Annotated in this window: 47 protein-coding genes, 10 pseudogenes and 1 riboswitch (2 of these 58 cut by a window edge); of the genes and pseudogenes, 28 read left to right on the top strand and 29 right to left on the bottom strand. The window is 69.5% G+C overall.

Annotated elements, in window-relative coordinates; genetic code table 11:
- Positions 1-142: the start of an aldose epimerase family protein gene (locus HK415_RS18190; RefSeq protein WP_171561681.1), read on the bottom strand. It extends 713 nt beyond the left edge of the window; only the first 142 of its 855 coding nucleotides appear in the window; it begins with the start codon at positions 140-142; its stop codon lies off the left edge, out of view.
- On the opposite strand from HK415_RS18190, the gene HK415_RS18195 reads away from it, so the two are divergent.
- Complete coding sequence (locus tag HK415_RS18195; RefSeq protein ID WP_171561683.1) at positions 101-958, top strand: hypothetical protein; 858 nt, start codon at positions 101-103, stop codon at positions 956-958. The two genes, HK415_RS18190 and HK415_RS18195, sit on opposite strands and share 42 nt — an antisense overlap.
- A 3-nt stretch (positions 959-961) precedes the next feature.
- On the opposite strand, the gene HK415_RS18200 is transcribed toward HK415_RS18195, so the two are convergent.
- From HK415_RS18200 to HK415_RS18210, 3 genes are read right to left on the bottom strand one after another with little or no spacing between them, the layout of a single operon-like run.
- Entirely contained in the window at positions 962-2,467 is a 1,506-nt protein-coding gene (locus HK415_RS18200) for an ammonium transporter (RefSeq protein ID WP_171561686.1), read from the bottom strand.
- A 30-nt stretch (positions 2,468-2,497) separates the two neighbouring features.
- Positions 2,498-2,836 carry a P-II family nitrogen regulator gene (glnK, locus tag HK415_RS18205; protein WP_171561688.1) on the bottom strand — a complete coding sequence of 113 codons (339 nt, stop codon included), beginning with the start codon at positions 2,834-2,836 and terminating at the stop codon, positions 2,498-2,500.
- Positions 2,837-2,861: 25 nt separating this feature from the next.
- A complete protein-coding gene (locus tag HK415_RS18210; RefSeq protein ID WP_171561690.1) occupies positions 2,862-3,590 on the bottom strand; it encodes a TorF family putative porin in 729 nt (242 codons plus the stop codon).
- A 227-nt stretch (positions 3,591-3,817) separates the two neighbouring features.
- Between HK415_RS18210 and HK415_RS18215 the strand changes: the two genes are divergently transcribed.
- Together HK415_RS18215 and HK415_RS18220 are read left to right on the top strand one after the other, a co-directional pair.
- Positions 3,818-5,350, top strand: a complete 1,533-nt coding sequence (locus HK415_RS18215; RefSeq protein WP_171561692.1) for a YifB family Mg chelatase-like AAA ATPase — start codon at positions 3,818-3,820, stop codon at positions 5,348-5,350.
- Positions 5,351-5,389: 39 nt separating this feature from the next.
- Positions 5,390-6,580 carry an MFS transporter gene (locus tag HK415_RS18220; RefSeq protein WP_171561694.1) on the top strand — a complete coding sequence of 397 codons (1,191 nt, stop codon included), beginning with the start codon at positions 5,390-5,392 and terminating at the stop codon, positions 6,578-6,580.
- On the opposite strand, the gene HK415_RS27235 is transcribed toward HK415_RS18220, so the two are convergent.
- From HK415_RS27235 to HK415_RS18245, 6 genes and pseudogenes are all read right to left on the bottom strand, one after another.
- A complete protein-coding gene (locus HK415_RS27235; protein WP_373684611.1) occupies positions 6,581-6,916 on the bottom strand; it encodes a YhjD/YihY/BrkB family envelope integrity protein in 336 nt (111 codons plus the stop codon).
- On the bottom strand, positions 6,862-7,491 hold the full coding sequence (locus HK415_RS18225) for a YihY/virulence factor BrkB family protein (RefSeq protein ID WP_373684612.1): 630 nt from the start codon (positions 7,489-7,491) through the stop codon (positions 6,862-6,864). The genes HK415_RS27235 and HK415_RS18225 overlap by 55 nt, the downstream gene beginning before the upstream one ends.
- Positions 7,492-7,580: 89 nt before the next feature.
- The gene (locus HK415_RS18230) at positions 7,581-8,048 is read right to left on the bottom strand and encodes a glycine zipper 2TM domain-containing protein (protein ID WP_171561696.1); all 468 of its coding nucleotides are present in this window, start codon (positions 8,046-8,048) and stop codon (positions 7,581-7,583) included.
- A gap of 81 nt (positions 8,049-8,129) precedes the next feature.
- Positions 8,130-10,825 (bottom strand): annotated as a pseudogene (gene metH, locus HK415_RS18235) (methionine synthase).
- 42 nt (positions 10,826-10,867) lie between these two features.
- Positions 10,868-10,942, bottom strand: a riboswitch (S-adenosyl-L-homocysteine riboswitch).
- A gap of 119 nt (positions 10,943-11,061) precedes the next feature.
- Positions 11,062-11,511, bottom strand: a complete 450-nt coding sequence (locus HK415_RS18240; protein WP_171561698.1) for an Lrp/AsnC family transcriptional regulator — start codon at positions 11,509-11,511, stop codon at positions 11,062-11,064.
- A 194-nt stretch (positions 11,512-11,705) separates the two neighbouring features.
- Positions 11,706-12,751 (bottom strand): annotated as a pseudogene (locus HK415_RS18245) (homocysteine S-methyltransferase family protein).
- A 49-nt stretch (positions 12,752-12,800) separates the two neighbouring features.
- Here HK415_RS18245 and recQ point away from each other — a divergent pair.
- Positions 12,801-14,666, top strand: coding sequence for a DNA helicase RecQ (gene recQ, locus HK415_RS18250; RefSeq protein WP_373684613.1), 1,866 nt, complete (start codon positions 12,801-12,803; stop codon positions 14,664-14,666).
- Between the two features lie 87 nt (positions 14,667-14,753).
- Here the strand turns inward: recQ and HK415_RS18255 are convergent.
- Positions 14,754-17,059, bottom strand: a pseudogene (locus tag HK415_RS18255) (ATP-binding protein).
- 89 nt (positions 17,060-17,148) lie between these two features.
- Here HK415_RS18255 and HK415_RS18260 point away from each other — a divergent pair.
- The 5 genes and pseudogenes from HK415_RS18260 (at position 17,149) to HK415_RS18280 (ending at position 22,140) form a co-directional block, all read left to right on the top strand.
- Positions 17,149-18,347: pseudogene (locus tag HK415_RS18260) on the top strand (threonine ammonia-lyase).
- Entirely contained in the window at positions 18,347-18,751 is a 405-nt protein-coding gene (locus HK415_RS18265; protein WP_171561703.1) for a PaaI family thioesterase, read from the top strand. The pseudogene HK415_RS18260 and the gene HK415_RS18265 overlap by 1 nt, the downstream one beginning before the upstream one ends.
- Before the next feature lie 59 nt (positions 18,752-18,810).
- The gene (locus HK415_RS18270) at positions 18,811-18,957 is read left to right on the top strand and encodes a hypothetical protein (RefSeq protein WP_171561706.1); all 147 of its coding nucleotides are present in this window, start codon (positions 18,811-18,813) and stop codon (positions 18,955-18,957) included.
- A 396-nt stretch (positions 18,958-19,353) separates the two neighbouring features.
- Complete coding sequence (locus HK415_RS18275) at positions 19,354-20,094, top strand: hypothetical protein (protein WP_171561709.1); 741 nt, start codon at positions 19,354-19,356, stop codon at positions 20,092-20,094.
- Positions 20,095-20,291: 197 nt separating this feature from the next.
- Positions 20,292-22,140 (top strand): annotated as a pseudogene (locus HK415_RS18280) (phosphoenolpyruvate carboxykinase (GTP)).
- A gap of 4 nt (positions 22,141-22,144) precedes the next feature.
- Here the strand turns inward: HK415_RS18280 and HK415_RS18285 are convergent.
- Genes HK415_RS18285 through HK415_RS18295 form a run of 3 tightly spaced genes read right to left on the bottom strand, consistent with a single transcriptional unit; the run spans position 22,145 to position 24,862 of the window.
- Positions 22,145-24,295 (bottom strand): ATP-binding protein, encoded by a 2,151-nt coding sequence (locus tag HK415_RS18285; RefSeq protein WP_171561712.1) that lies wholly within the window; start codon positions 24,293-24,295, stop codon positions 22,145-22,147.
- Between the two features lie 59 nt (positions 24,296-24,354).
- Positions 24,355-24,558, bottom strand: coding sequence for a hypothetical protein (locus tag HK415_RS18290; protein WP_171561715.1), 204 nt, complete (start codon positions 24,556-24,558; stop codon positions 24,355-24,357).
- Positions 24,559-24,571: 13 nt separating this feature from the next.
- The gene (locus tag HK415_RS18295; RefSeq protein ID WP_171556304.1) at positions 24,572-24,862 is read right to left on the bottom strand and encodes a hypothetical protein; all 291 of its coding nucleotides are present in this window, start codon (positions 24,860-24,862) and stop codon (positions 24,572-24,574) included.
- A 118-nt stretch (positions 24,863-24,980) separates the two neighbouring features.
- Between HK415_RS18295 and HK415_RS18300 the strand changes: the two genes are divergently transcribed.
- The 4 genes and pseudogenes from HK415_RS18300 (at position 24,981) to HK415_RS18315 (ending at position 28,207) form a co-directional block, all read left to right on the top strand.
- Positions 24,981-25,946, top strand: a complete 966-nt coding sequence (locus HK415_RS18300) for a LysR family transcriptional regulator (RefSeq protein WP_171561718.1) — start codon at positions 24,981-24,983, stop codon at positions 25,944-25,946.
- Positions 25,947-26,023: 77 nt separating this feature from the next.
- Positions 26,024-27,004 (top strand): Bug family tripartite tricarboxylate transporter substrate binding protein, encoded by a 981-nt coding sequence (locus tag HK415_RS18305; RefSeq protein WP_171561721.1) that lies wholly within the window; start codon positions 26,024-26,026, stop codon positions 27,002-27,004.
- A 38-nt stretch (positions 27,005-27,042) separates the two neighbouring features.
- Positions 27,043-27,875, top strand: a pseudogene (locus tag HK415_RS18310) (metallophosphoesterase).
- 194 nt (positions 27,876-28,069) lie between these two features.
- The gene (locus HK415_RS18315; protein ID WP_171561724.1) at positions 28,070-28,207 is read left to right on the top strand and encodes a hypothetical protein; all 138 of its coding nucleotides are present in this window, start codon (positions 28,070-28,072) and stop codon (positions 28,205-28,207) included.
- Positions 28,208-28,212: 5 nt separating this feature from the next.
- Here HK415_RS18315 and HK415_RS18320 read toward each other — a convergent pair whose 3' ends face one another.
- Positions 28,213-29,127: a LysR family transcriptional regulator ArgP gene (locus HK415_RS18320; RefSeq protein WP_171561727.1), complete on the bottom strand. Its 915-nt coding sequence runs from the start codon at positions 29,125-29,127 to the stop codon at positions 28,213-28,215.
- A 76-nt stretch (positions 29,128-29,203) separates the two neighbouring features.
- On the opposite strand from HK415_RS18320, the gene HK415_RS18325 reads away from it, so the two are divergent.
- On the top strand, positions 29,204-30,538 hold the full coding sequence (locus HK415_RS18325; protein ID WP_171561731.1) for a D-amino acid dehydrogenase: 1,335 nt from the start codon (positions 29,204-29,206) through the stop codon (positions 30,536-30,538).
- A 125-nt stretch (positions 30,539-30,663) separates the two neighbouring features.
- On the opposite strand, the gene HK415_RS18330 is transcribed toward HK415_RS18325, so the two are convergent.
- The 5 genes and pseudogenes from HK415_RS18330 to HK415_RS18345 all read right to left on the bottom strand — a co-directional run bounded on the left by HK415_RS18330 (position 30,664) and on the right by HK415_RS18345 (position 36,169).
- Positions 30,664-32,994: a xanthine dehydrogenase family protein molybdopterin-binding subunit gene (locus HK415_RS18330; protein WP_171561735.1), complete on the bottom strand. Its 2,331-nt coding sequence runs from the start codon at positions 32,992-32,994 to the stop codon at positions 30,664-30,666.
- A gap of 76 nt (positions 32,995-33,070) precedes the next feature.
- Complete coding sequence (locus tag HK415_RS18335; RefSeq protein WP_171561738.1) at positions 33,071-34,327, bottom strand: acyl-CoA dehydrogenase family protein; 1,257 nt, start codon at positions 34,325-34,327, stop codon at positions 33,071-33,073.
- 18 nt (positions 34,328-34,345) lie between these two features.
- Entirely contained in the window at positions 34,346-34,543 is a 198-nt protein-coding gene (locus HK415_RS27240) for an alpha/beta fold hydrolase (RefSeq protein WP_373684614.1), read from the bottom strand.
- Positions 34,489-35,136 (bottom strand): alpha/beta fold hydrolase, encoded by a 648-nt coding sequence (locus HK415_RS18340; protein ID WP_373684615.1) that lies wholly within the window; start codon positions 35,134-35,136, stop codon positions 34,489-34,491. Before HK415_RS18340 ends, HK415_RS27240 begins: the two co-directional genes overlap by 55 nt.
- A pseudogene (locus HK415_RS18345) lies at positions 35,133-36,169 on the bottom strand (2,5-dihydroxypyridine 5,6-dioxygenase NicX family protein). The gene HK415_RS18340 and the pseudogene HK415_RS18345 overlap by 4 nt, the downstream one beginning before the upstream one ends.
- A gap of 63 nt (positions 36,170-36,232) precedes the next feature.
- Between HK415_RS18345 and HK415_RS18350 the strand changes: the two are divergent.
- From HK415_RS18350 to HK415_RS18360, 3 genes are read left to right on the top strand one after another with little or no spacing between them, the layout of a single operon-like run.
- On the top strand, positions 36,233-36,742 hold the full coding sequence (locus HK415_RS18350) for a flavin reductase family protein (protein WP_171561741.1): 510 nt from the start codon (positions 36,233-36,235) through the stop codon (positions 36,740-36,742).
- Positions 36,739-37,164, top strand: a complete 426-nt coding sequence (locus tag HK415_RS18355; protein ID WP_171561744.1) for a MarR family winged helix-turn-helix transcriptional regulator — start codon at positions 36,739-36,741, stop codon at positions 37,162-37,164. Before HK415_RS18350 ends, HK415_RS18355 begins: the two co-directional genes overlap by 4 nt.
- Before the next feature lie 17 nt (positions 37,165-37,181).
- Positions 37,182-38,084, top strand: a complete 903-nt coding sequence (locus HK415_RS18360; protein ID WP_171561747.1) for a DMT family transporter — start codon at positions 37,182-37,184, stop codon at positions 38,082-38,084.
- Here HK415_RS18360 and HK415_RS18365 read toward each other — a convergent pair.
- From HK415_RS18365 to HK415_RS18380, 4 genes are read right to left on the bottom strand one after another with little or no spacing between them, the layout of a single operon-like run.
- Positions 38,077-38,859, bottom strand: coding sequence for a class II aldolase/adducin family protein (locus tag HK415_RS18365; RefSeq protein ID WP_216369822.1), 783 nt, complete (start codon positions 38,857-38,859; stop codon positions 38,077-38,079). The genes HK415_RS18360 and HK415_RS18365 overlap by 8 nt on opposite strands.
- Positions 38,860-38,863: 4 nt before the next feature.
- Positions 38,864-39,847: a Bug family tripartite tricarboxylate transporter substrate binding protein gene (locus HK415_RS18370; RefSeq protein ID WP_171561750.1), complete on the bottom strand. Its 984-nt coding sequence runs from the start codon at positions 39,845-39,847 to the stop codon at positions 38,864-38,866.
- A gap of 31 nt (positions 39,848-39,878) precedes the next feature.
- Positions 39,879-40,829, bottom strand: a complete 951-nt coding sequence (locus HK415_RS18375; RefSeq protein ID WP_171561753.1) for a PDR/VanB family oxidoreductase — start codon at positions 40,827-40,829, stop codon at positions 39,879-39,881.
- Positions 40,826-41,938, bottom strand: a complete 1,113-nt coding sequence (locus tag HK415_RS18380; protein ID WP_171561756.1) for a Rieske 2Fe-2S domain-containing protein — start codon at positions 41,936-41,938, stop codon at positions 40,826-40,828. The genes HK415_RS18375 and HK415_RS18380 overlap by 4 nt, the downstream gene beginning before the upstream one ends.
- A 108-nt stretch (positions 41,939-42,046) precedes the next feature.
- On the opposite strand from HK415_RS18380, the gene HK415_RS18385 reads away from it, so the two are divergent.
- A complete protein-coding gene (locus HK415_RS18385; protein ID WP_171561759.1) occupies positions 42,047-42,934 on the top strand; it encodes a LysR family transcriptional regulator in 888 nt (295 codons plus the stop codon).
- 42 nt (positions 42,935-42,976) lie between these two features.
- Here the strand turns inward: HK415_RS18385 and HK415_RS18390 are convergent, their stop codons facing one another.
- Positions 42,977-44,980: an acetoacetate--CoA ligase gene (locus tag HK415_RS18390; RefSeq protein WP_253261945.1), complete on the bottom strand. Its 2,004-nt coding sequence runs from the start codon at positions 44,978-44,980 to the stop codon at positions 42,977-42,979.
- Between the two features lie 49 nt (positions 44,981-45,029).
- On the opposite strand from HK415_RS18390, the gene HK415_RS18395 reads away from it, so the two are divergent.
- The 5 genes and pseudogenes from HK415_RS18395 (at position 45,030) to HK415_RS18415 (ending at position 49,464) form a co-directional block, all read left to right on the top strand.
- Entirely contained in the window at positions 45,030-45,878 is an 849-nt protein-coding gene (locus HK415_RS18395; RefSeq protein ID WP_171561766.1) for a cyclase family protein, read from the top strand.
- 48 nt (positions 45,879-45,926) lie between these two features.
- The gene (locus HK415_RS18400; RefSeq protein ID WP_171561768.1) at positions 45,927-46,529 is read left to right on the top strand and encodes a TetR/AcrR family transcriptional regulator; all 603 of its coding nucleotides are present in this window, start codon (positions 45,927-45,929) and stop codon (positions 46,527-46,529) included.
- 636 nt (positions 46,530-47,165) lie between these two features.
- Positions 47,166-47,618 (top strand): alpha/beta fold hydrolase, encoded by a 453-nt coding sequence (locus HK415_RS27245; protein ID WP_373684616.1) that lies wholly within the window; start codon positions 47,166-47,168, stop codon positions 47,616-47,618.
- 66 nt (positions 47,619-47,684) lie between these two features.
- Positions 47,685-49,033: pseudogene (locus tag HK415_RS18410) on the top strand (solute carrier family 23 protein).
- Positions 49,034-49,040: 7 nt separating this feature from the next.
- A pseudogene (locus tag HK415_RS18415) lies at positions 49,041-49,464 on the top strand (hotdog fold thioesterase).
- 108 nt (positions 49,465-49,572) lie between these two features.
- On the opposite strand, the gene HK415_RS18420 reads toward HK415_RS18415, so the two are convergent.
- Entirely contained in the window at positions 49,573-50,133 is a 561-nt protein-coding gene (locus tag HK415_RS18420) for a cob(I)yrinic acid a,c-diamide adenosyltransferase (protein ID WP_171561771.1), read from the bottom strand.
- A 157-nt stretch (positions 50,134-50,290) separates the two neighbouring features.
- On the opposite strand from HK415_RS18420, the gene HK415_RS18425 reads away from it, so the two are divergent.
- The 3 genes from HK415_RS18425 to HK415_RS18435 all read left to right on the top strand — a co-directional run bounded on the left by HK415_RS18425 (position 50,291) and on the right by HK415_RS18435 (position 52,374).
- Positions 50,291-50,773: a hypothetical protein gene (locus HK415_RS18425; protein ID WP_171561774.1), complete on the top strand. Its 483-nt coding sequence runs from the start codon at positions 50,291-50,293 to the stop codon at positions 50,771-50,773.
- On the top strand, positions 50,719-50,883 hold the full coding sequence (locus HK415_RS26550) for a hypothetical protein (protein ID WP_171561778.1): 165 nt from the start codon (positions 50,719-50,721) through the stop codon (positions 50,881-50,883). Before HK415_RS18425 ends, HK415_RS26550 begins: the two co-directional genes overlap by 55 nt.
- A gap of 66 nt (positions 50,884-50,949) precedes the next feature.
- Positions 50,950-52,374: an FAD-binding oxidoreductase gene (locus tag HK415_RS18435; protein WP_171561782.1), complete on the top strand. Its 1,425-nt coding sequence runs from the start codon at positions 50,950-50,952 to the stop codon at positions 52,372-52,374.
- Here the strand turns inward: HK415_RS18435 and HK415_RS18440 are convergent, their stop codons facing one another.
- A complete protein-coding gene (locus HK415_RS18440; protein WP_171561785.1) occupies positions 52,375-53,259 on the bottom strand; it encodes a hypothetical protein in 885 nt (294 codons plus the stop codon). It lies immediately after the preceding gene.
- A 104-nt stretch (positions 53,260-53,363) separates the two neighbouring features.
- Between HK415_RS18440 and HK415_RS18445 the strand changes: the two genes are divergently transcribed.
- Together HK415_RS18445 and HK415_RS27625 are read left to right on the top strand one after the other, a co-directional pair.
- The gene (locus HK415_RS18445) at positions 53,364-54,056 is read left to right on the top strand and encodes an FCD domain-containing protein (RefSeq protein WP_171561788.1); all 693 of its coding nucleotides are present in this window, start codon (positions 53,364-53,366) and stop codon (positions 54,054-54,056) included.
- Between the two features lie 6 nt (positions 54,057-54,062).
- Positions 54,063-55,429 (top strand): annotated as a pseudogene (locus tag HK415_RS27625) (MmgE/PrpD family protein).
- Positions 55,430-55,447: 18 nt separating this feature from the next.
- Here the strand turns inward: HK415_RS27625 and HK415_RS18455 are convergent.
- Positions 55,448-56,047, bottom strand: a complete 600-nt coding sequence (locus tag HK415_RS18455) for an O-linked N-acetylglucosamine transferase family protein (protein ID WP_309246858.1) — start codon at positions 56,045-56,047, stop codon at positions 55,448-55,450.
- Positions 55,954-56,212, bottom strand: the end of a protein-coding gene (locus HK415_RS18460; RefSeq protein ID WP_171561795.1) for a tetratricopeptide repeat protein. It continues 1,457 nt past the right edge of the window; the window shows 259 of its 1,716 coding nt (coding positions 1,458-1,716); its start codon lies beyond the right edge, outside the window — the gene reads right to left on this strand; the stop codon is at positions 55,954-55,956. The genes HK415_RS18455 and HK415_RS18460 overlap by 94 nt, the downstream gene beginning before the upstream one ends.

Here is a 56,212-nt window from a genome sequence, read left to right on the forward strand (position 1 = left end):
AGCCGGCCGCGCGCGCGGAGGCGAGTTGCGCGGCGGGCGTGGAGCGCAGCACCGGCTGGCCGTCGAACCACAAGCCGGCGATGCTGCCGCCCAGGTCCGGATGCAGTTCGCAGCGCAGCCGTCCGGCCCGCAGTTCGATCATGGCTTGCCTCCTGCGGACATTGTGCCTGCGCCCGGCGCCGCCCGGCCCGGCCAGCGCGTACCATGCGCCATGCCGTCCACCGACACGGACGCCGCCCAGCGGCGGATCGAAGCCGTCCGCGATGTGCTGCTGAGGCGGCTGGCGCCGGCGATGCGCGAACGCATGCTGGTGCACCTGGAGCCGATCGGCATGATGGCCCAGGTGATCGAACGGCGGCTGCGGCAGGACGCCCCCGAGTTCGCGCGCATCGAGGCCGACCTGGGCAAGGTCCACGGCTTCGCGCGCGACGCGGTGCGCGTCAACCTGGACGTGGTGAGCTGGCTGGCGCCGGAGCCGGACGACACGGCGCGCATCTCGCTCGAATCCGGCGTGCAGGAATGCGTGGCGCTGCTGCGCGGCCATTTCGGCTTCGGCGGCTTCAGCCTGCGGCGCCTGCCCGGCGAGGGCGCGCAAGAGGTTGCGCGTAGCGCGCTGCGCACGCTGCTGCCGGCCGTGCTGTTCGCGCTGGCCGACGAACCGCGCGCGACCGCGCTGCTCACCGTCAGCGCCGGCGCGCCCGCCGTCGTGACGGTGCGCGTCGAGCAGGATGCGGCAGCGCGGATCCAGATGGGGCCAGCCCCTGCCGCCTGCTGCACTGGGACGAAGTCGAGGCGCTCGCCCGGGCGGAAGGCGTGGGCCTGCGGCGCGACGGCGACACCGTCGTGCTCGACTTCCCGGCCTGACAAAAAAGCGGCCCGCCGAAGCGGGCCGAACATCCAAAGGAGATCTTGCGTTGTGCCGCGGCGTGCGGCGTGCCTCCGCGCGCCGCTTCCGTGACCCTTACCGGTTGTAGGCGGTCTCGCCGTGGCTGCTGATGTCCAGGCCTTCGCGCTCTTCCTCTTCCGAGACGCGCAGCCCCACCAGCAGGTCGACCAGCTTGTAGGCGATGAAGGCCACCACGCCGGACCAGACGATGGTCGTCAGCACGCCCTGGAACTGGATCCAGACCTGGCCGCCGATCGAGTAGTCGGGGTTGACCTTGTTGGCCACGTAGTCGTACACGCCCAGGCCGCCCAGGGACGGGGAGGCGAACACGCCGGTGAGCAGCGCGCCCAGGATGCCGCCGACGCCGTGGACGCCGAACACGTCCAGCGCGTCGTCCGCACCGAGCAGCTTCTTCAGGCCGTTGACGCCCCACAGGCAGATCAGGCCGGCCAGCAGGCCGATCACGATCGCGCCCATCACGCCGACGAAGCCGCAGGCGGGGGTGATGGCGACCAGGCCGGAGACGGCGCCGGAAGCGGCACCCAGCATGGAGGCCTTGCCCTTGGACAGGGCTTCACCGGCGCACCAGGAGAGCGTGGCCGCGGCGGTGGCGAACAGCGTGTTGGCGAAGGCCAGGCCGGCGACGCCGTTGGCTTCCAGGTTGGAGCCGGCGTTGAAGCCGAACCAGCCCACCCACAGCAGCGCGGCGCCGACCATCGTGAGGGTCAGGCTGTGCGGCGTGAGCGATTCCTTGCCGTAGCCGATGCGCTTGCCGATCACGTAGGCGCCCACCAGGCCGGCGACACCGGCGTTGATGTGCACCACGGTGCCGCCCGCGAAGTCCAGCGCGCCCTTGGCCCACAGCCAGCCGGCGGCGGCCGTGACCGTCTCCAGCGACTTGGCGTCGGTGATCGCGTCCGGGCCGTCCCAGTACCACACCATGTGGGCGATGGGCAGGTAGGCGAAGGTGAACCAGATCGCGCAGAACAGCAGCACCGCGGAGAACTTGATGCGTTCGGCGAAGGAGCCGACGATCAGCGCGCAGGTGATGGCCGCGAAGGTGGCCTGGAAGGCGACGAAGGTGATCTCGGGGATGACGACGCCCTTGCTGAAGGTCGCTGCCACCGAGTCCGGCGTGATGCCCGACAGGAAGATCTTGCCGAAGCCGCCCATGAAGGGGCTGCCGCCGGTGAAGGCGACGCTGTAGCCGTAGATGGCCCACAGCAGGAAGATCATGCAGCTGACCACGAACACCTGCATCAGCACCGACAGCATGTTCTTGCTGCGCACCAGGCCGCCGTAGAACAGCGCCAGGCCGGGCAGGATCATCAGCAGCACCAGCAGGGTGGAGACCGTCATCCAGGCGGTGTCGCCCTTGTTGGGGACGGGCGCGGGAGCAGCGGCGGCAGCGGCAGCAGGTGCCGCAGCAGCGGCGGCCGCGGGCGCAGCCGGAGCCGCTTCCGCGGGAGCAGCGGTGGTGGCCGCGGGGGCGGCCGGCGTGGCGGGCGCCTGGGCGACAGCGGCGACGCTGCCCACCAGGAGACCCAGGCCCACGGCCAGGGAAGCGAGAAATTTCCTCATGTCAGTGCTCTCTTGTATGGGATGAAATGCTTAGAGCGCTTCCTTGCCGGTCTCGCCGGTGCGGATGCGGACGACTTGCTCCAGGTCGTACACGAAGATCTTTCCGTCGCCGATCTTCCCGGTGCGCGCGGCACCTTCGACTGCTTCGATGACGCGTTCCACCAGGTCGTCCGCCACCGCCGCCTCGATCTTCACCTTGGGCAGGAAGTCGACGACGTATTCGGCGCCGCGGTACAGCTCGGTGTGGCCCTTCTGCCGCCCGAAGCCCTTGACCTCGGTGACGGTGATGCCCTGCACGCCGATGCCCGAGAGGGACTCGCGCACTTCGTCGAGCTTGAAGGGTTTGATGATGGCGGTGACGAGTTTCATGCTGGCTCCTTCGAAAGGGCGGGGATCAGAAGCCGTACTTCACGCCGAGCACCACGCCGGCGCGACCGAGGTTCTTGCCGTTGGGGGCGAAGTAGGCGTCGGTGTCGGTGTCCACGTAGGCGAGCGAGGCGCTCAGGCCGTTGCCGAAGTCCTTGCCCAGGGCGACGGACCAGTCGGTGTAGGAAGCGCCGGAGTTGCGGCGCACGCGCTGGTGGCCCACGTGCGGCGTGACGGTCATGCCCCAGAAGCCGGTGTCGAAGGTGGCGCTCAGGTCCAGGTAGCCGCTGCCCTTGCTGTCGGCGAAGCCGAACAGGTTCGTGATGGCGTGCGAGTACTTCAGCGTGGCCGGGCCATAGGTGCCGGCGACGTACAGCTCGGTGGTGTTCGGGCTGACGGCCAGTTCGGAATTGGGGTACAGGTAGCGCAGCGCGCCCACGTCGATGCCGAAGGCGCCGAAGGTGGTCTTGTAGCCGCCGTAGATGTCGACCTCGACGTCGGCGTTGCCGCCCGCGTCCTCGACCCAGCGGATGGTGGAGGCCCAGGTGCCCACATAGAAGCCGCTCTTGTGCGCGAAGTCCGCGCCGCCCTGCAGGGCCGGCTTCAGGCGGCTCTGGGAGATGCCACGGTAGCGGTAGTCGGTGACGGCACCGACGTTGAAGGACAGGGTGTAGTCGGGCTCGGGCGCCTTCGGCTGGGCCAGGACGGCGCCGGAGGCGAGGAGCGCGGACAGCAGCACGACAAGTTTCGATTTCATCAAGGGGTCTCTCCGTTCGGTTCGGTTTTGGGATCCTGCACAGCATGGTTAGCAGGACGCGTGCCATCCACTACAAGGAGGAAATGCCGCGTCTGCGCACCGGACGGGGCCGGCGTTATGCGGGGAAGATGCCCTTGCGGTCAATGGCGCGCACCAAGCCGGTGCCGGGTTGCCCGTTCTGCGCCGCCGGTCGTCCGTGATGCACCCGAAAAGGGAGGAGTCCTGTCGTGAGCCTTTGTTTGGTGCAAAGCCGTGCCCTGGTCGGCCTGGAGGCGGCCGCGGTCACTGTCGAGGTGCACCTCGCCAACGGGCTGCCCAATTTCATGCTGGTGGGACTGGCCGACACCGAAGTGAAGGAGGCGCGCGAGCGCGTGCGATCCGCCCTGCTCAACTCCGGGCTGGCCTTCCCGCACAACAAGAGGATCACGGTCAACCTGGCGCCGGCCGACCTGCCCAAGGACTCGGGGCGCTTCGACCTGCCGATCGCGCTGGGCATCCTGGCAGCCAGCGGCCAGATCGACGCGGCGCGGCTGGCCGGCCACGAGTTCGCCGGCGAACTCTCCTTGTCAGGCGAATTGCGGCCGGTGCGCGGCGCGCTGGCGACCAGCCTGGCATTGCATGCGGGCCGCATCACCACGCGCCTGGTGCTGCCGCCGGCGAGCGCCGAGGAAGCCGCGCTGGTGCCGGGTGCGCACGTGGTGCGGGCGCGCCACCTGCTCGACGTGGTGCGGCAGTTCCTGCCGGAGGGCAGCGCCGCACCGGAGGAAGGCGCGGACGGGTGGACCCGGCTGGCGGCCAGCGCGCCAAGCTTCGGCGCCGACTATCCGGACCTGGCCGACGTGAAGGGGCAGGCGGGCGCGCGGCGCGCCCTGGAGATCGCGGCGGCCGGCGGTCACAGCGTCCTGATGGTGGGGCCGCCTGGCTCCGGCAAGTCGATGCTGGCGCAGCGCTTCGCCGGGCTGCTGCCGCCGATGACGGTGGGCGAGGCGCTGGAGAGTGCTGCCGTGGCCAGCCTCGCGGGCCGCTTCTCCTTGCAGCACTGGGCGCAGCGGCCGACCTGTGCGCCGCACCATTCCGCGAGCGCGGTGGCGCTGGTGGGCGGCGGCTCGCCGCCGCGCCCGGGCGAGATCTCGCTGGCGCACCACGGCGTGCTGTTCCTCGACGAACTGCCCGAGTTTCCGCGCACGGCGCTCGAGGCACTGCGCGAGCCGCTGGAGACCGGCCGCATCACCATCGCCCGCGCCGCGCGCCGCAGCGAGTTCCCGGCGCGCTTCCAGCTGGTCGCCGCGATGAACCCCTGCCCCTGCGGCTGGCTGGGCTCGGGCCGCACCTGCCGCTGCACGCCGGAGCAGGTCGCGCGCTACCAGGGCCGGCTGTCGGGCCCTCTGCTCGATCGCATCGACCTGCACGTGGAAGTGCCCGCGCTCGGGCCGGCGGAACTGCTGGACGCGCCGGCCGGCGAAGCGACGCGGCCGGTGCAGGCGCGCTGCATCGCCGCGCGCGAGCGTGCCATGCGCCGCCAGGGCAAGGGCAACCATGCGCTGCAGGGCGGAGAGATCGACGTGCACGGTGCGCTGGCGCAGCACGCGGGAGACTTCCTGCGCCACGCCGCGGCGCGCCTGGGTTGGAGCGCGCGCTCGACGCACCGCGTGCTGAAGGTGGCCCGCACGATCGCGGACCTCGCGGACTCCGCGGTGGTGGAGGTGGTGCACGTCGCCGAGGCGGTGCAGTACCGGCGCGTGCTGCCGGCGCTGCATTGAGCACGGGCGGCCCGCGGCCGGGCTCAATACACTAGGCGCATGCAGAACAACGGGGGACACGACCGGCGGCTGGTGCTGTGGCTCTCGCTCGCCCAGCTGATCACCTGGGGCAGCGTCTTCTACACCTTCGCCCTGCTGCTGGAGCCGGTGGAGCGCGAGCTGGGACTCACGCGCGCGCAGTCCTCGTTGGCCTTCAGCCTGGCGCTGCTCGCCGAAGGCGTGTTCGCCTATCCGGTGGGCCGCTGGATCGACCGCGGCCACGAGCGCGCGGTGATGACCGGCGGCTCGCTGCTGGTGGCCGCGGCGCTGGCGGCGCACGCCTTCATCCGCTCGGTCGAGAGCTTCTACGCCGTCTGGATCCTGCTCGGTGCGGCGCTGGCCGCGACGCTCTACACGCCGGTGTTCGCCGTGGTCACGCGCCGCTTCCCGCAGGACTTCCGGCGGGCCATCATCACCATGACCTTCCTGGGTGGGCTGGCCAGCAGCGTGTTCATTCCGCTGTCCGCCTGGCTGATCTCCGCGCTGGGCTGGCGCGACGCGCTGCTGGTGCTGGCCGCCGTGCACCTGCTGGTGTGCGCTCCTCTGCATGCGCTGTGCCTGCACGATGCGCCGCAGGCCAGTGCCGTGAAGGCGACCGCCAGCGAGCACTCGCCGGCCACGCTGCTGCGCAGCGCGCCCTTCCTGCTGATCGGCGTGTTCGTGGTCGGCATGATGGGCATCACCGCCGCCATCCCGCCGCACCTGATCAGCCTGCTGCGCGAAAGCGGCCTGCGCGAGGCCTGGGTGATCGCCATCCCCGCCGCCATCGGCGTGGTGCAGGTGCTGGGGCGGCTGCTGCTGTACTTCCTCGAGCACCGCTTCGACCTGCACCTGGCCAACCGGCTGATCCCGCTGCTGATCCCGCTGGCGCTGGCGGCGCTGATCGCGGGTGCGGCCTCGCCGGCGGCAGGCCTGGCCTTCGTCGTGCTGTACGGACTGGGCAACGGCATGCTCACCATCGTCAAGGGCACCGCCATCGCGCAGTACGTGAACCGCGAGCACGTGGCTTCGCTCAATGGCGCACTGGGCCTGCCGCAGGCGATCGCGCGGGCCGTCGCGCCGCTGCTGCTGGGCGTGCTGTGGACACGCGACGTGGGCTACCGCTGGGGGCTGGTGATGCTGCTGGTGGTGAGCATCGTGTCGGCGCTGGCGCTGGCGCTGGCGCAGAGGAAGTCGCTGCTGCCGCGCTGATCACGCAGCGCCGGGGTTCGCCTGCGGCGTTCCCTGCTGCTCCGCGACGTGTTCGTCCAGCGCCCGCGCGGAGGCCGCGCCGAACAGCAGCACCGCCGAAGAGAAGTAGATCCACATCAGCAGCACGATCAGCGATCCGGCGGCGCCATAGGCGGAGATGACCGCGGCACTGGAGAGATAAAGCGCGAGCAGCTGCCGCCCCAGCGTGAACAGGATGGCGCCGATGCAGGCCCCCACGACCAGGAAGCGCGTGCGCGGCTTGGGCCCGCCGCTCATGCGCATCAGCCCGGCGAACAGCGCGGCACCGACGACGAAACCCAGCACTTCGTTGAGCACCCGCGCGGCCAGTTCCAGGGGACCCAGTGGCCGGCGAAGCCGGAGAACATGGAAAGCACCGTGGACACCACCAGCGAGACCAGCAGCAGGAAGCCGAACACCAGGATGTAGCCCACGCCGCGCAACCGCAGCGTGGCCGTGTGGCGCCAGTTCTGCTTCGGCGGCCTGCCGCGCCCCTGCGACCAGACCAGCTCGAACGCGTTCTGCAGTTCGCCGAACACGCCGGTGGCGCCGAACAGCAGGACGATGAAGCCGATGATGCTGGCGGCGATGCCCTCGGCCGGCTCCTTCGCGCTCTTCAAGGCCTCCCGGATCACGTCGGCGCCCTGGTCGCCCATGATGGAACCGAGTTGCGAGAGCAGGCCCTTTTCCAGCAGCTCGCGGTCCACCCACCACCCGAGCATGGCGACGATGGCCAGCAGCAGCGGTGCCAGGCTCAGGATGCCGTAGAAGGACACGGCCGCGCTCATGCGCATGCCGCCGGCGCCGCTCCACAGCGTGAACGCGCGGGACAGCGGACGCAGGCGCTCGGCCAGGTTCTTCAGGGGCGCGGGGACGCGGGCAATGAACGCCATGCCGGCGAGCATGGCACAAGCGGCAAGGCCGCGGCTGTGCGCGCTGCCTTGCGCCAGGGGAGGAGCCGCAGCCCCGTCCCCGGCCGGGATCAGGAACCGGCGACGACCAGGCCCTTGCCCTGCACCCGCACCTGGGTGCCGGCCTTCCAGCCGGGCGCGTGGTCCTGCTCGAAGCTGCGCATGCTGCCGTCGCGCATCTTCACCTGCGTGATCCAGACTTCCTTGGTGGTCACGCGCTTCTGCACTTCGTTGCCCACGAAGCCGCCGCCCACGGCGCCCGCGACGGTGAGCGCGGTCTTGCCGTCGCCCTTGCCGAACTGGTTGCCGATCAGGCCGCCGGCGGCGGCGCCGGCCACGATGCCGACGGCACCGCCCTCGCCCTTGCGCTTCTCGTACCTGACGGCCTGCACCGTGCCGCAGTCCGTGCAGGCGGGCGCGGGGGCGGCGTTGCCTTGCATCTTCTTGGCCAGCCCGGGAGGCATGCCGTGGGGATGCTGCTGGGCCAGGACCCCGGTGGCGGCGAACGCGAGCAGGCTCGCAACGACGTGCTTCTTCATGTGCTTTCTCCTTCCGAACCGTGATTCAACGGCCGAGCCGCGAAGGCGGCACACAGGAAGCTCAGCCGTTCGTGCATTCCTTCACAGATTCGGGGCCAGCAGGCGTTCCAGCTCCGCCCGGTCGGCCCCGCGGCGTTGCGCCTGGTCCACGACCTGGTCCTGGCCGATGCGCCCGACGTTGAAGTACTGGCTGTCCGGATGCGCGAGGTAGAAGCCGCTCACGCTGGCGGCCGGCGACATCGCCATGCTGTCGGTCAGGCCCATGCCGATCTCCTGCGGCTGCAGCAGCGCGAACATGTCGCGCTTGACGCTGTGGTCCGGGCAGGCCGGATAACCGGGCGCGGGCCGGATGCCGCGGTATTTCTCGGCGATCATGTCCTCGTTCGACAGCGTCTCGTCCGCCGCATAGCCCCACAGGTCCTTGCGCACGCGCTCGTGCAGCGCCTCGGCAAGCGCTTCGGCCAGGCGGTCGGCCAGCGCCTTGAGCATGATCGCGGAGTAGTCGTCGTGGTCGGCCAGGAAGTACTGCTCCTTCTTGTCCACGCCGATGCCCGCAGTGACGGCGAACACGCCCACGTAGTCGTCGGCCACGCCCTTGGGCGCGACGAAGTCCGCGAGACAGCGGCTCGGGCGCACCACGCCGTCGATCACCTGCTTCTCGGTCTGCTGGCGCAGGCCGTACCAGGTGAGCACGGGCTGCGTGCGACTCTCGTCCGCATAGAGCTGGATGTCGTCGTCGTTGACCGTGTTGGCCGGCCAGAAGCCCATCACCGCGTTGGCGGTGAGCCAGCGGTTCTCGACCAGCCGCTTCATCATCCGCTGCGCATCCGAGAACACGCGCACGGCCTCGGCGCCCACCACTTCGTCCTTCAGGATGTCGGGGAAGCGGCCGGCCAGGTCCCAGGTCTGGAAGAAGGGGCCCCAGTCGATGTGGCGTGCCAGCTCGGCGAGGTCGTAGTTCTTGAACACGCGCCGGCCGATGAACTTGGGCTTGGGCGGCACGTAGCCTGACCAGTCGACCGGCGTCTTGTTGGCGCGCGCCTTGGCCAGCGGCCACAGCACGGCCTGCTTCTTGTTCGCGTGCAGCTCGCGCACCTTGTCGTAGTCCGAGTTCACTTCGGCGATGTACTTCGCCGCCTGCTCGGACAGCAGGCTGGAGGCGACGCTCACGCTGCGCGAGGCATCGGGCACGTACACCACGGGGCCTTCGTAGTGCGGCGCGATCTTCACCGCCGTGTGCACGCGGCTGCAGGTGGCGCCGCCGATCAGCAGCGGGATCTTCTTGACGCGGAAGTGATCGTCCTTCTGCATCTCGCTGGCGACGTACTGCATCTCCTCCAGCGAGGGCGTGATCAGCCCCGACAGGCCGACGATGTCCGCGCCCTCGACCTTGGCGCGCGCCAGGATCTCGTGGCAGGGGACCATCACCCCCATGTTGATCACCTCGAAGTTGTTGCACTGCAGGACCACCGTGACGATGTTCTTGCCGATGTCGTGCACGTCGCCCTTGACGGTGGCGATGATGATCTTGCCCTTGGCCCGCACGTCCTCGCCGGCGGCCTCCTGCTTCTTCTTCTCTTCCTCGATGTAGGGGATGAGGTGGGCCACCGCCTGCTTCATCACGCGGGCGGACTTCACCACCTGCGGCAGGAACATCTTGCCGGCGCCGAACAGGTCGCCCACGATGTTCATGCCGTCCATGAGCGGCCCTTCGATCACGTGCAGCGGGCGCCCCCCTTGGCGAGGACCTGCTGGTACATCTCCTCGGTGTCGACGACGATGTGGTCGGTGATGCCGTGCACCAACGCATGCGCCAGCCGCTGCTCCACGGAGAGCGCACGCCATTCGTTCTTCTTGCCTTCGTCCTTGGCGGCGCCCTTGGCCTGCTCGGCGATCTCGACCAGGCGCTCGCCGGCGTCGGGGCGGCGGTTCAGCACCACGTCTTCGACGCGTTCGCGCAGCTGGGGCTCGACCTCGTCGTACACGCCCACCATGCCGGCGTTGACGATGCCCATGTCCATGCCCGCCTGGATGGCGTGGTACAGGAACACGGTGTGGATCGCCTCGCGCACCGGGTCGTTGCCGCGGAAGGAGAAGCTGACGTTGGACACGCCGCCGGAGACCTTGGCGCCGGGCAGGTTCTGCTTGATCCAGCGCGTGGCGTTGATGAAGTCGACGGCGTAGTTGTTGTGCTCTTCGATGCCGGTGGCGATGGCAAAGATGTTGGGATCGAAGATGATGTCTTCCGGCGGGAAGTTCACCTCGTCCACCAGGATGCGGTAGGCCCGCTGGCAGATCTCGATCTTGCGCTCGTAGGTGTCGGCCTGGCCCTTCTCGTCGAAGGCCATCACCACGGCGGCGGCGCCGTAGCGCCGCACCAGCGTGGCCTGCCGGCGGAACTCGGCCTCGCCTTCCTTCATGCTGATCGAGTTGACGATGCCCTTGCCCTGGATGCAGCGCAGGCCGGCCTCGATCACGTCCCACTTGGACGAGTCGATCATGATCGGCACGCGCGCGATGTCGGGTTCGCTGGCGATCAGGTTGAGGAAGCGCACCATGGCGGCCTTGCTGTCCAGCATGGCCTCGTCCATGTTGATGTCGATCACCTGCGCGCCGTTCTCCACCTGCTGCCGCGCGACCGCCAGCGCTTGCTCGAACTGGCCGGCCAGGATCATGCGGGCGAACGCCTTGGAACCGGTGACGTTGGTGCGTTCGCCGATGTTGACGAACAGCGATCCCGGGCCGATGGAGACGGGCTCCAGGCCGGAAAGCTTCATGGGGGGACGTCGGGCTGCTGCATTCACTCACCTCGTTGGGGGTCCGGGTGAGCGCGGTTGGGGACATCTCAAGCCTGACTACGGGAGAGGTCCGTAGCTGCAGCGCTCCTTGAGCTGGAGGGATTTTAGCGCGGCGTGGTTTGTCGCGGTTCGCCTGCGGGCTCACCACGACCTACACGGGGACATGCGACCGTAGGTCGTGGTGAGCGCGCGAAGCGCCGAACCGCGACACCAAGTCACAGCGGCAGATCCGCCTTCTTCAGCGTCCGCAGCACGAAGCTCGACTTGCTGTGCCGGATCCCCTTGATCTTGTACAGCCGCTCCCGCAGCAGCCGCTCGTAGTCGCGCGTGTCCTTCACCGCAATCCGCAGCAGATAGTCGTACTCCCCGGACACCAGGTACGCCTCCACCACCTCCGGAATCGCCGCCAGGGTCTCGCCGAACTTCTCCAGCGTGTTGTCCGAGTGGCTGTCCAGCGTCACCTGCACCAGCACCGTGTCGTTCAGCCCCAGCGCCTGCGAGTTCAGGCGCACCGTGTAGCCCTCGATCACGCCGGCCAGTTCCATCTTCTTGATGCGCTCCCAGCAGGGCGAGGCGGACAGGCCGACCGCCTGCCCCACCTGCTGCAGGCTGGCGCGCGCGTCCTGCTGCAGGACCTTGAGGATTTTGCGGTCGATGGCATCCATGGCCGCGATCTTATCGATGCACAAGGATTCTTGCAGAAGGGTCTTCTGCCGATGGCCGGGCCCGTCAGAAATACAGGAAGAATTTCCGCCCCGGCTCAGGCACAGTGGCTGTCGTGGGTCCAGCGCTTACCGGCCAGGGCCCACGGCGAGGAGCCGGCGGGTTACCGCCCGCCGGCGGACCTGGTTTCCGGCTTCTAGGCCGCTTCCTTGTAGAAGAAGCCGCGCTGCACGCTGCGCGCGGCCAGCGGCTCCACCTGCTGGCGGATCGCCGCGATGTGCTCGGGCGTCGTCCCGCAGCAGCCCCCACGATGTTCACCAGCCCCTCGGCCGCGAATTCGCGCAGCAGCCGCGAGGTGTCCTCGGGCTTCTCGTCGAAGCCGGTGTCGCTCATCGGGTTGGGCAGGCCCGCGTTGGGATAGCAGCTGATGAAGGTGTCCGGCGCCACCTTGCTCAGTTCCTGGATGTAAGGGCGCATCAGCGCCGCGCCCAGCGCGCAGTTCAGGCCGATGGCCAGCGGCTGCGCGTGGCGCACGCTGTACCAGAAGGCCGGGACGGTCTGGCCACTGAGGATGCGGCCGGAGGCGTCGGTCACCGTGCCGCTGATGATGATCGGCAGGCGCTGGCCGGTCGCGGCGAACACTTCGTCGATCGCGAACAGGGCCGCCTTGGCATTGAGCGTGTCGAAGATGGTTTCCACCAGCAGCAGGTCCACGCCGCCTTCCAGCAGGCCTTCCACCTGCTCCTGGTAGGCGGCGCGCAGCTGCTCGAAGTCCACGTTGCGGGCGGCCGGGTCGTTGACGTCGGGGCTGATGCTGGCCGTGCGCGGCGTCGGGCCCAGGGCGCCGGCGACGAAGCGCGGCTTGTCCGGCGTGGAGAACTTGTCGGCCGCCTGGCGCGCCAGGCGAGCGGCGGCCACGTTCATCTCGCGCGCCAGCTCGCCCAGCGCGTAGTCGTCCTGCGCGATGCGGTTGGCGCCGAAGGTGTTGGTCTCCAGGATGTCGGCGCCGGCGGCCAGGTAGCCCTCGTGGATGTCGCGGATCACGTCGGGCCGCGTCAGCACCAGCAGGTCGCTGTTGTTCTTCAGGTCCTTGGGATGGTCCTTCAGCCGATCCCCGCGGAAATCGGCTTCCGTGAGCTTGAAGCGCTGGATCATGGTGCCCATGGCGCCATCCAGGATCAGGATGCGCTTTTGCAGCAGCTCCGGCAGGGCTTGGCCACGGGTATAGATCACAGGTTTCATGGTCGGCCAATTGTAGGCAAGCGCCGTTGAACCTTCATCCTCCGGGACAATGGCGCCCTTGACCACCGCCCTCTCCCTCCTGAAAGACGTCTTCGGCTACGGCGCCTTCCGCGGCGCCCAGGCCGACATCGTCCAGCACGTCATCGCCGGCGGCGACGCGCTGGTGCTCATGCCCACCGGCGGCGGCAAGTCGCTCTGCTACCAGATCCCGGCGCTGGCCCGCCAGGACAGCGGCCAGGGCACCGCCATCGTGGTGTCGCCCCTGATCGCGCTGATGCACGACCAGGTGGGCGCGCTGCACGAGGCCGGCGTGCAGGCCGCCTTCCTCAACTCCACGCTCAGCGGCGAGGAAGCCAACGCCGTCGAGAGGCGCCTGCTGCGCGGCGAGCTGACGCTGCTCTATGCCGCGCCGGAACGGGTGGCCACGCCGCGCTTCCTGGCGCTGCTCGACACGCTGCACCAGAAGCGGCAGCTCTCGCTGTTCGCGATCGACGAGGCGCACTGCGTCAGCCAGTGGGGCCACGACTTCCGGCCCGAGTACCGGGCACTGGCCGTGTTCCACGAACGCTATCCGGGCGTGCCGCGCATCGCGCTCACCGCCACGGCAGACGCGACCACCCGCGCCGACATCGTGCAGCATCTGCAGCTGGAGGAAGCGCGCCAGTTCGTCAGCAGCTTCGACCGCCCCAACATCCGCTACACGATCGCCGAGAAGAAGGACGCCACGCTGCAGCTGCTGCGCTTCATCGAGCGCGAGCACGCGGGTGAAGCGGGCATCGTCTACTGCCAGTCGCGCAAGCGGGTGGAGGAGATCGCCGAGACCCTGTGCCGGGAAGGCATGGACGCCCTGCCCTACCACGCCGGGCTGGACACCGAGGTGCGCCAGCGCCACCAGGACCGCTTCCTGCGCGAGGACGGCGTGGTGATGACGGCCACCATCGCCTTCGGCATGGGCATCGACAAGCCGGACGTGCGCTTCGTCGCCCACCTGGACCTGCCCAAGAACATCGAGGGCTACTACCAGGAGACCGGGCGCGCCGGCCGCGACGGCCTGCCCTCGGACGCCTGGATGGCCTACGGCCTGCAGGACGTCGTCAACCAGCGCCGCATGATCGACGAGAGCCCCGCGGCGGAAGAATTCAAGCAGGTGCTGCGCGGCAAGCTCGACGCGCTGCTGGCGCTCGCCGAGGCCACCGACTGCCGGCGCGTGCGGCTGCTCTCCTACTTCGGCGAGGCATCGGAACCCTGCGGCAACTGCGACAACTGCCTCCAGCCCCCGGCGGTGTGGGACGGAACGGAAGCGGCGCGCATGCTGCTGTCCACGATCTACCGCGTGCAGCAGGCCAGCGGCCTGCACTTCGGCACCGGCCACATCATGGACATCCTGCGCGGCAAGCTCACCGACAAGGTGACGCAGTTCCGGCACGACAAGCTGTCCACCTTCGGCATCGGCGCGCACTTCTCCGAGCAGCAGCTGCGCGGCGTGCTGCGCCAGCTGATCGCCACCGGTGCGCTGGCGGTGGATGCCTCGGCCTTCAGCACGCTGCACCTCACCGACGGCTCGCGCGCGGTGCTCAAGGGCGAGCAGCAGGTGCTGCTGCGCGAGTCGATCAACCAGCCGGCCGGGCGCGCGCGGCGCGAACGCGGCACGCGGAGTGGAGCGACGCCGGCGGTGGCGGCGGCGCTCGATTCACCGGGGCAGCAGCGCTTCGCGGCGCTCAAGGCCTGGCGCGCCGAGATCGCGCGCTCGCACAACCTGCCAGCCTACGTGATCTTCCACGACGCGACGCTGGCCGCGATCGCCGCGATGGATCCGCGTTCGCTGCGCGAGCTCGAAGGGGTCAGCGGGATCGGGGCGAAGAAGCTGGAGACCTATGGGCCGCAGGTGATGGATGTGTTGCAGGCGATGGCTTGAGTGTTGGGCTGCCCTGCGGGCAGCCCAACCTACCAGTGACGGCCTGCAATGTTTCGTAGCTTGGGCTGCGCGCAGCGCACCCCAACTTCACTGCACGAAGCCGATGCTCCGCGCTTCCCGCACTTCCGGCTTGATCCGGTGCTCGCCTTCCAGCTGCTCCAGGAATTCGTCCGGCGTGATCTGCGCGGCGAGGATCTCCACCTGGCGCTTCACTGCCGCGAAGTCGCCGGGGCACAGGTGCTCCAGCCGCGCCAGGCGTGCCGCCACCTCCGGCGTCAGCAGCGCGGCATCGCCGCCCAGCGCCTCGGTCACGAACATCCGCTCGCGCTGCACCGAGGTCAGGGGCTTGAACCTGATCTTGAAGGCGAAGCGCCGCAGCGCCGCCTGGTCGATGCGGTCCATCAGGTTGGTGGTGCAGATGAAGATGCCGGCGAAGCGCTCCATGCCCTGCAGCATCTCGTTGACTTCCGTCACCTCGTAGGTGCGGTGCGCTGCGCGCCGCGCCGGTCCTGCAGGAAGCTGTCGGCCTCGTCCAGCAGCAGCACCGCCTTCTCGGCCTCCGCCTCGCGGAACATGCCCGCCATGTTCTGTTCGGTCTCGCCGACGAACTTGCTCATGAGGTCGCTGGCCTGCTTGATCAGCAGCGGCCGGTCCAGGCTGCGCGCGATGTGTTCCGCCAGCGCCGTCTTGCCGGTGCCGGGCGCGCCGTAGAAGCAGAGCGTGCCGTGGCCGCGCGCCTTCAGCGCCTCGACGATGCGCGGCACCTCGAAGCGCGACTCCACGTTCAGCATCTCGAGGTCGTAGGTGGTGACGCTGGGGCGCGCGCCGGCGTCCGAACTGCGCGTGCCCAGCGCCCGGTCCGCGTTGCGCAGCTGCCGCTCGATCAGGTCTTCGGAGCTCACGTCCTCGGCCGCGGCCAGCTGCGCGAAGCGCACCGCGGTGCGGATCTGCGCCGGCGTCAGTCCCTTGCGCTCGGTCAGCTTGGCCACGAAGGCGGGCGACACCTGCACGCCTTCCAGCGTCTTGCGCACCAGGCCTTCGCGCGCGCCCGGCGGCGGCGACTTCAGCTCCAGGTGATAGGCGAAGCGGCGGCGGAAGGCCGGATCGATCTGCTCGATGCGGTTGGTGACCCAGATGGTGGGCACCGGATTGGTCTCCAGGATCTGGTTGACCCAGGCCTTGCCGCTCACGCTGCCCGAAGGCGGCGCGACGATCTGCTCGGCGCGCGCCATCATCTGCGCGGCCTCGCTGGAGATCGGCGGGAACACGTCCTCCACCTCGTCGAACAGCAGCGCCGCCTGCGCGCTGCCCTTGAGGAAGACCTGCGCGATCTGCAGCGAGCGGTAGCGGTCGCGGCCGCTCAAGGAGTTGCCGTCGCGGTCCGCGTACTCCACCTCGAACAGTTCGAGCCCCGCGGCCTGCGCCACCACCTTGGCCAGCTCGGTCTTGCCGGTGCCCGGCGGCCCGTACAGCAGCACGTTGACGCCCGGCTCCTTACGGTCGATCGCGTTGCGCAGCAGGCTGCGCAGCATGCCCGCCTCCTCGCCGACGAAGGAGAAGTCGTCCAGCACCAGCGCGCTCTTGGCCGAGGGCCGCGTGAACACTGCCATCAGCTCGTTCTGGTCGCGGTACTCGCGCATCAGCACCGGCGGCAGCTTCTCGCTGACCTTCATCAGGTCCGCCAGGTCGGTGATGTTGTGCTCGGAGATCAGGTTCTCCACCAGGCCGATGCGCTCCAGGCGCGAGCCGGCACGCAGCGCCTCGCCCACTTCGGCGGCATTCACGCCCGCCACTTCGGCGATGGCGGCATAGGCCTCGGGCGCGTTGTTCACCTTGAATTCGACCAGCAGGCTGCGCAGGTCGCGCTGGTAGCGCGCCAGCGTGCCGTACAAGAGCAGCGCCCGCTCCGCCTTGTTCAACTGCAGCAGGTTGGCCAGCGCGTCGATGTTCTTCTCCACCAGCGTGGAGTGCTTCTTCAGCGCGTGCGTCAGCCACTCGCCGGTGACCGTCAGCACCGACAGCAGGTCCTTGGGCTGGTCCTTCGCGTACTCGTCCAGGTAGAAGAACAGCGTGCCTTCCTCGTAGGGGCCCCGCCAGACGCCATGCCGGTCCAGGAATTCACGTGTCGCCAGCTGCTCGTGGCCGCGCCAGAACTCGTTGTCCTTGCAGCGGCGGCCCAGGAATTCGCGCAGCCGGTCGAGGGACGGCGCCGGCCACACCAGGTGGCGCCCGGCCAGCGACAGCAGGCCGTTCAGGTCGCGCCGCACGTTGAACTTCGCGCCCTGCTTCGCCGCCAGCGTCAGCACGAAGTGCGAACACATCAGGTCCAGCACCGGCGCGTCTTTCAGACCCGGCGAGGGCAGCAGTTGCAGATCCAGCGAGCGCTTGGCCAATCGACCTCCGTGGGGCGGTGCGCCGTACGATAGCGCGGGATCATGCTACATGGAAGCCGCCAGTCCGTGGCTGACGGCACAATGCCCGCATGATCGGCCTGCCAGACGTCCGCCAAGCCGCCACCCGCCTCCAGGGGCAGGTGCTGAATACGCCCTGCGTGGAGTCGCGCATGCTCTCGCAGGCCGCAGGCTGCCACATTTACCTGAAATTCGAGAACCTGCAGTTCACCGCCTCCTTCAAGGAAAGGGGCGCCTGCAACAAGTTGGCACAGCTGAGCCAGGCGGAAAGGGAGCGCGGCGTGATCGCCATGAGCGCCGGCAACCACGCCCAGGGCGTGGCCTACCACGCGCAACGACTGGGAATCCGTGCAGTGATCGTCATGCCCCGCTTCACGCCGATGGTGAAGGTGGAGCGCACCCGCGGCTTCGGCGCCGAGGTCGTGCTGCACGGGGACACGCTGGAGGAGGCGCGCGCCCACGCGCAGGAGCTCGCCCAGGCCCAGCAGCTGACCTTCGTCCATCCCTACGACGACGAGGCGATCATCGCCGGCCAGGGCACGGTGGCGCTGGAGATGCTGGAAGCGGTGCCGCAGCTGGACACGCTGGTGGTGGCGATTGGCGGCGGCGGGCTGATCGGCGGCATCGCCGCAGCGGCCAAGGCACTCAAGCCCGGGATCCGGGTGATCGGCGTCCAGACCCTGCGCTTCCCCAACATGTACAACGCGGTGAAGCACGCCTCGCTGCCCCAGGGCGGCTCCACCATCGCCGAGGGCATCGCAGTCGGCCGCCCGGGCCAGTTCACCCAGGCGCTGGTGGAACGCCACGTGGACGACATCGTGCTGGTGGACGAAGGGGACGTCGAACAGGCCATCGTGCTGCTGCTGGACATGGAAAAGACGCTGGTGGAGGGCGCCGGCGCGGCGCCGCTGGCGGCCGTGATGAAGGAGCCGGCGCGCCATGCAGGCCGCAAGGTGGGCCTGGTGCTCGGCGGCGGCAACATCGACCCGATGCTGCTGGCGGCCATCATCCAGCGCGGCATGGTGCGCGCCGGCCGGCTGGCGCGCCTGCGGGGTGCGCGCGCGACGTGCCGGGCTCGCTGGCCCGGATCACCGCCGTGGTGAGCGAAGCTGGCGCCAACATCGACGAGGTGCACCACCAGCGCGCCTTCACCATGCTGGCGGCGCAGAACGTGGAGATCGAGCTGGTGGTGCAGACCCGTGGCCGCGCCCACGTGCAGTCGCTGCTGGAGGCGCTGCGCGCGGCGGGATTCGAGGCGGAGGAACAGTGATGGACCGAGAGACCCTGCAGGGCGCGCTGCCCGAATACTTCGCGCCCTGGGTGCAGGCGCTCGGGCTGCGGGTGGAGGCCTTCGACGGCGACAGCGTCACCTTGCGGCTGCCGCAGGACCCGCAGCTGTCGCGGGTGGGCGACATGCTCTGCGGCCAGGCCATGATGGCCGCGGCGGACACGGCGATGGTGCTGGCGCTGGTCAACCAGTTCGGCGCCTTCCGCCCGTGCACCACGGTGCAGATGAACACCAGCTTCCTCAAGCCGCTGTCCGGGCAGGACGCCCTGGTGCAGGCCCGCATCGTCCGCGCCGGCAAGACGCTGGCCTTCGGCGAGATCGACATCCGCGGCGCGGTGGACGGCAAGAGCGCGTGCCGCGCCAGCACCACCTACGCCCTGCTCTGACCGGGGCGGCGCGGGCCCCTTGCTAGAATCCGGCGATCGGAAGACCCCCAGAGGACAAGATGACGAGCCCCAACGAGCCCGCCCTGCACGGCCAGGAACCCCATGATCCGGTGGAGGACGTCGTGCCCGCCATTCCGATCGTGCTGCCCGCCGTCGGCGCGGCCCTGATGTTCCTGCTGGCCTTCATCGCCATCTACATGGCCTGAAAGGGGCACTCGCCTGCCGGCGAGCCTCGCCCAAGCGTCCGTTCCCGCGCCTGCGTTCTGAATCGCAGGCATCGACTCCCCATCAAGCCCACCCACCGGGTGGAGCCGTGCATGCGGCATCGGCGGCCATGGCCTCCTGGTCTCGCACTTGGCGCAGCTTTTCAGGGTGCAAGGCACCGGAATGGGGCGGCAAGTATCGATAACGGCATCTAACACCTGCTGACTCTTCCTAACTACGTCGAACCGGCGCGTACTTTAGGATTCGCTCGCCTCTCAGAAGGCACTCGCCGGCGCAGGAATGTTCGCTTCCCAGCCATTCCCTGGTCCGCCTGACTTGTCATTCAAGCCGCATCCCTGGACAGGGACTCAGCGGCATCTACCCCCGGAGTCGCGTACATGCATATCCCCCAAGAAATCTTGGAGTTTGGTCGTTTGGGTCTCGTTTTCTTCCATCTGCTTGCCTGCTGTGTCGCCATCGGCCTGGTGCTGAAGAGCGACTTCACGCTGGTCCGCTCCTTACTCAAGCCGGACGCCGCCGCCGATCGCGCCCACATGGGCGAGATGGACGCCTTGCAGGCGACGGTGACCCGGGCCCTGGCCGCCCTGTGGGCCACCGGGGCCGCCATCGTGGCCCTGGACGCGGTGACCACGGGTGGCTGGCAGTACTTCGCGAATCCGAAGATCCAGGCCAAGATCGTCATGGTGTCCTTGTTGACGCTCAATGGCATGGTCCTCCACAACCTGGTGCTGCCGTCCATGAAGCGCGTGGGGTCCATCCTGAACCTGTCCTTCAGCCAGACGGTTCTCGCCACCTTCGCCGGCACGGTGTCGGGCGTGTCCTGGCTTTATGCGGCACTGCTGGGTGTCGGCCGGCCGCTTTCCTGGAAGTACTCCCTGGTCGAGCTGATGGCGGCCTACCCGGCGCTGGTGGCGGGCGGCTTCCTGTCGATGATGGCGCTGATCGCGCTTTGCAAGCTCAGGCCGGCGACGGCGACGGCCGCTTCGCTGGCGCTTGAACCCGTCGCCCGGCTCTCCGCCTGCGTTGATCCCCGGCACCGGCGGTCTTCGGCCAACGGAGCGAAGGCAAGGGGCCGCCCGAGGCGGCTCCTTGCTGACCGCCCGGGCGGCCGTGCATAAAGGCATGCATCCTTTGCATGGCTTGGGGCTGGCCCAGCGGCTTCCCGTCAGCCCCGCTCCCTAAAATGGCCCTCCCAGCCGACCCAGCGGTGGACGCCGCAGCCGACTGACCCAAGCCTGTTTTGAAAGGGCGCGCATCGGGTGGCCGGCCGCCTGAGCTCCTTTTGGAAACACGCTTTTCAACTTAGGAGTCCAGGATGAACTCACCGGTGATGCAGGGCCTGAACCTGAAGGCCCCCTCTTACGTCAAGAACGCACGCCTCATCGCCTGGGTGGCCGACATGGTCGCCCTGTGCAAGCCCGACCAGGTGCACTGGTGCGACGGCAGCCAGGAGGAATACGATCGCCTGTGCCAGCTGCTGGCGGACAAGGGCACCTTCACGAAGCTGGACCCGGTCAAGCGCCCCAACTCCTTCCTCGCCCTTTCCGACCCGAGCGACGTCGCCCGCGTGGAAGACCGCACCTTCATCTGCTCGCGCAAGAAGGAAGACGCGGGCCCGACCAACAACTGGGTCGAGCCGGCCGAGATGCGCAAGACGCTGCAGCCCCTGTTCGACGGCTGCATGCGCGGCCGCACCATGTACGTGGTGCCTTTCTCGATGGGGCCGCTCGGCTCGCCGATCGCCCACATCGGCATCGAGCTGTCCGACAGCCCCTATGTCGCGGTGAACATGCGCATCATGACGCGCATGGGCAAGGCCGTGTACGACGTGCTGGGCGTCAACGGCGACTTCGTGCCCTGCCTGCACACCGTCGGTGCGCCGCTGGCCGAAGGCCAGAAGGACGTGGCCTGGCCCTGCAACAAGACCAAGTACATCGTGCACTACCCCGAGACGCGCGAGATCTGGTCCTATGGCTCCGGCTACGGCGGCAACGCGCTGCTGGGCAAGAAGTGCTTCGCGCTGCGCATCGCCTCCACCATGGGCCGCGACCAGGGCTGGCTGGCCGAGCACATGCTGATCCTGGGCGTGACCTCTCCCGAGGGCAAGAAGTACCACGTCGCCGCCGCCTTCCCCTCGGCCTGCGGCAAGACCAACTTCGCGATGCTGATCCCGCCCAAGGGCTTCGAAGGCTGGCGCGTCACCACCATCGGCGACGACATCGCCTGGATCAAGCCGGGCGCCGACGGCCGCCTGTACGCCATCAACCCCGAGGCCGGCTACTTCGGCGTCGCCCCGGGCACCAACACGCTGACCAACCCGAACTGCATGGCCAGCCTGGACAAGAACGTGATCTTCACCAACGTGGCGCTGACCGACGACGGCGACGTGTGGTGGGAAGGCATGGGCCCGGCGCCCGCGCACGCCATCGACTGGCAGGGCAAGGACTGGACGCCGCAGATCGCCAAGGAGACGGGCGCCAAGGCCGCGCACCCGAACGCGCGCTTCACGGTCGCCGCGATCAACAATCCCGCGCTCGACCCGGCCTGGGACGATCCGGCCGGCGTGGCGATCGATGCCTTCATCTTCGGCGGTCGCCGCTCGACCACCGTGCCGCTGGTGACGGAAGCCAACGACTGGGTGGAAGGCGTGTACATGGCCGCCACCATGGGCTCGGAGACCACCGCCGCCATCGTCGGCCAGGTCGGCGTGGTGCGGCGCGATCCCTTCGCCATGCTGCCCTTCACCGGCTACAACATGAGCGACTACTTCCAGCACTGGCTGAACCTGGGCCGCAAGCTGGAAGCCTCGGGCGCCAGGCTGCCCAAGATCTTCACCACCAACTGGTTCCGCAAGGGCGAGGACGGCAAGTTCGTGTGGCCCGGCTACGGCGAGAACATGCGCGTGCTGAAGTGGATGATCGACCGCATCGAAGGCCGCGTGCAGGGGAGAGCAGCGTGTTCGGCATCAGCCCCAGCTACCAGGAACTGAACTGGGAAGGCCTGCCCTTCACGAAGGAACAGTTCGAGCAGGTGATCAACATCGACCTGCCGGCCTGGGAGAAGGAGCTGAGCTGCACCACGAGCTGTTCGTGCAGCTGGAGCACCGGCTGCCGGTCGAGCTCAAGCAGACCAAGGCGCAGATCGAGAAGCGACTCGCCACCTGAGCATTCAGGCCGGCCCCGCGGCCGCGCCCTCCGCGGGCCGGCCCGCGCCCGCGTCCGGCCCGTCGGCCAGCGGCAGGTAGACGGTGAAGGTGCTGCCCTGGCCGGGGCCGTCGCTGAAGGCCTCGACATGGCCGCCCTGCAGCGAGACCAGCTTCTGCACCAGGGCCAGGCCGATGCCCAGGCCGCCCTGGGACTGGGCCAGGTGGCTGGGGACCTGCCGGAACATGTCGAACACCCTGGCCTGCGCGTCCAGCGGGATGCCCAGGCCGTTGTCGACCACCTCCACCATCAGTTCGCGGCCTTCGCGCCGCGCCCGCAACTGGATGCGGCCGCCGGGCGGCGTGTACTTCGCCGCGTTGCCCAGGAGATTGCTCAGGACCTGAAGCATCCGCACGGTGTCGACCTCGACGTACAGGGGCTCGTCGGGCCAGCTCGTCTCCAGCGTATGCCCCGGGCCCTCCATCGCCGCCGCCCCGGCCGCGGCGGCGGCGGCCAGCACCGTGCGGAAGTCGATGCGCTCCATGTCCAGCCGCACCTTGCCGCTGTTGACGCGGGCGACGTCCAGCAGGTCGTCGACCAGCCGGCGCAGCTGGCCCAGCTGCCGGTGCATCAGCTCCTTCATCTTCAGCGCCCGCTGCGACTGCGGGTCGGCGCGGTCCAGGACGTGCAGCCCGTTCTGCAGCGGACCCAGCACATTGCGCAGCTCGTGGGAGAGCGTGGACAGGAATTCGCTGCGCGCGCGGTCCGCGTCCTGCAGTTCCGCGGCCTGGGCGCGCAACTGCTCCTCCTGGCGCTTGTGCTCCGTGATGTCCATGCCCACGACGGCCACCAGCGACACCTCCGCCCGTTCGCCCCGGATCGGCGAGAACACCAGCTCGATGAGCCGCTGGCTGCCGGCGCCCCTGGCGTAGGCGGTTTCGTAGCCGGCGGTCTCGCCCGCGAGCGCGCGGCGCAGCGCGTCCTGGGCGAGCTTCGCGCTGGCCGCCGCCGCCCACGCGTCCCACTCCCAGAACTTGCGGCCCACGGCCTGTTCGCGCGCCGTGCCGCAGGCCGCCATGCCGGCGTCGTTCGCCTCCAGCACCGTGCCGTCGCCGGCCAGCACGCAGGCGAAGAAGTAGCCCTGCTCGAAGAAGGCGCGGAACTTCGCGTTCGCCTCGGCCAGCGCGGCGGCTTTCGCCTGCGCGGCCCGGTGCTCGATCAGGCGCCGGCCCTGCTCCTGCCGCTGCAGGAAGAACCTCAGACCCAAGGCGGTCAGCAGCGACAGCAGCACGAGCGCCACGCCCGCGGCCGCCGCGGTCTGGTGCCACAGCGACAGGATCGACGCCTTGCTGGTGGAGATCACCACCACGAAGGGATGGTCCTCCACCACCCGGAAGCTGACCACGCGCGGGTAGTCCAGGGGAGGCCCCTCGGTCTCGAACACCCCGGCGCTTTCGCGCGCCAGGCGGTCGAACGGCGGCGTGTCGCCCCAGGAGCGGCCGATGGCGGCGTCGTCCGCCGGGTAGCGCGCGAGCAGGCGGCCGCTGGTCTCGTACAGGCTCATCACCTGGCCCGGCTGCAGGTTCAGCTGCTTGTACAGCCTGGAGAAGGAGTCCAGCTGCACCGCGGCGACCACGATGCCCGCGAAGCGGCCGTCCGGGCCCGTGATCCGCCGGCTCGCCGCGATGAACCAGCCGGCTCCGGACCGGCTCAGGAGGGCGGGCGAGACGTGCGACTGCAGCGCGGGATCCTGCAGGAAGGCGCGGAAGTAGCCGCGGTCGGCCAGCGAGATGTCGGGGGTGCGCGGGTAGTCGGTGTCGTGCTGGATGAAGCCGTCCGGCCCGACGACAAAGAGCGAACGGACCGTGGGCAGCCCGCGCAGCGTGGCGAGCAGCAGCTTGCGGGTTTCCTCGTCATGCCGGGGGTGCGTGCGCTGCGAGAGGTGGAGCGCCAGGCCCTGCAGCGCGGTGTTGGCGATGCCGAAGGTGCGGGCCGTGTTTTCCTGCAGCACCGCCGACAGGGTGGCCACCTGGTCCTGCGCCTGGCGCAGGAGCAGCCGCCGCTCCAGCGCGAGCCCGACCGCCATCACCAGCGCGATCGCGGCCAGGGTGCCCAGCGCGATCGCGACGGCGGCCAGGGTGCCCGGAGCCCGCCGGGTGGCAGCACTCGGATTCATGCGGGCAACCGGGGATCCATGGCAACCTCATCATAGAGGCTGCCTCCCGGTGCCGCCCCTCAATCCCGCCAGGGCTTCAGGTGGTAGCTCGCCGCCGGGGCGGCGGCCACCGTGGCGGCCTTGCGCTGCTGCCACTTGAGCTGCCGCTGCTGCCAGCGGCGGCGTGCGAGGGCGCTCGACCAGGCGTCGAGCAGGTTCAGCAGCGGCGCCGGCAGGTGGCGCACGACCTGGCTGACCAGGGAGGGATGGACGACGGCGCCCATGGTCCTGTTGCCCTTAGAAGTAGCCGCGCACGTCGCGCATGGCGTCCTGGCTCATGGCGCGGCTGAGGTCGGCCATGATGCGGGCGTCGGTCAGTGCCAGGTTCCAGAGCTTTTCGTCTTCGGCACGCTGCTTGCGGGCAGCCGCCCAGGTGCTCAGCACCCGGTTGAGCGGGCCGCCGATCAGGGCCAGCGTGTGGACCAGGCCACGGCCGAGGTGGAAACTGCGGAAGGCCTCCAGGCCACGGCTGATGCGGGTAACGCCGCCGTGCTGGGTCGGATAGTCGATGTGAACGAAGCGTGCCATTTTGTTCTTCCCCTTGAAAACGCTTGTGGCGGAGTTGCCGGGTGCGTGAGGTGAATACTAGGGTTGACCCTGATATTTGGCTACTTTTGAGTAGTGATGCATATCATTCACAGAACGTATGAAACCAGCCAATTTCCGCACCCTCGACCTCAACCTGCTGCGGGTGTTCGACCAGGTCATGGCCGAGCGCAACCTGACGCGGGCCGCCCGCAACCTGTCGATGACCCAGCCGGCGGTGAGCAACGCCCTGAACCGCCTGCGCGACGCGCTGGGCGACCGCCTGGTCGCGCGCAGCGGCTACGGGGTGGAGCCGACGCCCAAGGCGCTGGCCCTGTGGCCTGCCGTCAGCGAGGCGCTGCGCCAGCTGGAAAGCTCGCTCGCGCCGGGGCATTTCGTCGCCTCCGAGGCCACCAATGCCTTCACCCTGGCGATGGCCGATGCGACCGCCGCCGAGGTGGTGCCCGGGCTGGTGGAGATCCTCGAGCAGGAGGCCCCCGGCATTTCGATCCGCATGCTGCCGCTGACCACCCGCGACCCGCGTCCCCTGCTGGCCGAAGGCACGGCGGACCTGGCGATCGGCTTCTTCCCCGCCGTGCTCGCCGACCTGACCGCGCAGTCGCAAGGCGGCGGCATGGCGCCCTTCGAGCACGAGCGCCTGTACGACGGCCACTACGTCTGCGTGATGCGCAAGGGCCACCGCCTGTCCAAGGGCGCGCTCACGCTGGACCGCTTCTGCGAAGCCCGCCACATGCTGGTGAGCTTTTCGGGCCGGCCCTACGGCTTCATCGACGAGGCGCTGGCCTCGCTCGGGCGGCAGCGGCGCGTGGTGCTGACCGTCAACCAGTTCTTCACGGCGGGACTGGTGGTGGAGAATTCGGACCTGCTCACCGTGCTGCCGCGGCACTTCATCCGCTCCACCGGGCGCTCCGACCAGCTGGTGCAGCGCGAGCTGCCCTTCGAGGTGCCGCCGGTGCACGTGGACACGCTGTGGCACCGGCACCAGACCCAGCGGCCGGAGCACGTGTGGCTGCGTGTCGCCGTGACCACGGCCGCGCGCAAGGCCTTCGGGATCGGCGAGCGCTGAAGGCATTCATGTAAGCGGCGCGTGGCATGTTCCTTGCGCGCCGGTGCTCGCCGGCGACTTGCCGAGAAGGAGAACCCATGACGCGCATTCCCCACCCCACCCGCCGCCGCTTCCTGCAGGCGGTCTCCGCCGGTGCCGCCAGCACCGCCCTGCCCGCGCTGGCCGCCTGGCCCGAGAAGCCGATCCGCATCGTCGTCACCTTCCCGGCCGGCGGCGCGAGCGACATCGTGGCGCGCGTGTTCGCCGAGCAGCTGGCGACCAAGCTGGGACAGGGCGTGGTGGTGGACAACCGGCCGGGCGCGGGCGGCAGCGTGGGCGGCCTCGCGGTCATGCAGGCACCGGCGGACGGCTACACGCTGATGCTGTCGAACTCCACGCCGATCTCGATCGGCCCGTTCGCGCTGGAGAAGCAGCCATACAACCCGGTGGACGACTTCACGCACATCGCCATGATCGGCACCGCGCCCTGCGTCGTGATGGCCAACCCCAAGGCGGGCCTGAAGACGATCGCCGACCTGGAAGCGCTGGCCAAGCGCACGGGACGGCTCGACTTCGGCTCCGGCGGCCCCGCCTCCATCGGCCACATCTACGGCGAGCTGATGAAGAAGGAGCTGGCCCTGAACATGGTGCACGTTCCCTACCGCGGCGGCGCGCCCATGACCACGGACCTGATCTCCGGCGTGGTGCCGGTGGGCATCGACGTGATCACCGCCTTCGTGCCCTACTTCAAGAGCGGGCAGATCGTGCCGCTGGCCGTGACTTCCGCCACGCGGTCGCCGCTGGCGCCGGACGTGCCGAGCGTGGTGGAGACCGGCCACCGCAAGCTGGTGCTGGACAACTTCTTCGGGCTGTCGGGCCCGGCGAAGATGCCGGCCGACGTGGTGGCGCGCCTGCACGCCGCGGTCAACGAGATCCTGGGCAGCGCCGACGTGAAGAAGCGGATGGTGGACCTGGGCATCACCGCCGCGCCGACGACGCAGCCCGCGTTCGCCGCCTTCGTGCGCGACCAGGTGGGCCAGCTCGCTCCCGCGGTCAAGGGCGCCGGCGTCAAGCTCTAGTCACCCGCGGCTTCGCCGGCAACCTTAGGATGGCGCCGGTGAAGATCCAGCTGATGTCCGACCTGCACCTGGAGTCGCAACCCGGCTTTCGTGCAGTCCCCGCTCCCGGCGCCGACCTCCTGGTCCTGGCCGGCGACATCGGCTCTACCAGCGCACCTCGAAGCTGCCGGCCACCAGGCCGCGCGACTTCGGGCTGGCGCAGTTCGCGTCCGCGGCCAGCGGCGGTGCCTGGCCGCGGGTGCTCTACGTGCCGGGCAACCACGAATACGACAACGGCGACTTCGACGAACTCGACGCCGAACTGCGCGCCGCGGTGGAGCGCTTCGGCATCACCTGGCTCGATCGCGAAGTGCTGGTGCACCAGGGCGTGCGCTTCGTCGGCACCACGCTCTGGTCGGACTTCGACGCGCTGGCCGTGCAGGAAAAGGACGCCGCGCGCCGCGAGGCGCTGCGCCACAAGTCCTTCCGCGCCGCCAATTACTTCCTGCGCAAGACCGACGCGACGCGCAAGGGCGCGCCCTTCCTGGCACCGGAGATCCGCGAGGAGTCGCTGGCCTGCCAGTCCTGGCTGGTGCGCGCGCTCGACGAAGCCTTCGACGGGCCCACGGTGGTGATCACGCATTTCGCGCCCAGCCTGCGCAGCGCCGATCCGCGCTACGGGCTGGTCCCGGGCACGGCCGGCTTCTGCAATGCGCTGGACCACCTGCTGCCCAGGGCGGACGTGTGGATGCACGGACACCTGCACTACGCGAGCGACTACGTCGTCGAAGGCGATCACGGAAAGCGCTGCCGCGTGGTGAGCAATCCGCTGGGGTATGCGGCGAAGGGGGAGCAGGAGGCGTTCCGGCCGCAGTTGCTGATCGACGTGTGACGCACGCGCGCATGCATTGCGCGCACCGATAGGCCTGCGCCCTAACGCCGCACTCGCTCACGCCTACGCGGACAGCGATGCGTCAGCATTCGGGCACATTTGCGTCAGGGACTTTACAAAAGCGATGCTTGCCGTTCTCCCTGTGGGCGCACACTTCTCTGCATGCGCGCGCCATGTGCGCAAAGGGAGTTCCCATGAAGCCGCTCTGGACCCAGACCCTCGCCTGGATTGCCGCCGTCCTGGCCGCGGTCCTGCTGGCGCTGGCGAATCCGGACGGCCTCGGGCTGCACCTCGATGGCGGCTTCTCGCAAGGCGCGTCGACGCCCCGCTGAGGGATTCAGGCGGGGCTGAGCGCCTGGCGCGCCGCCTCGGTGAGCGCGGTCGTGAGCTGGTCCAGCACCGCGGACTCCAGGTTCCAGCAGTGCCAATACAGCTGCACCGGCACGCTCGCCTTGGGCGCGACATTCACCAATTCGCCCTGCGCGACCAGCCCGCGCGTGAGCAGCTCCGGCACCACGCTCACGCCCCAGCCCGCAAGCACCGCGCGCACCTGCCCCTCCGAACTGGGCACGAACAGCTGGTGCAATGACACGCGCTTCAGGCCGAAGGCCTTGCCGACGAATTCCGCCTGCATGTCGTCCTTGCGGTTGAAGGCCACGAAGGGCGCTTCGCGGAAGTTGTGCGCGGTCAGCGCGCCGCCCAGGCGCTCGCGCGCGTAGTCCGCCTGCGCCACCGCCACGTACTGCATCGCCCCCAGCGGCAGCACCTTGCAGCCGCGCAGCGCCTGCTTGACGGTGGTCACGCAACCGAGCACCTGCCCTTCGCGCAGCCACTCGTGCGTGAAGTCCTGGTCGTCGGTGATGATCTCCAGCGGCAGCCCCTGGCGCGCCAGGTCGTTGAGTGCCGGCAGGGCCCAGGTCGCGATGCTGTCGGCGTTGATGGCCAGCGCGATGCGCTCCTCTTCGCGGCCCCCGCCGGTCGAGCTTGGGGCGAGCTCGCTCAGGTCGCGCTCCAGGTCCGCGCGCAACAGCCTCATCTGCTTGGTGTGCTTCAGCAGCAGGTGGCCGGCCGAAGTGGGCTTGAGCGGCCGGCTGCGCACGATGAGCACGGTGCCCACTTGCGCCTCCAGCGCCCGCAACCTCTGCGATACGGCGGATTGCGTGATGTTGAGGCGCTGCGCGGCACGGTCGAAGCCGCCCTCCTCCACGATGGCGGCCAGTGCTTCCAGGGCGGCGGGGTCGAAGGTCGTCATATAAGCAATTCTGATCCGGGCGCTGAGAGTTTAATTTGGCTTTTGATTTCCGGCGGCCGGCGGCAAACTTGGACCCATGAAAACACTCGTCCTCGGCGCCGGCATCATCGGCATCAGCACCGCCTGGCACCTGGCCGAACGCGGCCATGAAGTCATCGTTGTCGATCGCCAGCCCGACGCCGCACTGGAGACGAGCTTCGCGAATGCCGCGCAGATCTCGGTGAGCTACTGCGAGCCCTGGGCCAACCGCCACGCGCCCGCCAAGCTGCTCAAGTGGATGTTCCGCAACGACGCACCCCTGCTGTTCCGCCCGCAGCTGGACTGGCAGCAATGGCGCTGGGGCCTGCAGTTCCTCGCCCAGTGCAACGATGCGGCCTTCGAGCGCAACGTGCAGCAGCTGGTGGCGCTGGGCGCGTACAGCCACGCGGCACTGAAGGACGTGGTCGCGGCCACCGGCATCGACTACCACCGGCTCGAACGCGGCATCGCCCACTTCTATACCGACCAGAAGGCCTTCGATGACGCGGCCGTGGCCGCCGGCCTGATGCAGAAGTACGGCGTGGACCGCAAGGTCGTGAGCCGCGACGAGCTGTTCGCCATCGAGCCGGCCTTCCGCAACTTCGACCGCATCGTCGGCGGCACCTACACCGCCAGCGACGAGAGTGGCGACGCCCGCGTGTTCACGCAGAAGCTGGCCCAGCTGTGCGCTGCGCGCGGCGTGCAGTTCCTGTTCAACCAGGACATCGAGCGCCTGGAAACCACCGGCGGCGAGATCGACGCGGTGCGCATCCGCGACCGCGCCACCGGCGCCGTGCAGCGCCTGCGCGCCGACGACGTGGTGGTGGCCTGCGGCTCCTACACCGCGCCGCTGCTGCGCCAGGTGGGCGTGGATCTGCCGATCTACCCGGGCAAGGGCTACAGCGCGACCTTCAAGCTGAAGAAGCCGGTGGACGCGCCCTTCGTGAGCAGCATCGACGACGAAGTGAAGGTGGCGATGAGCCGCCTGGGCGACGAACTGCGCGTGGCGGGAACCATCGAGGTCTCCGGCTACGACGCCACGCTGGACTCGCGGCTGGCGCAGGACCGTTGCCGCATGCTGGCGCAGCGCATCGAGAAGGTGCTGCCCGGCGTGTGCGACACGCGCCTGCCGGAAGAAGGCGGCGACCCGAAGTTCTGGACCGGCCTGCGTCCGGCAACGCCGACCAACATCCCCTACATCGGCCGCACCAAGGTGGGCGGCCTGTGGGTGAACGCGGGGCACGGCACGCTGGGCTGGACCCATGGTGCGGGTTCGGGCAAGGCGATGGCGGAGTTGATCGGCGGGCGGCAGCCGCGGATGAACTTCAGGTTCTATGGGTTCGAACAGCCGGAGCGTGGGTACCAGGGCGAAGGCGAGCTGTCGCTGCGCTGATCGCCGGGTGTCGCGGTTCGGCGCTGCGCGCGCTCACCACGACCTACGAACTACGAAATCCCGCTCCCGGTAGGTCGTGGTGAGCGGCGAAGCCCGAACCGCGACACCCGTCCACCGACAGCGCCTCACCCGTTCAACAACCCCCACACCTTCGCCGGCGTCAAGGGCATCTGCAATCCCCGCGCCGCATCCTGCTTTCCCGCGCGCGCCAGCGCATCCGCCACCGCATTCACCACGCTGGGCGCGGCGCCGATGGTCCCGAGCTCGCCCACGCCCTTCACCCCCAGCGGGTTGTTCTTGCAGGGCACGGTCTGGTTCATCTCCATGACGAACTCGCAGGCCACCACGTCGGCCCGCGGCGCCGCATAGTCCATCAGGCTGCCGGTCACCGGCTGGCCGCTCTCGCGGTCGTAGGCCATGTATTCCATCAGCGCCTGGCCGATGCCCTGCACCGCGCCGCCTTCCAGCTGGCCGCGCACGATCATCGGGTTCACCACGCGGCCGACGTCGTTCAGCCCCGCGTATTTCACGACCTGCACCTCGCCGGTCTGCGGGTCGATCTCGACCTCGCTCACGTGGCAGCCGTTGGGCCAGCTCGGGCCGGCGACGGCGCTGGTGTGGTCGGTGAAGATGTGCTGGCCCGGCTGCTTCGCAGCCAGCTCGAACAAGCCGACGCCGACATCGGTGCCCTTCACGACGAAGCGGCCCGCGCTGTACTCCAGGTCCGCGGGAGAGGCTTCCAGCGACTTCGCCGCCAGGCCGCGCGCCGTGTCCAGGGTCTTCTCCGCGCCCAGGTGCAGCGCCGAGCCGCCCGTGAACAGCGAGCGCGATCCCGCGCTGCCGAAGCCGTCGCCGCGGTCGGTGTCGCCCAGCACCACGCGCACCTTCTCGATGGGAACGCCGAACACGTCCACCACCAGCTGCGCCAGCGTGGTGGCGATGCCCTGCCCCATCTGGTTGACGGCGGAGAACACCTCGATCACGCCGTCGGCCTTCACGTCGACGGTCACGCGTTCCTCGAACACGTTGCCACTGGTCCACTCGAGGAAGGTCGACAGGCCCAGGCCGCGCAGCTTGCCCTTGGCCTTGCTCTGCGCGTGGCGCTTCTCGAAGCCGCTCCAGTCGCCCAGCGCCAGGCCTTCGTCCATGATCTTCTCGAACTCGCCGACGTCGTACACCTGCCCCATCGCGTTCTTGTAGGGCATCTGCTGCGGCCGCACGAAGTTGCGCCGGCGCAGTTCCACGCGGTCGATGCCGGTCTGGCGCGCCGCTTCGTCCATCAGGCGCTCCATGATGAAGATCGCCTCCGGCCGTCCGGCACCGCGGTAGGCCGCGGTCGATGCCGTGTTGGTCATCACGCAGCGGATGTGGAAGTCGATCGCGGGCACGTCGTACACGCTGGTCTGCACCCAGGGGCCGACCACCATCGGGATCACCATGCCGGTCGCCGTCGCATAGGCGCCGACGTTGGCCAGCGTGCGCAGGCGCAGCGCGAGGATGCGGCCGCCGGCGTCGAGGGCGAGTTCGGCGTCGGCGCGCTGGTCGCGGCCGTGGAAGGAGGAGAGGAATTCCTCGCTGCGGTCGGCCACCCACTTCACCGGCTTCTTCAGGGTCCACGCGGCCCAGGCCGCGGCCGCGTCTTCCGGGTAGATGCCGGTCTTCATGCCGAAGCCGCCGCCGACGTCGCCCACGGTCACGCGCACCTTTTCCGCGCCGATGCCCAGGATGTCGTTGGCCAGCGAGTTGCGCACGCCCGAAGGCATCTGGCTGCTCATGCGCAGCGTGAGGCGTCCGTCCTCCGCCACCCAGGCCAGCACCGAGCGTGGCTCGATCGACACCGCGGCCACGCGCTGGTTGACGACGGTGAGCGACACGACATGCGCCGCGCGCGCGAAGGCCTGATCGCTCGCCTTGGCATCGCCGTAGCGCATCTCCGCCGCGATGTTGTCGGGTGCCGCATCGCACAGCACGGCCGCGCCGGGAGAGACCGCGGCCTGCAGCTCCACGACATGCGGCAGTTCCTCGTATTCCACCGACACCGCCTCCGCCGCATCGCGCGCCTGCTGCAGGGTCTGCGCCACCACCAGCGCCACCGGTTCGCCGACATAGCGCACCCGCTCGTGCGCCAGCGCCCGGCGCGGCGCGGTGGCCACCGGCGAGCCATCGCCGCGCTTGAAGGCGGGGTTGGTCGGGATCGGCTTCACGCCGGCCTGTACCAGCTCGGCGCCGGTGACGACCTTGGCGACGCCGGGCATCCCGGCGGCATTGCCCGTGTCGACGGAAACGATGCGCGCATGCGGATAGGGCGAGCGCACGAACACCGCACGCAGTTCGCCGGCAGGCGCGAGGTCGTCGGTGAACTGGCCCAGGCCCTTGAGCAGGCCCTCGTCCTCGATGCGCTTGACGGACCGGCCGCTGCCGAACTTGTTGGGGTTGTCCAGGGTTTCGGTGCTCATGGTGGCACCAAGTCTCGCCGATTTCCGGCGCGCGTGCAGCGGGCCGGCGCCGCCAGCGCCGCGCAACCGTGCCTGTTCACTCGTCCTTCTCTCCCGCCTCGTACAGGGTCTCGCGCCCCATCCGGTCGAGCACCAGTTCCGCCGTCCACGGCAGCATCAGCGAGCCGCAGCGGCTGTCGCGATAGAGCCGCTCCAGCGGCAGGTGCTTCATCATGCTCTGGCCACCGCAGGTGCGGATGGCCAGCCGCGCGATGTCGTTGGCGCCCTCCATCACCGTGTACTGTGCCGCATAGAGCCGCATCCTCTCGTCCTTGGACGGGTTGGGCCGCGCTTCCAGCACCGAGCGCAGGAAGATGCTGCGCATCTGCTCCAGCTGGATGCGCATCTGCGCCACCGCGACCTGCTTGGTCGGGTACATGCGGCGCTTGACCGGCGGCTCGCCCGGCACCTCGCCGCGCAGGTACTGCACCGTGAAGTCGTAGGCGGCGTTGGCCACGCCCAGATAGGTGGGCGCCAGCGTGAAGAACATGGCCGGCCAGGTCTGCGCGCCCTTGAAGTACACGCCGCGCGGCATCAGCTGCTCGTCGTCGCTGACGAACACGTCCTTGAAGCTCAGGTTGCGGCTGACCGTGCCGCGCATGCCCAGCGGATTCCAGTCGCCGCTGATGGCGAAGCCGGGGCTGGTCGCCGGCACCGCCAGGTACAGCGTGTCGCGCGCGTCCGGCTTCTCGTCGCCCTTGTCCTCGGTGCACAGCACGCCGTAGTAATCCGCGGCGCCGGACAGCGAGGCGAAGATCTTGCGGCCGTTGACCAGCCAGCCGCCCTCGACCTTGCGCGCGGTGGTGCCGAAGGGCGCGCGCCCCGCCGCCGCGGCGCTGCCTTCGGAGAAGGGCTGGGCGTAGACCGCGCCGTCCTGCACCACGCGCCGGAAATGCAGCGCGCGCCGTTGCGCATGCTCGGCGCGCTGCGTCTCGGTCATCGGGATGCCGTCGGCCAGCACGCCGGTCCACATCGTCGAGCAGATGTGCATGTTGTAGGTGAGCGCGGTGGCGCCGCAGAAGCGGCCGATTTCCGCCGCCACCATCATGTAGGTCGCGTAGTCGGCTCCGAGCCCACCGGCGCTTTCCGGCACGCACAGCTTCAGGAAGCCGGCGTTGCGCAGGTCCTCGTAGTTGGCGAAGGGAAAGCTCGCTTCCTCGTCCCACTGCGCCGCGCGCGGCGCGAAGCGCTCGCGCCCGAGTTCGTTCGCCTGCGCCAGCAGCGCGCGCTGCTTCGCGCTGAAGGCGTGGTCGCCCACGGCGGGCGTGAAGGCAAGGCCGGGCAAGGCGTCCATGGGCTCTCCGGGGATGCGTCAGTGCAGCAGGGTTTCGGGCAGCTCGAGGAAATTGAGCAGCAGCGCGTCGAAGTCGTCGGGGGCTTCCAGGTTCAGCAGGTGGCCGACGCCCTTCATCTCGACATAGGTGCTGTTCGGGATGGCCTCGGCCATCTTCTTCATCACGGCCGGCGGCGCGTTGCGGTCGTGCTCGCCGGCCAGCACCAGCGTGGGCACCAGGATGTTGCCCAGGTTGGCGCGGCGGTCGAAGGTGACGATGCACTCGAGCGCGCGCCGGTAGGTCGCCGCGGGCACCAGGCCCATGCAATGGGTGGCGAGCCGCACACTCCTTCGGGCAGCGAGCCGGGGCCGATCATCTGCGGCACCAGCGTTTCGGCCAGTTCCGCCATGCTTCGGCCCGCGTCCAGCGGCGCGGTGCGCTGGGCGATGAACTCGCGCTGCCAGTCGCCATCGGGCTTGCCGAAGGCAGGCGAGGTGCCGCACAGCACCAGGCGCTTGACCAGGTCCGGCCGGCGCGCCACCACTTCCTGGGCGACCATGCCGCCCATGCTGTGACCCAGCAGGATCACCTGCTGGCACTTGAGCGATTCGATCAACCGGATGCAGCTGTGCGCCAGGCCCTTGAAGGTGTAGGGCTCGATCGGCGCGCTGTGGCCGTAGCCGGGCATGTCCCAGGCGACGGCGCGGTAGCCCGCGGTGGCCAGCGTCTCCACCTGCGGCGCGAAGGCCAGGTGGCCGCCGCCGATGCCATGCAGCATCAGCACGGTGGGGCCACCGCCCAGGGTGGTGAAGGCGGGGGTGGAGGTCATGGCAGAAGCCTTCCCGCGTCGACGACGGTGCTGCCATCGAGGCGGACCGTGCACTGGCGCAGCGGCAGGTCGAAGTGGCCCAGCGTGTGCCGTCCCGCGACTTCGTTGGCGCCCGTGCTGTAGAGGAAATTGCCGGCAAAGGCGCGCAGCTCGGTGCCGTTGAAATCGCGCTTGTCGTACAGCGCCATGCTGTCCCAGCGCGCGCCCGCGTTCAGGCCGTAGCCGACGTGGCTGGCCGCATAGGCTTCGCGGTCGCCCCAGGCCGAGATGTAGCTGCGCATCAGGTCGGCATCCAGGCCGGCGCCTTCGATGCGCGTCACGTAGTCGTTCTCCACCCGCAGCGTCACCGGTTTTTCCAGGTAGCGCTTGAAGGTGAGGTTGACGTCGCCTTCGGCCAGCACCAGTGTGCCGTTGACGCTGCCGGCGGCGGGGAAGGCGAGCGCCAGGCCGCCCGGCCAGTGCGTCATGGTGCCGGGCCGGCTGGTGTAGCCCCAGTTGCCGCCGCAGGTCGCGCCCTGCAGCGAGATCGTGAGGTCGGTGCCGGCGGGCGAGCTGACGCGCATCTCGCGCGCGCCGCGCAGGCGCTTGACGTGCTCCTTGACCAGCGGCTCCAGCGTGTCGTCGGGCACCAGGCGCGCAAGCGCCTCCGGGTGCTCGTTGCTCACGTAGAGGACCCGGGCGCCGCCCTTCAGGATCGCGGGGAGTTCCGGGGCGTGCATCAGCCCTTCGACCGTGCAGTCCACCACCAGCGTGCTGCCGGCCAGTGCGGAGACGACGGGGCGATCTGCCGCAGCACGGGCGAGGCGCCTGTGCTGCGCGCCACCGGCGTGCCGCCGGCGAAGACACTGGGAAGGACGATGCTGAAGACCTGGGCGCCGAGACGGGCCGCCGCGAGGCGGGCCAGTTCGGGGAGGACCGCGCGGCTCTGGCTTTCGCTCAGGACGGCGACGGTGTCGCCTCGCCGCAGCGCGCAGCGGCCGAGGACCGCTTCGAAGGCGTCCAGCCACGCGGGCTCGATGGTTTCCTGCAGCATGTCCGTGGCGTGCCTCTGGGTCGTGGACCATAATACATGAAATTTCATGCAATCCGCCTCCCGATGAACCCTCCGCGCCAAGCCCAGCCGCCGAGCTTCTCCGCCCAGGAATTCCGTGCGGCGCTGGGCATGTTCGCCACCGGCGTCACCATCGTCACGGCGCGCACCGCCGACGGCCGGGTGGTGGGCCTGACGGCGAATTCCTTCAACTCCGTGTCGCTGACGCCGCCGCTGGTGCTGTGGAGCCTGTCGCGCGCGGCCGCTTCCATGGCGGTGTTCAGCGCCGGCTCGCACTACGCGATCAACGTGCTGGCCGCCGACCAGAAGGCGCTGGCCGAACGCTTCGCCACCCGCGGCGCCGACCGCTGGAACGGCGTGACCTTCACCGAAGGCGCGGGCGGGGCGCCGCTGCTCGATGGCGCCGCCGCGACCTTCGAATGCTTCAACCGCAGCCGCTACGAGGAAGGCGACCACGTGATCTTCGTCGGCGAGGTGGAACGCTGCGCGCACCGCACCGGCGCGTCGCCGCTGCTGTTCCACGGCGGGCGCTATTTCACGGAGCATCCGCTGTGAGCTCGGACCGCTTCGTGGATGGCTACCTGGGCTACCTGCTCGGGCAGGCCAACCACGCGCTGTACAAGAACTTCGACAGCCACGTGCGCGCGGCGGGCCTGAGCTCGATCGAATGGCGCGTGCTGGCGACCCTGCACGACAGCCCGCCGATCACGGTGAGCCAGCTCGCGCACGAGGTGCTGTCCAAGCAGCCGACGGTGACCAAGCTGGTGCAGCGCATGGGCGAACAGGGCTGGGTGACGCTGCTGGCCGACCCGGCGGACCAGCGCCGCACGCTGGTGACCGCGAGCCCCGCCGGCAAGAAGCTGGTCAAGCCGCTGCTGGAGAAGGCGCGGACGCACGAATCGGAAATGCTGCGCACGCTGGCGGTGTCGGAGCAGGCGGCGTTGAAGAAGCTGCTGGCGAAGCTGGCGCGGCGCTAGCTCGCTACCATCGCGCGATGCGCGAACGAAAAGAACACCTCGACGCCCTCGCCGTTTCCCTGCTGCTGGCGTGCTGCCTGTTCTGGGGTTTCCAGCAGATCCTGATCAAGACCACCGTCTCCGAAGTGCCGCCGCTGTGGCAGGCGGCGATCCGCTTCGTCGGCGCGACCGTGCTGCTGTGGGTGTGGTGCGCGGTGCGCGGCATCAAGCTGTTCGAGCGCGACGGCACGCTGGGCGCGGGCCTGCTCGCGGGCCTGCTGTTCGCCGGCGAGTTCACCTGCATCTACCTCGGGCTGCGCGACACCACGGCCTCGCGGCTCACGGTCTTCCTCTACACCTCGCCCTTCGTGGTGGCGCTGCTGCTGCCGCGCGTGGTGCCGGCCGAGAAGCTGCGGCCGGTGCAATGGGTGGGTCTGGTCGTCGCCTTCGCGGCGGTGGCGCTGGCCTTCAGCGAAGGCTTCACCGGCCGGAGCACGCCGCGCCAGCTGCGCGGCGACGCGCTGGCGCTGGCCGCGGGTGTGCTGTGGGGACTGACCACGCTGGTGATCCGCGGCTCGAAGATGGCCACGTCCTCGGCGGAGAAGACGCTGTTCTACCAGGTGGCGGTGACCGCCGCGGTGGCGCCGATGCTGTCGCTGGCGCTGGGCGAGACCTGGTCGCTGCAGTACTCCGGCTACGCCTGGCTGTCGATCGCGCTGCAGACCGTGATCGGCGCCTTCGCCAGCTACCTGGCCTGGATGTGGATGCTGCGGCACTACCCGGCGACGCAGCTGTCCTCCTTCACCTTCCTGGCGCCGCTGTTCGCGCTGCTGTTCGGCGTGCTGCTGCTCAATGAGAGGCTCACCGTGCAGCTGCTGGTCGCGCTGACTGCGGTGGCGGTCGGCATCGTGCTGGTGAACCGCAAGAAGCCGGCTAGCTGACGAAGCCCGGATCGAGGTCCCAGGCCCAGCGCAGCATCGCGTCCCACAGCAGCGTGTTCTGGCCACCCTTGCGCGCGCTGCTGTCGTACTGCGCCGAGGCGCGCTGCGCGATCTCGTCGCGCGGCAGGACCAGCGGCACGCCGGTGGCCTGCGCGGCGACCTGCACCTCGCAGGCGCGCTGCAGCATGTAGTGCTCGGCGAAGGCATCGCCGATGCTGGGCCCGCACACCAGCAGGCCGTGGTTGCGCAGGATCATCACGTTGCGGTCGCCGAGGTCGGCGGCCAGACGCCGGCATTCCTCGCGATCGAGCGTGATGCCCTCGAAGTCGTGGTACGCCACGCGCCCCGCGTAGAACATCGCGTTGAAGCTCAGGGGCAGCAGGCCGCCGGCCTGGCAGGACACCACCTGCCCCGCGGTGGTGTGCGTGTGCACCACGCAGTGCGCGTCCGGCCGCGCCGCATGCACCGCGCTGTGGACGATGAAGCCCGCGGGATTCACGGTCCAGGGGCTGGGCTCCACCTTGCGCCCCTCCAGGTCGATCTTCACCAGCTTGCTGGCCGTGATCTCGCGGTACATCAGGCCGAAGGGGTTGATCAGGAAATACTCGCTGCCCGGCACGCGCACCGTCAGGTGGTTGTAGATCAGCTCGTGCCAGCCCAGGTGCGCAAAGAGGCGGTAGGCCACCGCGAGTTCGCAGCGGACCTGCCACTCCTCACGCGCCATCTCCTGCGGGCGACGGGTCTCGAACACGTCCTGCATCGCGCGGGCGTTCATCGCCTCAGCCCTCGGGCGTGTAGCCCACCGTGCGCACCAGGCCGGACCAGAACTCGGTCTCGGTCTTCAGCAGCGAGGCGAGCTGCTGCGGGCTGGTGGGATACGGCTCCAGGTACAGCGCCGCCAGGCTGTCCACCACGTCGGGCGAGGACAGCGCGCCGCGGATCGCGCCGTTCAGGCGCTGCACCACCTCGGCCGGCGTCTTCGCGGGGACGTAGAAGCCGAACCAGCCGAGATAGGCGAGCTCCTTGAAACCCTGCTCCGCATAGCTGGGCGTGTCGGGCGTGAACTTGCCGCGCGCGGGGCCGCTGGTGGCCAGCAGGCGCGCCTTGCCGGCCTTCACCTGCCCCATGAACTCGCCGGTGGGGCCGACCACCGCAGCCAGCTGGCCGCCGATCATTTCCAGGATGGCGGGCTGCGAGCCACGGTAGGGGATGTGGCGCAGTTCCACCTTGCCCGCCTTGCCCAGCGCCGCGCCGATGAAGTTGGCGGCGGAGCCGGCACCGGCGGAACCGAAGCTCGCCTTGTCCGGGTTGGCCTTGGCCCAGGCCAGGAAGTCCGGCACGGTCTTCACGCCCGCCGGCACCAGCGGGCCCACGGCCAGCGCGTAGTCGAATACCGCGGCGCCGGACACCGGCAGCAGGTCGGCCACCGGGTCGTAGGGCAGCTTCTTGTAGGTGAAGGGATGCAGCCCCAGCGGCGAGGCCGGCGTCAGCAGGATGGTGCTGCCGTCGGGCGCGGCCGTCCGCACCGCCTGTACCGCGATCTGCCCGCCGGCGCCGGTCCTGTTCTCCGCGATCGCGGCCTTGCTGAAGGCCGGCGCGAGCTTGTCGGCCACGCGGCGGCCGGTGACGTCGATGGTGCCGCCGGGCGCGAAGCCGATCACCACCTTGGCGGTGTCGAGGGCCTGGGACCAGGCCTGCGGAAGGCCGCCCGCGAACAGCGTGGCAAGGGTGCCGTGGACGAAGCTGCGGCGTGTCAATTCCATGGTGACTCCTGGGGATGCGGGGGAAAGGGAACTAGAGATCGAGCACGAGCCGCGCCGACTTCGCGCGCGACACGCATACGAGCATGGTGCGCAGCGACGCGCGCTGCGCGGGCGGATAGACATAGTCGCGGTGGTCCGGCTCGCCTTCGCAGACGGCGGTCTCGCAGGTGCCGCACAGGCCCTCGCGGCAGGAGAACGGCACTTCGTGGCCGTTGGCTTCCAGCACCTCGAGGATGCTCTGTTGCGGCGACACGTGCAGGCTGGCGCCGCTGCGCTTCAGGTCCACCCAGAAGCCTTCGGCGGCGGCCTCGGGCTCGTTGGCCGCCGGCGCGCTGAACCACTCGAAGTGCAGCGTCTCGGGCGCGAGGTGCGCGCCGTGCTCGCGCACCGCTTCCATCAGGGGTGCCGGGCCGCAGCAGTACACGTGCGTGCCCGGTTCCACGTCCGCCATCAGCGCCGCCACGGGCAGCGGGCCACCCTGTTCGTCGTCGCAGTGGATGCGCACGCGGCTGCCGTAGGCGCGCAGCTCCTCGTAGAAGCCCATGCGCACCCGGCTGCGCGCCGCGTACGCCAGCTTCCAGGGCTTGCCGTTCGCTTCGCACCAGCGCACCATCGACAGGATGGGCGTGACGCCGATGCCGCCGGCGACGAACAGGTAGCGCGCCGCATCGGGCACCAGCGCGAAGTTGTTGGCCGGTGCGCTGCAGGTGACCTCGGCGCCGGCGCGCAGCATCGCGTGCACGTACTCGGAGCCGCCCCGGCTGTCGGCCGCGCGGCCGACGCCCAGCACGTAGCGGTTGCGCTCGCGCGAATCCCCGGCCAGCGAGTACTGGCGCTGCACGCCGTTGGGCAGGTGCAGCGTGAGGTGGGCGCCCGGTTCGAACGCGGGCAGCAGGGCGCCGCGCGGGTCCGCCAGCTCCAGGCGCATGACGTCGCGCGCCTCGGCGTGCACGGAGGCGACGCGCAGTTTCAGCAAGGTCATGCGCTCAGTCCGGCCTGGTGCGGCGCCTTGATGGGAATCGTCCTGGGCTCGGCGGCCTGGCGGGTCGCTTCCTCCGCGCGCTCCGCGGCCACCAGCTTGTCCAGCGTCCAGCGGAAATGCGACAGCGCGGCGTCGGCGGCGACCGCCAGCATCTTGAACTCGGGATCGGCATCCAGCACCTTCTGCTGCGCCTCGATCAGGTGCTTGTCTTCCATGAAGCCCTCGATCAGGCTCTGGTGCAGCGAGCGCGAGATGTTGTGGTCCTCGCCCTCCCAGTTGTTCAGGTAGGTCCAGAAGAAGTGCGTGGTGCTGCGCGTCTCCGGCGTCATGAACTGGCAGTTGCGGTATTCCTTGGTGCCTTCGCGGTTGCCCGTTTCCGAACCGCTGCCGGCCGGCGAGAACATGGACTCCAGGAAGAAGATGCCCGGGATGTGCATGTGGCCGATGTTGCGGCGGTCCACGTGCTTGCCCTTCAGCTCCGCGGGCAGCACCTTGTTGTGGAAGGGCGGCGGCGGCGCGTCCATGTGCCAGCGCTCCACGCGGAAGCCGCGCGGCTGCCGCTCGACCGCGACCGGCTTGGTCACGTAGGCGTACTCCTCGGAGCCGCCCAGGGTCTTGGTGTGCACGAAGGCCAGGTGCGCGAAGTCGGACAGGTTGTCGACGATCAGCAGCCAGTTGGCCTTGTAGTGCATGTAGTCGGGCACGCCCTTCCACTGCGGCTCGCGCAGGTAGGGGAAGTCGATGATCTGGGCCGGGTCCGCCTTGGCCGGGTCGCCCATCCAGATCCACACCAGGTGGTCCTTCTCGATCACCGGATAGCTCTTCACGCCCAGCTTGGGCGGGATCACTTCCTGCCCGGGGATCTGGATGCACTTGCCGGTGGGATCGAACTTCAGGCCGTGGTACATGCAGCGCACGCAATCGCCTTCGCGGCGGCCCAGGTGCAGCGGCACGCCGCGGTGGCAGCAGCGGTCCTGCAGCGCGACGACCTTGCCGGTCTCGGACTTGTACAGCAGCACCGCCTCTTCGAGGATGGTCCGCGGCAGCATCCGGCCGTCGATCAGCTCGTGGTCCCAGGCGGCGACGTACCAGCAATTCTTCAGAAACATGGGGTTCTCCTGGGCCGGGCGGCCCAAAGCGGTGATGGGACAATCCTAGGGAAGGCCTTGACGCGCATCAAGAAGCGCGCATGGCCGCTGTGTTCCGAATCCTGAACAATGAACTGGGACGACTTCGACGCTTTCTGCCAGGTGGTGGACCACGGCGGCTTCACCGCCGCCGCGCGCGCGCTCGACCGGCCCAAGTCCAGCCTCAGCGCTTCGGTCTCCCGGCTGGAGGCGCAACTCAACACGCGCCTGCTCGAACGCACCACGCGCCAGCTGCGCCTGACCGAGGCCGGCGAGTCCCTCTACCGCGACATCTCCAAGCCCTTCGCGCAACTGCGCGAACGCGCGGTGGAGGCGCTGGCGCAGGGCACCACCGTGCAAGGTACGCTGCGCATCGCGGCGCCCTACGAGTTCGGCGCGCACCACCTCGCCTCGGTCGCCTGCCGGCTGATGCGCGAGCATCCGCAGTTGAAGGTACACGTCGACGTGGAACATGCGCGGGTGGCGCTGTTCGAGCGCAACTACGACCTGGTGTTCTCCGCCATCGAGCACAGCTTCGCGCCGTCGACGGTGGTCACCAAGCGGGTCTATTCGCTGGAGCGCGGGCTGTTCGCGTCGCCGGAACTGCTCAGGGGCCATGCGCCACCGGAACATCCGGAAGAACTGAATGCGCTGCCGCTGCTGGGTGGCGGCGAGGACCAGAGCTGGTCCTTCACCAGGGCGGATGGCGGCAGTGCCGAAGTGGAGGTGCGCAACCCGCGCCTGCGCAGCGGCAATGCGGAGATCCGGCTGAAGGCGGCGATCGAAGGCATCGGCGTCGCGCGCATCACCTCGACCTTCTGCGCCGAAGCGGTGGCGCAGGGGAAGCTGGTGCGCTTGCTGCCGCAGTGGACCTGTTCGCCGCTGCGGATCCACGCGCTGTTGCCGGGACGCAGGCTGGTGGCGGCGAAGGTGCGTGCTTTCCTGGACCTGCTGGAAGAAGAGTCCAGAGGCAATTAGCAGGTGGGGTGCGCTGCGCGCAGCCCACCCTACGAAGCACATTCAGGACGCCGCTCTTTCCTTCGCAAACCGCACATACCACTCCAGGCACTGCGGATTCGCCATCGCATCCCGGTTCACCACCTTCTCGATCGGCTGTCCGAGCAGAAGCTTCTTGATCGGCAGCTCCTGCTTCTTGCCCGAGAGCGTGCGCGGGACCTCGGCCACCTGCAGGATCTCGTCGGGCACGAAGCGCGGGCTGAGCGCCGTGCGGATCGCGCCGGCGATCTTCGCCTTCATCGCCGCATCCAGCGCCTGCCCCGGCCGCAGCACCACGAACAGCGGCATGTAGCTTTCGCGGCCCAGGTACTCCAGGTCCACCACCAGCGAGTCCAGCACTTCGGGCAGCGCTTCCACCGCGCTGTACAGCTCGCTGGTACCCATGCGCAGGCCGTGGCGGTTGATGGTCGCGTCGCTGCGGCCGTAGATGACGCAGCCGCCCTCGGGCGAGATCTTCAGCCAGTCGCCGTGCCGCCAGACGCCCGGGTACATGTCGAAGTAGCTGGAGAGGTAGCGCTTGTTGCCTTCGTCGTTCCAGAAGTACAGCGGCATGGAAGGGATCGGCTTCGTGCACACCAGCTCGCCGACCTCGCCGATCACCGGCTGCCCCTGCTCGTTCCACGCTTCCACCGAGGCACCGAGCTCGCGGCACTGCATCTGCCCGGGCACCTGCGGCAGCTCGCGGTTGCCGCCGATGAAGGCACCGGCGAAGTCCGTGCCCCCGGAGATGTTGCACCACCAGATGTCCGGCTTGCCGAGCTTCTGGAACTCGCGCGTGCCCCAGCGCTGCGCGTCTTCCGACAGCGGCGATCCGGTGGTGCCCAGCGCGCGCACCTTCTTCAATTCGGGGAACTGGGAGAGGTCCACGCCCGCCTTCATGCAGTTGGCGAAGAAGGCCGCGCCGGCGCCGAAGAAGGTGACGCCCAGCTCCGAAGCGAAGCGCCACAGCACGCCCCAGTCCGGCTTGTCCTTGCTGCCGCCCGGGTTGCCGTCGTAGATGCAGCAGGTCGTGCCACTGAGCAGCCCCGCCAGCTGCGCGTTCCACATCACCCAGCCCGTGGAGCTGTACCAGTGGTAGCGCTCGCCCCAGCTGTTGCGGTCGTAGCTGCAGCCGATGTCGTTGTGCAGCGCGCCCGCGCCCAGCATCACCAGCACGATGCCGCCGTGGCTGTGCACGATCGGCTTGGGCAGCCCGGTCGTGCCGCTGGAGTACACGATCCACAGCGGATGGTCGAAGGGCAGCCACAGCGGCTCGAAGGCGTCCACTTCGGACCCGCTGGCGTCTATGGTCTGCGTCCAGTCGGTGAATTCGGGCAGTCCTTCGGTGGCGAGCCCGAGGTTGCGGTGGATCACCACGTGCTGCACCGAAGGCAACGCCGCTTTCAGTTCCGCCACCACTGCGATGCGGTCGAAGTCCTTGCCGCCATAGCTGACGCCGTCGCACGCGATCAGCATCTTCGGCTCGATCTGCTGGAAGCGATCGAGTACCGCGTTGGTTCCCATGTCCGGCGCACAGATGCTCCAGATGCCGCCCAGGCTGACCACGGCCAGGAAGGCGACCATTGCTTCCGGGACGTTGGGCAGGTAGGCCGCCACGCGGTCACCCGGCTGCAGCCCCTGCGCGCGCAGGTGCAGCGCGAGCGAGGCGACCTGCCGCCGCAGCTCGGGCCAGGACAGCTCGCGCTGCCGGCCCTTCTCGTTGCGGCTGATGATGGCGGGAAAGCCCGCCGCATGCGCCGGCTCCACGTGGCGCAGCACCTGGCGCGCGTAGTTGAACTGCGCGCCCTCGAACCAGCGCGCCCCCGGCATCGTGCCCTCGGCCAGCACCTGCTGGTAGGGCGTCGGCGACCGGATGTCGAAGTAGTCCCAGATGCTCTGCCAGAACGCCGGCAAGTCGCGCACCGACCACTCCCACAGGGCCTGGTAGTCGTTGAAGGACAGGCCGCGCGTGTCGCGCAGCCACTGCTGGTATCGGCGGATCTGGGGAACGTACGGTGCGGCGCTCATGCGCGGCAGATTAGCATCGGCACCTGCGCGTCCCAACGGAGGTTTTCCCATGCCACGGAAGTTCGTCGACCTCTCCATCTACCTCGAGAACGACGTCGTGTCGGACCCGCCGGCCTTCGCGCCGAGGATCGAGTACTTCACGCACGAGAACACCGTGGGGCAGATCGAGTCCTTCTTCCCCGGATTGCGCAAGGGCGACCTCCCCGACGGCGAGGGCTGGGCCGTGGAACGCGTGACGCTGTCCACGCACAATGGCACGCACCTCGATGCGCCCTACCACTTCCACTCGACGATGAACCGCAAGCTGGGCGGGAAGGAGCGCGCGATCGCGATCGACGAGGTGCCGCTCGAATGGTGCTTCCAGCCGGGCGTGAAGCTGGACTTCCGCCACTTCGCCGACGGCTACGTGGTCACGGCCGCCGACGTGGAGGCGGAACTGCGCCGCATCGGCCACGCGCTGCAGCCGCTGGAGATCGTGGTGGTCAACACGCGGGCCGGCTCGCGCTACGGCCAGCCCGACTTCGTGGCCGCCGGCTGCGGCATGGGCTACGAGGCGACCATGTACCTGCTGGAACGCGGCGTGCGCCTGACCGGCACCGATGCCTGGAGCTGGGACGCACCCTTCGTGCACACCGCGAGGAAGTACGGCGAGAGCGGCGATGCCTCGCTGATCTGGGAGGGGCACAAGGCCGGCCGCGACATCGGCTACTGCCACCTGGAGAAGCTGCACAACCTGGAGGCGCTGCCGGCCGACGGGTTCCATATCAGCTGCTTTCCGCACAAGATCCGCGGGGCTTCGGCGGGGTGGACGCGGGCGGTGGCGATCTTCGACGAGGGTTTGGGGCGCCGGGTGTCGCGGTTCGCCTCAGGGCTCACCACGACCTACGAATACCCGTGAGCTGGCGAGGGGGTTGCTGTTTCGCACAAGCGTGCTATTCTGCGCGCCATGGACGCCAAGACCCAGAAGAGCGAACTCACCCGTGCCGCGATCGTCGGCGCGGCGCTCGACCTGGCTGCGGGCGAGGGGCTGGAGGCGATCACGCTGCAGGCGGTGGCCGATCGCATCGGCCTGTCCAAGAGCGGCGTGTTCTCCCGCGTCGGCTCGCGCGAGGCGCTGCAGATCGCGGTGATCGAGGAATTCGGCCGCCGCTTCATCGCCGACGTGTTCGTGCCCTCCATGCAGCAGCCCAAGGGCCTGCCCCGCCTCAACGAGATCGTGCGCCGCTGGATCGTGCGCACGCGCGACGTCGAGGCGCAAAGCGGCTGCATCTTCACGGCCGGCGCCTTCGAGCTCGATGACCGCGAAGGGCCGCTGCGCGACTTCCTGCTCGGCGAGGTCACGCGCTGGCGCGCCGCCCTGCGCCGCACCGTGGTGCAGGCCGTCGAGGCCGGGCACCTGAAGGACGACACCGATCCCGAGCAGCTGGTGGGCGAGGTCTACAGCCTCGCCATGGGGCTGCTGCACGACATCCGCTTCCTGCGCGATCCGCGCGCCACCGAACGCGCCCAGCTGACCTGGGAGCGCCTGGTGAAGACCTACCAGAGCTAGAGCAACCGCCGGAGACCTCCGTCGCCCTCCCCTGCCCATGTTTCGCACGACTGTGCGAGAAAGGATGCTTCCATGCTGACCGTGCTCTCCCTCGCCGTCCTCTACGCCGGCTGGCGCCTCACCCGCGCCGCCTTCGAGGCGCTGCGCAGCCTTCCGCGCAGCAACGCCGACATGATCTTCTTCTGAAGGAGCTCCCGATGAACTCCCGCACCGCGGTGGACGCCACCGCCGGCTACTACCAGGCCAGCGTCGGCCTGCGCCTGTTCCGCGCCGCCCTCGGCACCTCGCAGAAACTCTGGCCGGCGCTGGCCGTGCGCGGCGCCATGCGCCTGTTCACCACGCCGCTGCCGCCGAAATGGCTGCAGCGCAAGGGGCACTGGGACCCCGCGTGGGACGTGACGCACTGGTCCTTCGAGCAGGCGCAGATCACCGTGTACTCGCAGGCCGCCGCTCCGCACGGCCCGGTGGCCTTGCTGGTGCACGGCTGGGGCGGCCACGCGCGGCAGATGCTGCAGCTGGCCGAATCGCTGGCGCAGCAGGGCCTGCGCCCCGTGCTGCTGGAGATGCCTGCGCACGGCCGCAGCGCCGGCACGACCAGCAGCCTGCCGCAGTTCGCCCCGCGCCATCGACTACGCGGTGGGCCGGCTGCAGCAGGAAGGCCACCGCATCGGCCTGCTGGCCGCGCACTCCCTGGGCGCCAACGCCGCGGCCCATGCGGCCAGCCGCGGCCTGGCGATCGGCAAGCTGGTGCTGATCGCCCCGCCGGCGTCGCCCGGCAACTACACGCGCTACTTCGCGCAGGTGTTCGGCCTGAGCGAGGCCACGCGCAGCGCGATGCAGAAGCGCATCGAGGCGCGCGAGGGCATGCTGATGCAGCACTTCGAGCCCCGCCACGTGGCGCCGCGCATCCGCGTGCCCACCCTGGTGGTGCACGACCGCGGCGACGCCATCAACGCCTTCGCCGACGGCCAGGCCTTCGCGCACGCGGTGCAAGGCGCGCAGCTGCTGGCCACCGAGGGCCTGGGCCATCGCAAGATCCTGAAGGACCCCGCCGTGCTCGCGCAGGTGGCGGTGTTCGCCGCCGCTTGACGCGCCGCCTTGCGCGGCACGGACATTGCACCTAGCATCGCTCGACTTTTTCAAGAGGAGAGCGAGATGGGAATGTTCCACTGGACGGAGCGGCCGTCGGCCGTGCTGCAGCAGGGCGGCGTGATCGCGCCGGACGAGCGCCTGCCCTGGCCGCAGACGGCGGTGATGGGCGTGCAGCACGTGATCGCCATGTTCGGCGCCACCGTGCTGGCGCCCATCCTCATGGGCTTCGACCCCAACATCGCCATCCTCATGAGCGGCGTCGGCACGCTCATCTTCTTCCTCATCACCGGCGGCCGCGTACCCAGCTACCTGGGCTCCAGCTTCGCCTTCATCGGCGTGGTGATCGCCGCGACCGCCTACGCGGGCAAGGGGCCCAACGGCAACATCGGCGTGGCGCTGGGCGGCATCGTCGCCTGCGGCGTGCTCTACGCCATCATCGGCGCCATCGTGCACGCGGTGGGCACCAACTGGATCGAGCGCTTCATGCCGCCGGTAGTCACCGGCGCCGTGGTGGCAGTGATCGGCTGAACCTGGCCGGCATCCCGATCAAGAACATGGCGGCCAGCAACTTCGACAGCTGGATGCAGGCCGTGACCTTCGTCTGCGTCGGCCTGGTCGCGGTGCTCACGCGCGGCATGGTGCAGCGCCTGCTGATCCTGGTGGGCCTGATCCTCGCCAGCATCATCTACGGCATCCTCACCAACGGCATGGGCCTGGGCAAGCCGATCGACTTCTCCGGTGTGGCCAGTGCCGCCTGGTTCGGTGCACCGGCCTTCGCGGCGCCGGTGTTCAGCGGCCCGGCGATGCTGCTGATCGCGCCGGTGGCGATCATCCTGGTGGCCGAGAACCTGGGCCACATCAAGGCGGTCACCGCCATGACCGGCCGCAACCTCGACCAGTACATGGGCCGGGCCTTCATCGGCGACGGCGTCGCCACCGTGGTCAGCGGCATGGGCGGCGGCACCGGCGTGACGACCTATGCCGAGAACATCGGCGTGATGGCCGCCACCAAGATCTATTCCACCGCGGTGTTCCTGTTCGCCGCGCTGATCGCGCTGGTGCTGGGCTTCTCGCCCAAGTTCGGCGCCGTGATCCAGGCGATCCCGCTGCCGGTCATGGGCGGGGTGAGCATCGTGGTGTTCGGCCTGATCGCGGTCGCGGGCGCCAAGATCTGGGTGGACAACCGCGTGGACTTCTCGCAGAACAAGAACCTGATCGTCGCGGCCATCACGCTGGTGCTGGGCACCGGCGACTTCACGCTCAAGTTCGGCCAGTTCGCCCTCGGCGGCATCGGCACGGCCACCTTCGGCGCGATCCTGATCCACGCGCTGTTGAACCGGGACACGTCCACCGGCGTGTCGGTCGCCGACGCGCCCACCGTGGAGACGACCACCGCGACCCCGCGGAGATAATCGGCGCATGGCCATCTGGACCCGACCCTTTTCCATCCAGGACCTCACCGACATCCACAAGGACACCGCGCCCGCGCACCTGGGCATGGAGTTCCTGGAGGTCGGCGAGGACTTCATCATCCGCGCGCGTGCCGGTGGACACCCGCACCCGGCAGCCCTACGGCCTGCTGCACGGCGGCGTGAGCGTGGTGCTGGCGGAAACGCTCGGTTCCTGCGGCGCGATCTATTCCGCGCCGCCGGGACACCGGGTGGTCGGCCTGGACATCAACGCCAACCACATCCGCGCGGCGAAGTCGGGCTGGGTCACCGGCAAGACGACGCCCGTGCACGTCGGGCGCAGCACGCAGGTGTGGGCGATCGAGATGCACAACGACGCGGGCGAGCTGACCTGCGTGTCGCGGATCACGATGGCGGTGCTGGCGGCCAGGTAGAGGTGCGCCAGCTTCGTAGGCTGGGGTGACGCAGGAACCCCAGCGGTCGCGAAACGCTGGGGTTCGCCTTCGGCTCACCACCAGCCTACCGGGCCGACATCCATGCGGTCATTGGTTCCGCGCCAGCCGCTCGCTCTTCCAGTAGACGTCGTCGCCGCCGTTCATGCGGTTGCACACGCGCGCCAGCACGAACATCAGGTCCGACAGGCGATTGAGGTATTGCCGCGGCGTGTCGCGCAGCGGGGCCTCCTTGCCCAGCGCCACCACGGCGCGTTCCGCGCGGCGCGCCACGGTGCGGCACACATGGGCCTGCGACGCGGCGCGGTTGCCGGCGGGCAGGATGAACTCCTCCAGCCTGGGCAGCGTGCCATTGTGGTGCGCCAGCGCCTCGTCGAGCGCCAGCACCGCCTCGGCCTTGAGCAGCTCGAAGCCGGGAATCGACAGCTCGCCGCCCAGGTTGAACAGCTGGTGCTGGATCTCCACCAGCAGGTCGGCCACGCCGGCCGGCAGCTGCTCGCACAGCAGCACGCCGATGTGCGAGTTCAGTTCGTCCACGTCGCCCATGGCGTGCACCCGCAGGTGGTCCTTGGAGACGCGGGTGTTGTCCCCCAGCCCGGTGGTGCCGTCGTCGCCCGTGCGGGTGGCGATCTGGGTCAGCCGCTTGCCCATGTCGTGTTCTCCTGTTCCCTGCCATTGTCCGCCAGCCGACTGAACGGTCCTACAGCAAGACCCGCCAGCGGCGGCTCTGCTGTTTTCGGCAGGGCACCGACGATGTAAAGAGGCCGCCCATGTCCGTGGCGGCACGCGAACAGCAGGGAGTCCTTCCATGAACGCCATCACCCGCCTTCTCGCCGTCGGCATCTGCGCCGCTGCCGCTGCCTCCGCAGCGAACGCGCAGGTGCGGCAGCTGTCCCAAGGCACCGCCACGCCGCGCCCTAGCACCAACACCACGGCGCCTTCGGCCCCCAACCCCGCGGGCCTGCGTCCGATCTTCCCCGCCGGCATCAGCTCGGGCAGCGGCGCCGCCGTGTCCAGCGACCCGATCGCGGCCAGCACCTCGCCGATCGCGCCGGCCGGCTCGGCCACGCCGCCGACCACGGCCAATCCCAACCTGCCGCCCGCCGAACTGCCCTCGCCCGACGGCAACTTCACCGGCATCATCACAACCTGCCCAACACCGCGGTGCTGGGTGCGGGCGCCACCGTCCCCGGCCCAGCCCAGCGCTCGACCTCCGGCGCCGGCGGCTTCGCGGCCGTGGACATCGCCCGCTCCTTCTTCTTCGCCGACGCCAACCACGACGGCGACCTGACCCGCGCCGAGGCCCGCCGCCTGAGCATCGGCACGATGAGCTTCGAGGAGATGGACCGCAATTTCGACGGCCTGATCAGCCGCTTCGAGTACGAGGACTCGCTGCGCTGACGGCCGGGCGCCGGCAGGCGCGTCCAGGCGGGGCCGACTACACTCCGGTCTGCCCCGGAGACAAGCATGAACGCACCTGCCGCCCTTGCGCACCTGGTACCCGACGTCCAGCAGCGCGAAGTCCCCGCCGCCCTGATCGCGGCGCTGAAATCCCGCTTCGGCGAGCGCTGCTCCACCGCGCTGGCGGTGCGTGAACAGCACGGGCGCGACGAATCCTCCTTCCAGGTGCCGCCGCCCGCCGCCGTGGTGTTCGCCGAGAACACCGAGGACGTGGCCGACGCCGTGCGGCTGGCCAGCGAACACGACATCCCGGTGATCCCCTTCGGCGTCGGCTCCTCGCTCGAGGGCCACCTGCTCGCCGTGCAGGGCGGCATCAGCGTGGACGTGGGCCGCATGAACAAGGTGCTGGCCGTGAATGCCGAGGACCTGACCGTCACCGTGCAGGCCGGCGTCACCCGCAAGCAGCTCAACGACGAGATCAAGAGCACCGGCCTGTTCTTCCCGATCGACCCGGGTGCCGACGCCACCATCGGCGGCATGAGCGCCACCCGCGCCTCCGGCACCAACGCCGTGCGCTACGGCACCATGCGCGAGAACGTGCTGGCGCTGGAAGTGGTGACGGCCAGCGGCGAAGTGATCCGCACCGGCACGCGTGCCAAGAAGTCCTCCGCCGGCTACGACCTCACCCGCCTGTTCGTGGGCAGCGAAGGCACGCTGGGCGTGATCACCGAAGTAACGGTGCGCCTGTACCCGATCCCCGAGGCGATCTCCGCGGCCGTCTGCTCCTTCCCGAGCATCGAGGCGGCGGTGCGCACCACCATCCAGACGATCCAGCTGGGCGTGCCGATCGCGCGCGTGGAACTGATCGACCGCAACACGGTGCGCATGGTGAATGCCCACAGCAAGCTGGGACTGCGGGAGGAGCCCATGCTGCTGATGGAGTTCCACGGCTCGCCCTCCAGCGTGAAGGAGCAGGCGGAGACCGTGCAGGAGATCGCCTCCGAATTCGGTGGCGAGTCCTTCGAATGGGCGGCGACGCCGGAAGAGCGCACGCGGCTCTGGACCGCGCGCCACAACGCCTACTTCGCCGCCGTGCAGTCACGCCCCGGCTGCCGCGCCATCTCCACCGACACCTGCGTGCCGATCTCGCGGCTGGCCGACTGCCTGCTGGAGTCGGTGGCGGAGGCGGATGCCAGCGGCCTGCCCTACTTCCTGGTCGGGCACGTGGGCGACGGCAACTTCCACTTCGGCTACCTGCTCGATCCCAACGATGCCAAGGAGCGCGAAGTCGCCGAGGAGCTGAACCACAAGCTGGTGGCGCGCGCGCTGCGGCTGGAAGGCACCTGCACCGGCGAGCACGGCGTGGGCCTGCACAAGATGGGCTTCCTGGTGGACGAGGCCGGCGCCGGCGCGGTCGACATGATGCGCACGATCAAGCGCGCGCTCGACCCGAAGAACATCATGAACCCCGGGAAGATCTTCACCCTCTGATCACTGCAGCGGCAGCCCCGCGGCGGGGGCGCCGCCCATCTCGGTGATCTTCCATTCCTCGTTGACGTTGCGGAAGGCGATGCCGATCACGCGGTTGTCGGTATCGGCCACCAGCCCTTCCTTCTCGTAGTCGTCGCCCCACTGCACCTTCAGGGCGCGGATCGAGGCGCCGATGCGGCGCAACTCGTCGTCGCTCATCGCCTCGGTGCGCGCCTTCCAGCGCGCGTGCGCGCGGCCGGTCAGGCAGTTCAGGGCCGTCACGCGGTCACCCGTCATCAGGGCGCCCATGAACATCTGCCAGGTCTTCTCCACGCTCTGGTAGCGCGGATCGGGCATGCGCGACAGCGGCTCGATGCCGCGCAGCCACTCCTCGGTGCACAGGCTCAGGGGCAGCGTCACGTCGCCCCGTCGCCCGGCGCGCACCTTGGCCATCAGCTGCTTCTGGTATTCGGAGATGACGGCGGCGTGCCGCTGGCGCCAGGCGGCGTACACCTCCTGGCTCTTCTCGGCGAAGCCCGGCGCGTCGGCGCGGCAGCGCTCGAACTGCGCGCTCAGCTCCAGCACGTCGCGTTTGCGCTTGCTGGGCTTGATGTCGTCCTGGCTGCTCGCAGGTGCCACGGCCACGGGATTGGGCACGGCCAGCGGCCGCTCCGGCGCGGCGAAGGCCTTGGGCGTCGGCGCCTTGGGCGGCGGGGCGGGCACGGGCGCGACCACCGTCGCCGCCGGCGCATCGGCCTTGGGCACCTCCGGCGGCGCCAGTTCGGTGATCGGACACTCCAGCTGCTGGAACACGACGCTGCCGTCCGCCTTCTGGCAGCGGAACATCTCGGCGGCCGCCTCCCGGCCTCCCAACACCAGCAGGACTCCCAACAACGCCTGCTTCATTCGCACCTGCATCGGATCGCTCCGGCTGAGGAACAGGAGGCCATGCTAGACCGCGCTTCGCCCGGGGGCAATTGCAAGAAGTAATCGTATACAATATTTCGGATATGCTGCCCTGGAACCCGCCCGACAGCGCGCCTGGCGCCGCCCTGGCCGCCACCGTCCGCGCCACCTCGCTGGGCAAGCTGGTACGCGACGACGTGCTGGGCATGATCCTGCGCGGCGAGATCCAGGCCGGCGAACGGATCAACGAGCCCGACGTGGCCTTGCGCCTGGGCGTATCCCGCGTCCCCGTGCGGGAAGCGCTGCGCGAGCTGGAAAGCTCGGGCCTGGTGGAGGCGCGCAAGCACTCCGGCGTGTTCGTGCGCAAGCTCGGCGCCGAAGAAGTCCGCGGCCTCTACGAGCTGCGCGCCCTGCTCGACGGCTTCGCCGGACGGCGCGCGGCGGCCCTGCCGACGCCGGAACGCGAGCAACTGGCCGGGGCCCTGGATGCGTCCGTCGGTCGGATGGAGGACGCCGCTCGCAGCACCAACGTGAGCGCCTACTACAGCGAGAACCTTCGATTCCATTGGCTGATGGTCGAAGCCGCCGGCAATGCCGCGCTGACCGAGACCTATCGCAACATCGTCCAGAAGCTGCACCTGTCGCGCCTGACCAACTTGTCCCATGGCCTGGGCATGCTGGTTTCGGTCGCCGACCACCGCGAAATCGCCGCCGCCCTGCGCGCCGGCGACGCCGCGCGCTGCGAGCAGCTGCTGGCCCGCCACGTACAGCAGGCGCACGAACGCCTGGAAGGATAAGCAAGCATGGCTCGCAACACCCAGGTCCCGGCGGACCACAACGCACCCCGATCACGAAGATCCTGGCCGGCTACGTCGCCTCGCACGCCTCGCGGCTGGAGCGACGCGGTCGACCACGAAGCGCACCGCACCTTCCTCAACTGGCTCGGTTGCGCCGTGGGCGCGGCGAAGCACGAGGCGGCCGATGCGGCGCTCGCCGCCGTCGCCGAACTGCAGCCCGCGCCGCAGGCCACCGTCGCCGGCCGCAGCGGGAAGATCGACATTGCCAGCGCCGCGCTGGTCAACGGCATCACCTCGCACACCTTCGACTTCGACGACACGCACCTGAAGACCATCATCCACCCGGCCGGGCCGGTGGCGTCCGCCCTGCTTGCGCTGGCCGAGCACAAGGGCATGAGCGGCCGCGACGTGGTCGATGCGCTGGTGCTCGGCATCGACGTCGCCTGCCGCCTGGGCAACCTGGTCTACCCGGAGCACTACGACCGCGGCTGGCACATCACCGGCACCACCGGCATGCTGGGCGCGGCCGCCGGCTGCGCCCGACTGCTCAAGCTCGATGCGCAGCAGACGCAGATGGCGCTGGGCATTGCCGCCTCGCAGCCGATCGGCCTGCGCGAGCAGTTCGGCACCATGACCAAGCCCTTCCACCCGGCGCCGCCGCGCGCGCCGGCCTGATGTCGGCGCTGCTCGCCGCCAAGGGCTTCACATCCAGCCCGCGGGCGCTGGAAGCACCGCGCGGCTGGGCGCAGGTGGTCTCGACCAAGACCGCGTGGAACGAGGCGACCGACGAACTGGGCCAGCGCTTCGAGATCTCCTTCAACAGCTACAAGCCCTTCGCCTGCGGCATCGTGATCCACCCGAGCATCGACGCCTGCGTGCAACTGCGCGAACAGGGCGTGCAGGCGGCGGATGTGGAGCGCATCGAGCTGCGCGTGCACTCGCTGGTGCTGGAACTCACCGGCAAGAAGGAACCGGCGGACGGCCTGCAGGGCAAGTTCAGCGTGTACCACGGCTGCGCCGCCGGCCTGATCTTCGGCCGCGCCGGCGAGGACGAGTACCACGACGACATCGTCAACCGCCCGGACATGGTGGAGCTGCGCCGCAAGGTGGTGGCCACCGTGGACAACAGCATCGACGAGGCCAGCGCCGACGTCACCGCCGTCCTCAAGGACGGCCGCAAGGTGCACGTGTTCGTGGAACACGCGATCGGCTCGCTGCAAAGGCCGATGACCGACGCCATGCTGGAAGCGAAGTTCTCGCAGCTGGCCGAGCCGGTGCTCGGCGCCGCGAAGACCAGGCAGCTGATTGCCGCCTGCTGGGGCCTGGGCGATGCGAAGGACGTGCGCGCGCTCGCGGCGCTGGCACGTCCCTGATCTTCATGGCGTCCCGGCTCAGGCCCGGGACGCCATCTCCAGCATCACCTTGGCCAGGGCGTCGACCGACGCCTTCTGCTCCAGCACCTGCCCGCGCTGCGCCTCGATCTTCGCGCGCACGGCCTTGCGCAGGTCCGCATCGGCGCACAGGCGCGCCACCTTGTCGGCGTAGTCGGCGTGGCTGGACGCCACCCACTCGCCCAGGCCGAGCGAACGCAGGATGCCGCTGGCGAACCGCCCGCGCATGAAGCGGCCCTCCCAGGCGACGATGGGCGTGCCGCACTCCACGGCCTGCATGGCGGTGTTGAAGCCGGAGAAGCCGATGGTGTCGAGGAACACGTCGGCGCGCTGCAGCAAGGCGAAGTAGGCCGCCTGCTGCTGCCAGGGCACCATGCGCACGTTGGCGTCGAAGTCGACGCCGGCCTCGCCGAAGGCGGCGCGCAGGCGACGCTCCAGCCGTGCCGCGTGCTGGTCGTTGGCGCGGAAGAACACCAGCTTGCAGGGCGCGCAGCGGCGCGCGATCGCTATCCAGAGCGCGTCGTCGGCCGGCGCGTACTTGAAGGACTGGCCCGGCGCGAGCAGCAGGCGGTCGTCCGGCGCGATGCCCCACTCGGCCAGGTCGGTCGCTTCCGCTTCGGTGCCGTAGGGGGATAGGCGCAGCCCAGGCCCGGCAGCGCGACCAGCTTCTCGCTGTAGTGCTGCTGCGCGTCGGCCGGCTCGAAGGCCTCGGCGCTGAGGAAGCCGTCGATGGTCGGAAGGCCCGTGGTGACCGGGTGGCCCCAG

Source organism: Ramlibacter montanisoli, from assembly GCF_013087525.1.
Taxonomy (GTDB): domain Bacteria; phylum Pseudomonadota; class Gammaproteobacteria; order Burkholderiales; family Burkholderiaceae_C; genus Ramlibacter; species Ramlibacter montanisoli.

Coding starts and splice junctions, on each gene's coding strand:
- HK415_RS18360 (WP_171561747.1), top strand. CDS start 37,182: ATGCGCGAACGAAAAGAACACCTCGACGCCCTCGCCGTTTCCCTGCTG.
- HK415_RS18270 (WP_171561706.1), top strand. CDS start 18,811: ATGACGAGCCCCAACGAGCCCGCCCTGCACGGCCAGGAACCCCATGAT.
- HK415_RS18370 (WP_171561750.1), bottom strand. CDS start 39,847: ATGGAATTGACACGCCGCAGCTTCGTCCACGGCACCCTTGCCACGCTG.
- HK415_RS18380 (WP_171561756.1), bottom strand. CDS start 41,938: ATGTTTCTGAAGAATTGCTGGTACGTCGCCGCCTGGGACCACGAGCTG.
- HK415_RS18315 (WP_171561724.1), top strand. CDS start 28,070: ATGAAGCCGCTCTGGACCCAGACCCTCGCCTGGATTGCCGCCGTCCTG.
- HK415_RS18445 (WP_171561788.1), top strand. CDS start 53,364: ATGCTGCCCTGGAACCCGCCCGACAGCGCGCCTGGCGCCGCCCTGGCC.
- HK415_RS18325 (WP_171561731.1), top strand. CDS start 29,204: ATGAAAACACTCGTCCTCGGCGCCGGCATCATCGGCATCAGCACCGCC.
- HK415_RS18435 (WP_171561782.1), top strand. CDS start 50,950: ATGAACGCACCTGCCGCCCTTGCGCACCTGGTACCCGACGTCCAGCAG.
- HK415_RS18240 (WP_171561698.1), bottom strand. CDS start 11,511: ATGGATGCCATCGACCGCAAAATCCTCAAGGTCCTGCAGCAGGACGCG.
- HK415_RS18210 (WP_171561690.1), bottom strand. CDS start 3,590: ATGAAATCGAAACTTGTCGTGCTGCTGTCCGCGCTCCTCGCCTCCGGC.
- HK415_RS18335 (WP_171561738.1), bottom strand. CDS start 34,327: ATGGACGCCTTGCCCGGCCTTGCCTTCACGCCCGCCGTGGGCGACCAC.
- HK415_RS18225 (WP_373684612.1), bottom strand. CDS start 7,491: ATGGCGTTCATTGCCCGCGTCCCCGCGCCCCTGAAGAACCTGGCCGAG.
- HK415_RS18220 (WP_171561694.1), top strand. CDS start 5,390: ATGCAGAACAACGGGGGACACGACCGGCGGCTGGTGCTGTGGCTCTCG.
- HK415_RS18350 (WP_171561741.1), top strand. CDS start 36,233: ATGAACCCTCCGCGCCAAGCCCAGCCGCCGAGCTTCTCCGCCCAGGAA.
- HK415_RS18375 (WP_171561753.1), bottom strand. CDS start 40,829: ATGACCTTGCTGAAACTGCGCGTCGCCTCCGTGCACGCCGAGGCGCGC.
- HK415_RS18275 (WP_171561709.1), top strand. CDS start 19,354: ATGCATATCCCCCAAGAAATCTTGGAGTTTGGTCGTTTGGGTCTCGTT.
- HK415_RS18330 (WP_171561735.1), bottom strand. CDS start 32,994: ATGAGCACCGAAACCCTGGACAACCCCAACAAGTTCGGCAGCGGCCGG.
- HK415_RS18365 (WP_216369822.1), bottom strand. CDS start 38,859: ATGAACGCCCGCGCGATGCAGGACGTGTTCGAGACCCGTCGCCCGCAG.
- HK415_RS18340 (WP_373684615.1), bottom strand. CDS start 35,136: ATGACCTCCACCCCCGCCTTCACCACCCTGGGCGGTGGCCCCACCGTG.
- HK415_RS18285 (WP_171561712.1), bottom strand. CDS start 24,295: ATGAATCCGAGTGCTGCCACCCGGCGGGCTCCGGGCACCCTGGCCGCC.
- HK415_RS18440 (WP_171561785.1), bottom strand. CDS start 53,259: ATGAAGCAGGCGTTGTTGGGAGTCCTGCTGGTGTTGGGAGGCCGGGAG.
- HK415_RS18420 (WP_171561771.1), bottom strand. CDS start 50,133: ATGGGCAAGCGGCTGACCCAGATCGCCACCCGCACGGGCGACGACGGC.
- glnK (WP_171561688.1), bottom strand. CDS start 2,836: ATGAAACTCGTCACCGCCATCATCAAACCCTTCAAGCTCGACGAAGTG.
- HK415_RS18290 (WP_171561715.1), bottom strand. CDS start 24,558: ATGGGCGCCGTCGTCCATCCCTCCCTGGTCAGCCAGGTCGTGCGCCAC.
- recQ (WP_373684613.1), top strand. CDS start 12,801: ATGGCGCCCTTGACCACCGCCCTCTCCCTCCTGAAAGACGTCTTCGGC.
- HK415_RS18390 (WP_253261945.1), bottom strand. CDS start 44,980: ATGAGCGCCGCACCGTACGTTCCCCAGATCCGCCGATACCAGCAGTGG.
- HK415_RS18305 (WP_171561721.1), top strand. CDS start 26,024: ATGACGCGCATTCCCCACCCCACCCGCCGCCGCTTCCTGCAGGCGGTC.
- HK415_RS18320 (WP_171561727.1), bottom strand. CDS start 29,127: ATGACGACCTTCGACCCCGCCGCCCTGGAAGCACTGGCCGCCATCGTG.
- HK415_RS18265 (WP_171561703.1), top strand. CDS start 18,347: ATGGACCGAGAGACCCTGCAGGGCGCGCTGCCCGAATACTTCGCGCCC.
- HK415_RS18395 (WP_171561766.1), top strand. CDS start 45,030: ATGCCACGGAAGTTCGTCGACCTCTCCATCTACCTCGAGAACGACGTC.
- HK415_RS18195 (WP_171561683.1), top strand. CDS start 101: ATGCAGTTCGCAGCGCAGCCGTCCGGCCCGCAGTTCGATCATGGCTTG.
- HK415_RS18230 (WP_171561696.1), bottom strand. CDS start 8,048: ATGAAGAAGCACGTCGTTGCGAGCCTGCTCGCGTTCGCCGCCACCGGG.
- HK415_RS18400 (WP_171561768.1), top strand. CDS start 45,927: ATGGACGCCAAGACCCAGAAGAGCGAACTCACCCGTGCCGCGATCGTC.
- HK415_RS18300 (WP_171561718.1), top strand. CDS start 24,981: ATGAAACCAGCCAATTTCCGCACCCTCGACCTCAACCTGCTGCGGGTG.
- HK415_RS18200 (WP_171561686.1), bottom strand. CDS start 2,467: ATGAGGAAATTTCTCGCTTCCCTGGCCGTGGGCCTGGGTCTCCTGGTG.
- HK415_RS18425 (WP_171561774.1), top strand. CDS start 50,291: ATGAACGCCATCACCCGCCTTCTCGCCGTCGGCATCTGCGCCGCTGCC.
- HK415_RS18385 (WP_171561759.1), top strand. CDS start 42,047: ATGAACTGGGACGACTTCGACGCTTTCTGCCAGGTGGTGGACCACGGC.
- HK415_RS18295 (WP_171556304.1), bottom strand. CDS start 24,862: ATGGCACGCTTCGTTCACATCGACTATCCGACCCAGCACGGCGGCGTT.